General features: G+C 69.8%; 49 protein-coding genes and 1 pseudogene (1 of these 50 running past the window's edge). 16 read left to right on the forward strand and 34 right to left on the reverse strand.

The genetic code is table 11. The features are described 5' to 3' along the window. Positions 1 to 112 precede the first annotated feature (112 nt). The 5 genes from ABZ855_RS18680 to ABZ855_RS18700 form a co-directional block, all read right to left on the reverse strand. Positions 113 to 1,021 carry an SCO1860 family LAETG-anchored protein gene (locus tag ABZ855_RS18680; RefSeq protein ID WP_360808080.1) on the reverse strand — a complete coding sequence of 303 codons (909 nt, stop codon included), beginning with the start codon at positions 1,019 to 1,021 and terminating at the stop codon, positions 113 to 115. A 123-nt stretch (positions 1,022 to 1,144) separates the two neighbouring features. Further along, a complete protein-coding gene (locus ABZ855_RS18685) occupies positions 1,145 to 2,236 on the reverse strand; it encodes an amidohydrolase family protein (RefSeq protein ID WP_360808082.1) in 1,092 nt (363 codons plus the stop codon). 196 nt (positions 2,237 to 2,432) lie between these two features. After that, positions 2,433 to 3,284 (reverse strand): amino acid ABC transporter ATP-binding protein, encoded by an 852-nt coding sequence (locus ABZ855_RS18690; RefSeq protein ID WP_360808084.1) that lies wholly within the window; start codon positions 3,282 to 3,284, stop codon positions 2,433 to 2,435. Then, the gene (locus ABZ855_RS18695; protein WP_360808086.1) at positions 3,281 to 4,117 is read right to left on the reverse strand and encodes an amino acid ABC transporter permease; all 837 of its coding nucleotides are present in this window, start codon (positions 4,115 to 4,117) and stop codon (positions 3,281 to 3,283) included. The genes ABZ855_RS18690 and ABZ855_RS18695 overlap by 4 nt, the downstream gene beginning before the upstream one ends. After that, entirely contained in the window at positions 4,114 to 4,959 is an 846-nt protein-coding gene (locus ABZ855_RS18700) for a transporter substrate-binding domain-containing protein (protein WP_360808088.1), read from the reverse strand. Before ABZ855_RS18700 ends, ABZ855_RS18695 begins: the two co-directional genes overlap by 4 nt. A gap of 201 nt (positions 4,960 to 5,160) precedes the next feature. Here ABZ855_RS18700 and ABZ855_RS18705 point away from each other — a divergent pair, with 201 nt between their 5' ends. The 5 genes from ABZ855_RS18705 (at position 5,161) to thpD (ending at position 9,849) form a co-directional block, all read left to right on the forward strand. Beyond that, positions 5,161 to 6,261: an aminotransferase class V-fold PLP-dependent enzyme gene (locus tag ABZ855_RS18705; RefSeq protein ID WP_360808090.1), complete on the forward strand. Its 1,101-nt coding sequence runs from the start codon at positions 5,161 to 5,163 to the stop codon at positions 6,259 to 6,261. 262 nt (positions 6,262 to 6,523) lie between these two features. Beyond that, the gene (gene ectA, locus ABZ855_RS18710; RefSeq protein WP_360808092.1) at positions 6,524 to 7,075 is read left to right on the forward strand and encodes a diaminobutyrate acetyltransferase; all 552 of its coding nucleotides are present in this window, start codon (positions 6,524 to 6,526) and stop codon (positions 7,073 to 7,075) included. Between the two features lie 109 nt (positions 7,076 to 7,184). Further along, positions 7,185 to 8,465, forward strand: coding sequence for a diaminobutyrate--2-oxoglutarate transaminase (gene ectB / locus ABZ855_RS18715; protein WP_360808094.1), 1,281 nt, complete (start codon positions 7,185 to 7,187; stop codon positions 8,463 to 8,465). A gap of 35 nt (positions 8,466 to 8,500) precedes the next feature. Beyond that, on the forward strand, positions 8,501 to 8,923 hold the full coding sequence (locus ABZ855_RS18720) for an ectoine synthase (RefSeq protein ID WP_330293938.1): 423 nt from the start codon (positions 8,501 to 8,503) through the stop codon (positions 8,921 to 8,923). A gap of 5 nt (positions 8,924 to 8,928) precedes the next feature. After that, complete coding sequence (thpD, locus tag ABZ855_RS18725) at positions 8,929 to 9,849, forward strand: ectoine hydroxylase (protein WP_360808097.1); 921 nt, start codon at positions 8,929 to 8,931, stop codon at positions 9,847 to 9,849. Between the two features lie 47 nt (positions 9,850 to 9,896). Here the strand turns inward: thpD and ABZ855_RS18730 are convergent, their stop codons facing one another. The 6 genes from ABZ855_RS18730 to ABZ855_RS18755 all read right to left on the reverse strand — a co-directional run bounded on the left by ABZ855_RS18730 (position 9,897) and on the right by ABZ855_RS18755 (position 16,127). After that, the gene (locus ABZ855_RS18730) at positions 9,897 to 11,153 is read right to left on the reverse strand and encodes a maleylpyruvate isomerase family mycothiol-dependent enzyme (protein WP_360808099.1); all 1,257 of its coding nucleotides are present in this window, start codon (positions 11,151 to 11,153) and stop codon (positions 9,897 to 9,899) included. A 28-nt stretch (positions 11,154 to 11,181) separates the two neighbouring features. Next, on the reverse strand, positions 11,182 to 11,763 hold the full coding sequence (locus ABZ855_RS18735; RefSeq protein ID WP_360808101.1) for a sigma-70 family RNA polymerase sigma factor: 582 nt from the start codon (positions 11,761 to 11,763) through the stop codon (positions 11,182 to 11,184). Positions 11,764 to 11,855: 92 nt separating this feature from the next. Beyond that, positions 11,856 to 12,968, reverse strand: coding sequence for an aminotransferase class V-fold PLP-dependent enzyme (locus tag ABZ855_RS18740; RefSeq protein ID WP_360808103.1), 1,113 nt, complete (start codon positions 12,966 to 12,968; stop codon positions 11,856 to 11,858). 87 nt (positions 12,969 to 13,055) lie between these two features. Then, the gene (locus ABZ855_RS18745) at positions 13,056 to 13,778 is read right to left on the reverse strand and encodes a DsbA family oxidoreductase (protein WP_360808105.1); all 723 of its coding nucleotides are present in this window, start codon (positions 13,776 to 13,778) and stop codon (positions 13,056 to 13,058) included. A 99-nt stretch (positions 13,779 to 13,877) separates the two neighbouring features. Further along, positions 13,878 to 14,486 (reverse strand): DUF1349 domain-containing protein, encoded by a 609-nt coding sequence (locus tag ABZ855_RS18750; protein WP_319199742.1) that lies wholly within the window; start codon positions 14,484 to 14,486, stop codon positions 13,878 to 13,880. 111 nt (positions 14,487 to 14,597) lie between these two features. Beyond that, positions 14,598 to 16,127 carry an aldehyde dehydrogenase (NADP(+)) gene (locus ABZ855_RS18755; protein WP_360808107.1) on the reverse strand — a complete coding sequence of 510 codons (1,530 nt, stop codon included), beginning with the start codon at positions 16,125 to 16,127 and terminating at the stop codon, positions 14,598 to 14,600. Between the two features lie 144 nt (positions 16,128 to 16,271). Here ABZ855_RS18755 and ABZ855_RS18760 point away from each other — a divergent pair, with 144 nt between their 5' ends. The 3 genes from ABZ855_RS18760 to ABZ855_RS18770 all read left to right on the forward strand — a co-directional run bounded on the left by ABZ855_RS18760 (position 16,272) and on the right by ABZ855_RS18770 (position 19,106). Then, positions 16,272 to 17,045 (forward strand): IclR family transcriptional regulator, encoded by a 774-nt coding sequence (locus ABZ855_RS18760; RefSeq protein ID WP_319199740.1) that lies wholly within the window; start codon positions 16,272 to 16,274, stop codon positions 17,043 to 17,045. 2 nt (positions 17,046 to 17,047) lie between these two features. Beyond that, entirely contained in the window at positions 17,048 to 17,539 is a 492-nt protein-coding gene (locus ABZ855_RS18765; protein ID WP_360808110.1) for a GNAT family N-acetyltransferase, read from the forward strand. Positions 17,540 to 17,651: 112 nt separating this feature from the next. Beyond that, positions 17,652 to 19,106, forward strand: a complete 1,455-nt coding sequence (locus ABZ855_RS18770) for a penicillin-binding transpeptidase domain-containing protein (protein ID WP_360808112.1) — start codon at positions 17,652 to 17,654, stop codon at positions 19,104 to 19,106. A gap of 82 nt (positions 19,107 to 19,188) precedes the next feature. Here the strand turns inward: ABZ855_RS18770 and ABZ855_RS18775 are convergent, their stop codons facing one another. Beyond that, positions 19,189 to 20,640, reverse strand: coding sequence for an NCS2 family permease (locus tag ABZ855_RS18775; RefSeq protein ID WP_360808114.1), 1,452 nt, complete (start codon positions 20,638 to 20,640; stop codon positions 19,189 to 19,191). A gap of 284 nt (positions 20,641 to 20,924) precedes the next feature. Between ABZ855_RS18775 and ABZ855_RS18780 the strand changes: the two genes are divergently transcribed. The 3 genes from ABZ855_RS18780 to ABZ855_RS18790 all read left to right on the forward strand — a co-directional run bounded on the left by ABZ855_RS18780 (position 20,925) and on the right by ABZ855_RS18790 (position 24,245). Further along, positions 20,925 to 21,491, forward strand: a complete 567-nt coding sequence (locus ABZ855_RS18780; protein WP_319199736.1) for a SigE family RNA polymerase sigma factor — start codon at positions 20,925 to 20,927, stop codon at positions 21,489 to 21,491. After that, a complete protein-coding gene (locus tag ABZ855_RS18785; protein ID WP_360808116.1) occupies positions 21,488 to 22,366 on the forward strand; it encodes a hypothetical protein in 879 nt (292 codons plus the stop codon). The genes ABZ855_RS18780 and ABZ855_RS18785 overlap by 4 nt, the downstream gene beginning before the upstream one ends. A 196-nt stretch (positions 22,367 to 22,562) precedes the next feature. Further along, entirely contained in the window at positions 22,563 to 24,245 is a 1,683-nt protein-coding gene (locus ABZ855_RS18790; protein ID WP_360808118.1) for a rhamnogalacturonan lyase B N-terminal domain-containing protein, read from the forward strand. An 88-nt stretch (positions 24,246 to 24,333) separates the two neighbouring features. On the opposite strand, the gene ABZ855_RS18795 is transcribed toward ABZ855_RS18790, so the two are convergent. The 20 genes from ABZ855_RS18795 to ABZ855_RS18890 all read right to left on the reverse strand — a co-directional run bounded on the left by ABZ855_RS18795 (position 24,334) and on the right by ABZ855_RS18890 (position 48,190). Then, positions 24,334 to 25,488, reverse strand: a complete 1,155-nt coding sequence (locus tag ABZ855_RS18795; RefSeq protein ID WP_360808120.1) for a right-handed parallel beta-helix repeat-containing protein — start codon at positions 25,486 to 25,488, stop codon at positions 24,334 to 24,336. Positions 25,489 to 25,667: 179 nt separating this feature from the next. Then, positions 25,668 to 26,465 (reverse strand): HAD family acid phosphatase, encoded by a 798-nt coding sequence (locus ABZ855_RS18800; RefSeq protein WP_360808122.1) that lies wholly within the window; start codon positions 26,463 to 26,465, stop codon positions 25,668 to 25,670. 164 nt (positions 26,466 to 26,629) lie between these two features. Then, positions 26,630 to 27,769, reverse strand: a complete 1,140-nt coding sequence (locus ABZ855_RS18805) for a pectate lyase (protein WP_360808124.1) — start codon at positions 27,767 to 27,769, stop codon at positions 26,630 to 26,632. Between the two features lie 53 nt (positions 27,770 to 27,822). After that, entirely contained in the window at positions 27,823 to 29,034 is a 1,212-nt protein-coding gene (locus tag ABZ855_RS18810; RefSeq protein ID WP_360808126.1) for a dienelactone hydrolase family protein, read from the reverse strand. After that, positions 29,021 to 30,079 (reverse strand): pectinesterase family protein, encoded by a 1,059-nt coding sequence (locus ABZ855_RS18815; protein ID WP_360808128.1) that lies wholly within the window; start codon positions 30,077 to 30,079, stop codon positions 29,021 to 29,023. The genes ABZ855_RS18810 and ABZ855_RS18815 overlap by 14 nt, the downstream gene beginning before the upstream one ends. Position 30,080: 1 nt before the next feature. Continuing rightward, positions 30,081 to 31,202, reverse strand: a complete 1,122-nt coding sequence (locus tag ABZ855_RS18820) for a pectinesterase family protein (protein ID WP_360808130.1) — start codon at positions 31,200 to 31,202, stop codon at positions 30,081 to 30,083. Between the two features lie 2 nt (positions 31,203 to 31,204). After that, positions 31,205 to 32,530 carry a pectate lyase gene (locus ABZ855_RS18825; protein ID WP_360808132.1) on the reverse strand — a complete coding sequence of 442 codons (1,326 nt, stop codon included), beginning with the start codon at positions 32,528 to 32,530 and terminating at the stop codon, positions 31,205 to 31,207. Positions 32,531 to 32,672: 142 nt separating this feature from the next. Beyond that, on the reverse strand, positions 32,673 to 33,476 hold the full coding sequence (locus tag ABZ855_RS18830) for a rhamnogalacturonan acetylesterase (protein WP_360808134.1): 804 nt from the start codon (positions 33,474 to 33,476) through the stop codon (positions 32,673 to 32,675). 111 nt (positions 33,477 to 33,587) lie between these two features. Next, positions 33,588 to 34,925 carry a sugar ABC transporter substrate-binding protein gene (locus ABZ855_RS18835; RefSeq protein ID WP_360808136.1) on the reverse strand — a complete coding sequence of 446 codons (1,338 nt, stop codon included), beginning with the start codon at positions 34,923 to 34,925 and terminating at the stop codon, positions 33,588 to 33,590. Positions 34,926 to 34,976: 51 nt separating this feature from the next. Further along, the gene (locus ABZ855_RS18840) at positions 34,977 to 36,971 is read right to left on the reverse strand and encodes a pectinesterase family protein (RefSeq protein WP_360808138.1); all 1,995 of its coding nucleotides are present in this window, start codon (positions 36,969 to 36,971) and stop codon (positions 34,977 to 34,979) included. Positions 36,972 to 37,004: 33 nt separating this feature from the next. Further along, a complete protein-coding gene (locus ABZ855_RS18845) occupies positions 37,005 to 38,567 on the reverse strand; it encodes a glycoside hydrolase 43 family protein (RefSeq protein WP_360808140.1) in 1,563 nt (520 codons plus the stop codon). Further along, positions 38,564 to 39,415, reverse strand: a complete 852-nt coding sequence (locus tag ABZ855_RS18850) for a PmoA family protein (RefSeq protein ID WP_360808142.1) — start codon at positions 39,413 to 39,415, stop codon at positions 38,564 to 38,566. The genes ABZ855_RS18845 and ABZ855_RS18850 overlap by 4 nt, the downstream gene beginning before the upstream one ends. Continuing rightward, the gene (locus ABZ855_RS18855) at positions 39,415 to 40,590 is read right to left on the reverse strand and encodes a Gfo/Idh/MocA family oxidoreductase (RefSeq protein ID WP_360808144.1); all 1,176 of its coding nucleotides are present in this window, start codon (positions 40,588 to 40,590) and stop codon (positions 39,415 to 39,417) included. The genes ABZ855_RS18850 and ABZ855_RS18855 overlap by 1 nt, the downstream gene beginning before the upstream one ends. Further along, a complete protein-coding gene (locus ABZ855_RS18860; protein WP_360808146.1) occupies positions 40,587 to 41,891 on the reverse strand; it encodes a pectate lyase in 1,305 nt (434 codons plus the stop codon). Before ABZ855_RS18860 ends, ABZ855_RS18855 begins: the two co-directional genes overlap by 4 nt. Continuing rightward, complete coding sequence (locus tag ABZ855_RS18865) at positions 41,888 to 42,754, reverse strand: carbohydrate ABC transporter permease (protein ID WP_360808414.1); 867 nt, start codon at positions 42,752 to 42,754, stop codon at positions 41,888 to 41,890. Before ABZ855_RS18865 ends, ABZ855_RS18860 begins: the two co-directional genes overlap by 4 nt. Before the next feature lie 29 nt (positions 42,755 to 42,783). Continuing rightward, entirely contained in the window at positions 42,784 to 43,719 is a 936-nt protein-coding gene (locus ABZ855_RS18870) for a sugar ABC transporter permease (RefSeq protein WP_319199719.1), read from the reverse strand. Positions 43,720 to 43,933: 214 nt separating this feature from the next. Beyond that, complete coding sequence (gene araD, locus ABZ855_RS18875; protein ID WP_360808148.1) at positions 43,934 to 45,673, reverse strand: L-arabinonate dehydratase; 1,740 nt, start codon at positions 45,671 to 45,673, stop codon at positions 43,934 to 43,936. Continuing rightward, positions 45,670 to 46,581 (reverse strand): dihydrodipicolinate synthase family protein, encoded by a 912-nt coding sequence (locus ABZ855_RS18880; RefSeq protein WP_360808150.1) that lies wholly within the window; start codon positions 46,579 to 46,581, stop codon positions 45,670 to 45,672. The genes araD and ABZ855_RS18880 overlap by 4 nt, the downstream gene beginning before the upstream one ends. After that, complete coding sequence (locus ABZ855_RS18885) at positions 46,578 to 47,246, reverse strand: GntR family transcriptional regulator (RefSeq protein ID WP_319199716.1); 669 nt, start codon at positions 47,244 to 47,246, stop codon at positions 46,578 to 46,580. The genes ABZ855_RS18880 and ABZ855_RS18885 overlap by 4 nt, the downstream gene beginning before the upstream one ends. A 191-nt stretch (positions 47,247 to 47,437) precedes the next feature. After that, entirely contained in the window at positions 47,438 to 48,190 is a 753-nt protein-coding gene (locus ABZ855_RS18890; protein ID WP_360808152.1) for an MBL fold metallo-hydrolase, read from the reverse strand. 219 nt (positions 48,191 to 48,409) lie between these two features. Between ABZ855_RS18890 and ABZ855_RS18895 the strand changes: the two genes are divergently transcribed. Further along, positions 48,410 to 49,636: an MFS transporter gene (locus tag ABZ855_RS18895; RefSeq protein ID WP_360808154.1), complete on the forward strand. Its 1,227-nt coding sequence runs from the start codon at positions 48,410 to 48,412 to the stop codon at positions 49,634 to 49,636. A gap of 269 nt (positions 49,637 to 49,905) precedes the next feature. Here the strand turns inward: ABZ855_RS18895 and ABZ855_RS18900 are convergent, their stop codons facing one another. Then, positions 49,906 to 51,066 (reverse strand): hypothetical protein, encoded by a 1,161-nt coding sequence (locus ABZ855_RS18900; protein ID WP_360808156.1) that lies wholly within the window; start codon positions 51,064 to 51,066, stop codon positions 49,906 to 49,908. Further along, the gene (locus tag ABZ855_RS18905) at positions 51,063 to 52,085 is read right to left on the reverse strand and encodes a 5-dehydro-4-deoxyglucarate dehydratase (RefSeq protein WP_360808158.1); all 1,023 of its coding nucleotides are present in this window, start codon (positions 52,083 to 52,085) and stop codon (positions 51,063 to 51,065) included. The genes ABZ855_RS18900 and ABZ855_RS18905 overlap by 4 nt, the downstream gene beginning before the upstream one ends. Positions 52,086 to 52,339: 254 nt before the next feature. Here ABZ855_RS18905 and ABZ855_RS18910 point away from each other — a divergent pair, with 254 nt between their 5' ends. The 4 genes and pseudogenes from ABZ855_RS18910 to ABZ855_RS18925 all read left to right on the forward strand — a co-directional run. Next, positions 52,340 to 53,149 (forward strand): NAD(P)-dependent oxidoreductase, encoded by an 810-nt coding sequence (locus tag ABZ855_RS18910; RefSeq protein WP_360808160.1) that lies wholly within the window; start codon positions 52,340 to 52,342, stop codon positions 53,147 to 53,149. Positions 53,150 to 53,473: 324 nt separating this feature from the next. Continuing rightward, positions 53,474 to 53,882, forward strand: a pseudogene (locus ABZ855_RS18915) (DeoR family transcriptional regulator); the annotation flags it as partial. A gap of 789 nt (positions 53,883 to 54,671) precedes the next feature. Further along, a complete protein-coding gene (locus ABZ855_RS18920) occupies positions 54,672 to 55,325 on the forward strand; it encodes an IS200/IS605 family accessory protein TnpB-related protein (RefSeq protein ID WP_360808416.1) in 654 nt (217 codons plus the stop codon). A gap of 369 nt (positions 55,326 to 55,694) precedes the next feature. Then, positions 55,695 to 56,657, forward strand: the 5' portion of a protein-coding gene (locus ABZ855_RS18925; RefSeq protein WP_360808418.1) for a TerD family protein. Its footprint extends 258 nt past the window's final position; 963 of the gene's 1,221 nt are visible here — the first part of the coding sequence; the start codon lies at positions 55,695 to 55,697; the stop codon falls past the right edge of the window.

Below are 56,657 nucleotides of genomic sequence, written 5' to 3' on the forward strand. Positions count from 1 at the left end.
CCGTCCGGCGTTTGAGGACGAGGCCGTTCAGGCCGAAGCGGGGGTCTGGGGGCGGCAGCCCCCAGGGATGGGACGGGTAGGGGCGGCGGGGGCGAAGGAAACCCGGCCTGGGTCAGTTCTTGCTGCGCCTGCGGGCCAGGGCCACCGCGCCCGCGCCCGCCGTGAGCAGGGCCGCCGATCCCGCCGCGAGATACGGCGTCACCGAACTGCCGCCCGTCTCCGCGAGGCCCGCCTCGGCCGGGGACGGGGCCGGAGCTCCCTGCGGCTTCACCTCCGTCTCCACCTCCGCAGCCGCCGGCTCCGTCGGCGCAGCCGCCGGCGCCTCGCAAGTCGCCTTCGCCAGAGTCACCGTGCCCTCGACCTCCGCCACCCCCAGGTTCAACGGGTTGACGGACACCTTGAGTTCGAGCGCGGTCGCAGCCGCCGTGCGGGTCGTCGTCTCCGTCTGCGACAGATCCAGGCGTACCTCGCCGACCCCCGGCACCTTCACCTCGACCGGCCCGCTCGGCGTCAGCGTCACCTTCTTGCCGAGTGCCGTCACCGAACCCAGCAGGTTCGCGTCGGCGACCGGCTTCTCCCCGGCCACGCAGGTCGCCTTCGACGTGACCTGCTCCACCTCGATGAGGGACAGGAGGGGCAGACCCGGCACATGGAGCTTCGCGTGGGTGAGCCGGGTGGACGCCTCCGCCCTGCCCTCCGCGACCGTCGCCTTCGCCTCCGCGACCTCCGCCCCGAGCACGTTGAACGGCTTTCCGCCGTCCACGCCGTCCAACGAGGCGGTCAGCGCCGTCTGTTCGGCGCTCTGCGGCGCCTGCACCTCGTTCAGCGCGACCGCGAGCGGGGCGCTCACGCTCTTGTTGAGGAGGGACACGTTCAGCCCCGTGCGGAGGACGACCGCGCTCGCGCTGCCCTGGTCCTCCGTGGCGTGGGCCAGGGTGGCGGGGCCGGCGGCCGCCAGGGCCGTGGCGGCCGCGACGGTGGCCAGACGGCGTGCGGGCAGGCGGAAGTTGTTCGCGTTCACGGTTTGGGGACCCCTCGGAGAGACACGCTTGGGACCCGGTAAGAATTACGTACCGCGAGCTAACGGTCAGCAATCTGACGCGACTTCACTCCTACGTGAGGTTTCCGTGCAGATTTTCGAATCTCACACCACAATCCGTCCGTTCAGCACCACCCGGCGCGGCGCCCCCAGCACCCGTACGTCCGCCCGCGGATCGCTCTCGTACACCACCAGGTCCGCCGCCTCCCCCTCCGCCAGACCGGGCCGGCCCAGCCACTCCCGCGCGCCCCAGGTCGTCGCCGACAGGGCCTCCACCGCCGGGATGCCCGCCTTGGTCAGCTCGGCCACCTCCGCCGCGACCAGCCCGTGCGGCAGCGTGCCTCCGGCGTCCGTGCCGACGTACACCGGGATCCCGGCGTCGTACGCGGAACGCACCGTGTCATAGCGGCGTTCGTGCAGGCGGCGCATATGGGCCGACCAGGTCGGGAACTTGGCGTCGCCTGATGCCGCGAGGTTCGGGAACGTCGCGATGTTCACCAGGGTCGGGACGATCGCCACGCCACGTGAGGCGAACAGCGGGATCGTGTCCTCGGTGAGGCCCGTCGCGTGCTCGATACAGTCGATGCCCGCCTCGACCAGGTCCCGCAGGGAGTCCTCCGCGAAACAGTGCGCCGTGACCCGTGTGCCCAGGCGGTGGGCCTCCGTGATCGCCGCCTCCACCGCCTCGCGCGGCCAGCAGGCGGAGAGGTCGCCGGTACCCCGGTCCAGCCAGTCGCCCACCAGCTTCACCCAGCCGTCGCCGCGCCGGGCCTCCTGGGCGACGTACGCCACCAGGTCGTCCGGCTCGATCTCGTGGGCGAAGCCGCGGATGTAGCGGCGGGTGCGGGCGATGTGCCGGCCCGCCCTGATGATCTCCGGGAGGTCCTTACGGGCGTCCGTCCAGCGCGTGTCCGAGGGTGAGCCCGCGTCCCGGATGAGGAGGGTTCCGGCGTCCCGGTCGGTCAGCGCCTGCTTCTCCGCCGTATCCTCGGGCACCGGGCCGTCCGGCCCCAGGCCCACATGGCAGTGCGCGTCGACCAGACCGGGCAACGCCCAGCCCTCCACCGTACGGACGTCACGGGCGCCGGGCGGGCGGTCGTACGCGATCCTGCCGCCGACCACCCACAGCTCGTCCCGGATCTCCTCCGGGCCGACCAGCACCCGCCCCTTCACATGCAGCACCGCCTGATCGCTCATGGACGGCACCTTAGGGCCTGCCGTTTGGATCACGCCTGGGCCGCGGGGTGTGGCACGCACATCTGCCGCGTTGTCGTCGGTTGCCGACGCTCCGCGTCGACGCCCTCCTCCGCCTTGCAGCTGCACGCACCACACCCCGCTCACCGGCAGACAAAGGCGCCGCAGCTCGAAACCGGCGTGATCCAAACGACAGGCCCTAGTTCCGCCGGTCCCTCGGTTCCTCGTCCGGCTCCTTACCGTCCCTCTCCTCCACGTCCGCCATCGCCGGGTCCAGCAGGCGGGAGAGGAAGTGGCGGGTGCGTTCGTGGGAGGGGTTGGTGATGACCTGCGCGGGGGTGCCGTCCTCGACGATCACTCCGCCGTCCATGAAGACGACCCGGTCGGCGACCTCGCGGGCGAACGTCATCTCGTGCGTGACGACCATCATCGTCATGCCCTCGTTCGCCAGTCGGCGCATGACCGCCAGTACGTCACCCACCAGCTCGGGGTCGAGTGCCGAGGTCGGCTCGTCGAACAGCATCACCTCGGGGCCCATCGCCAACGCCCGTGCGATGGCGACCCGTTGCTGCTGGCCGCCGGAGAGGGAGGAGGGGTACGCGTCGGCCTTCTCGGAGAGGCCCACGCGCTCCAGGTTCTGCGCGGCCACCCGCGCCGCCTCGGCCTTGTCCCGCTTCAGCACCCGGCGTTGCGGCAGTGTCAGGTTCTCCGTCACCGTCAGATGCGGGAAGAGGTTGAACTGCTGGAAGACCATGCCGATACGGCGGCGGACCTCGTCGATGTCGACGTCGGGATGCGTGACCTCCGTACCGCCGACGAAGACCTGGCCCTTGGTCGGCTCCTCCAGCAGGTTGACGCACCGCAGGAGGGTCGACTTGCCCGAGCCGGACGGGCCGATCACGCACACGACCTCGCCCTGGCCGATCTCCAGGTCGATACCGCGCAGCACCTCGTTGTCGCCGAACGACTTGTACAGGTCCCGGACCTGGATCTCCGGCACCGTCGCGTCCTTGACGCCGCCGCTCGTCCCGCCGCTCGTCCCGTCGCTCATCGCGTCGCCTCCCCCGCCTTCGTCTCCAGCCGTCGGACGACGAAGCCCAGCGGCACCGTCACCAGCAGATAGCACAGGCCCGCCACCAGGATCGGTGTGGAGTTGGCGGTCTGGCTCGCCAAGTCACGGCCGTACTTGGCCAGTTCGCGTTCCTCCAGGGTGACGCCGAGGAACAGCACCAGCGAGGAGTCCTTGAAGAGGAGCACCAACTCGTTGGTGAGCGGCGGGATCACGATCCGGAACGCCTGCGGGATGATGATCGAGACCATCGCCCGCGCGTGCGAGAAGCCCAGTGAACGCGCCGCCTCCATCTGGCCCTTGGGCACCGCCTGGATGCCCGCGCGGATCGTCTCCGCCATGTACGCGGCCGACACCAGACCGAGTGCCAGCGCCACCTTGCCGTACGTCCCGCCGGGGATCTCCGTGCCGGGGAAGGCGAGGGGCACCGCCACGCCCACGAAGATGAAGATGAGAAGGGCGGGCAGACCACGGAAGATCTCGATGTAGATGCCCGCGACCCAGCGGTAGGGGCCCACCGGCGACAGTCGCATCAGGGCGATCACCATCCCCAGCACCAGGCCGAAGACAAAGCCCGACAGGGTGTAGAGGACGGTGTTCTTGAGGGCGAGGGTGATGATGTCCGGGAACATCTCCTTCGCCAGGTCCGCCTGCGCGAACTGGTTCTTCAGCCGGGCCCAGTCGGCCGACACCGCGAGGGCGACGATCGCCGCGACGAACAGCGCGTACTGGGCGCCCCGGGACAGTGCCCGTTTCTGCGTACGGCTCAACCCTTGCTTGCGGGGCTGTACTTGCTCCGTGGAGGACTCGGTCATGACGCGGACGGCGCTGCCGCGGACTCGTCGTACGGGCCGATCCACTGCTCGTACAGCTTCTTGTACGTGCCGTCGGCCTTCGCGTCGGCGATCGCCTTGTTGAGGGCGGCGAGCAGCTTGGTGTTGCCCTTCTTCACCGTGAAGCCGTACTGCTCACCGGTGTTGAGGTTGGCCACCACCTTGAAGGCGTCCGCGTTGGCCGGGGTCTTCAGCCAGCCCTGGACGACCGGGTAGTCGATGATGACGGCGTCGACCTGGCCGGTGCGCAGGCCGTTGAGGACCGCGTCGGAGGATTCGAAGGAGACCGGGTCGTAGTCCTTGCTCTTGGCGTAGTCCTCGCCGGTGGTCTGCGCCTGGGCGCCGATCTTCTTGCCCTTGAGGTCGGCGGCGGAGCCGATGCCGCTCTTCTTGTCGACGAGGACGGCCTGCGTCGCGTTGAAGTAGGGGTCGGAGAAGTCGACGTTCTTCTTGCGCTCCTCGGTGATGGTCATGCCGGCCGCGCCGAGGTCGCACTGGTCGGAGTTGAGGAAGGCGCCCGTCTTGAAGTTCTCGAAGGGCGTGTCGAGGATTTCCTGCTTCACGCCGAGGTTCTTCGCGGCGAGGTCGACGAGCGACACGTCGAAGCCCTGCACCTTGCCGTCGATCTCCGACTGGAAGGGCGGATAGGGCAGATGGGTGCAGACGGTGAGCTGCCCGCCCTTGACGAGTTCGACCCCGCCGGCGGCGGTCTTCGAGGCGCCGCCGCTGTCGTCGTCCGAGGAGCAGCCGGCCACGAGCAGGAGCCCGGCCGTCGCGGTGGTGGCGGCCAGGATGCGGGACCGTCGTCCGAGGACCGTGTTCACGGGGACCTCCTGTGGGGGGAATGTGAGTTCTGATTATAAGGAAACGTTTGACTATCTCAAATCATTCTGATGGTTGCGATGCCCTGTGACCTGTGGTTTTGAGGCGGCACGGGCTCGAATGACGTGGGCCGGGGGCGGGAAGGATCTCCGGTTAGTCTCGACTCGACGTACCTGTTCCCGCGATTCGAAGAGAGCAACACCGTGACCACGCACCCCTTCCTGGACCTGGCGCCGCTGACCGCGGCCCGCTTCGCGTCGATCGAGGACCGCGTGGCGCGGCTGCTCTCCACCGAGCAGGACGTCGTGATCACGCAGGGCGAGGCGCTGCTGCCCCTGGAGGGTGCCATCAGGGGGACCGCGGGGCCGGGCACGACGGCCCTCAACATCGTCACCGGCCCCTACGGGCAGACCTTCGGTGACTGGCTGCGGGACTGCGGGGCAACGGTCGTGGACCTGGCGGTGCCCTTCCACACCGCCGTCACGGCCGCCCAGATCCGGGAGGCGTTCGCCGAGCACCCGGAGATCGACTTCGTCTCGCTGGTGCACGCGGAGGCGGCGACCGGCAACACCAACCCGGTCGCGGAGATCGGCGAGGCGGTACGGGAACAGGGTGCCCTCTTCTACCTCGACGCCGTCGCGTCGGTGGGCGCCGAGCCGGTGCTGCCGGACGCGTGGGGTGTCGACCTGTGCGTGATCGGGGCACAGAAGGCGATGGGCGGGCCGGCCGGTGTGTCGGCGGTGTCGGTGAGCGAGCGGGCGTGGGCGCGGATGGCGGCGAATCCGGGGGCGCCGCGCCGGTCGTACCTCTCCCTGCTGGACTGGAAGGAGCGGTGGATCGACGGCGGCCGCCGCACCCTCCTGCACGCGCCCGCCCAGTTGGAGATGCTCGCGCTGGAGGCGTGCGTCGAGCGGATCGAGGCGGCGGGGCTGGACACGGTGATCGCCCGGCACACCGCCGCGGCGGCGGCCACCCGGGTGGGGGCGCTCGCGCTGGGCGGCGGCCTCGAGCCGTATGTGTACGAGGCGAAGGACGCGGCGCCGGTCGCGACGACGCTGCGGGTGCCCGCCGGGGTCGTCGCGTCGGAGCTGGTGGCGAGCGCGCTGGCCGTCGAGCCGGCGCTGCCGCTGGCGGCGGGTGGTGGCGCCCTGGCCAAGGAGATGATCCGGGTCAACCACTACGGTGCCGACGCGACGCGGGAGGCGGTCCTCGGGAGCCTGACCGCGCTGGGGGCGGCCCTGGCGGACCGGGGGCTCACGGTGGACGTCGAAGGGGCCCGGCGGGCGATCGCGAATTTCTCGTGAATGCGCGATGAAATTGGGTACTTATATTCCTGGCAGCTTCCCGCATTCTTCTGCCCGCTTTTCTTCGCCCTAAACGCAAAGGTTTCGCGAACGAATCAAGTGAATTACATGAGTGTGACGCATGCAACAACCTGCCCGCTTTGTCTGGCTATTCGCCACACAAAGCGGGCATTTCAGTGCCCGGTCGATAACATATTCACGACCGTTCCGTAACCCCGATCGGCGATGCATTTTTGATTTTCCCTGGGTAAGTTCGATTTGCATGAGCGCCGTACGGACAGATCTGCAAATCGACCGACCGATGGTTTCCGACGGAGCCGCGCTGTGGCGGATCGCCAGGGACTCGAAGGTTCTCGACCTCAACTCGTCGTACAGCTATCTGCTCTGGTGCCGGGACTTCGCCGCCACCTCGGTCGTCGCCCGGGACGCCGACGGCGATCCGGTCGGCTTCGTCACCGGGTACGTCAGGCCGGACCGGCCGCGCACCCTGGTCGTCTGGCAGGTGGCCGTCGACGCCGGCCACCAGGGGCGCGGACTCGCCGGCGCGCTGCTCGACGCGCTGGCCCGGCGGGTCGGCGCCGAGCAGGGGCTGACCACCCTCGAGACCACCATCACGCCGGACAACAGCGCCTCGCAGCGCCTGTTCACGTCGTTCGCGCGACGGCACGGCGCCTCCGTCGAGCGGGAGGTGCTGTTCGAGGCGGACCTGTTCCCGAGCGACCCGGCGGGTCCGGCCGGGCCGGACGACCCGCACGACCCCGAGGTCCTGTACCGCATCGGCCCCCTCACCGGTCTCTCCGGTCTCACCGGCTGACCCGGCCCGCCGCCTCGATCGACCCGGGCAGCCCAACCAACTCCAACGCACAAGCACCTCAGCACTCCCGCACCTCCAGCACTTCCAGCACCGCAAGGAGTTCATCGCCGTGACCATCACCCAGCCCGACCTGAGCGTCTTCGAAACAGTCGAGTCCGAGGTGCGCAGCTACTGCCGCAGCTGGCCCGCCGTGTTCGACCGGGCGCAGGGCAGCCGGATGTACGACGAGGACGGCCGTACCTACCTCGACTTCTTCGCGGGCGCCGGATCACTCAACTACGGCCACAACAACCCCGTACTGAAACGGGCGTTGATCGACTATCTGGAACGGGACGGTGTCACGCACGGCCTCGACATGTCGACCGTCGCCAAGCGCGCGTTCCTGGAGTCCTTCCAGGAGCTCGTGCTGCGGCCCCGCGAACTGCCGTACAAGGTCATGTTCCCGGGCCCGACCGGCACCAACGCCGTCGAGTCGGCGTTGAAGTTGGCGCGGAAGGTGAAGGGGCGGGAGGCCATCGTGTCCTTCACCAACGCCTTCCACGGCATGTCCCTCGGGTCGCTCGCCGTGACCGGCAACGCCTTCAAGCGGGCCGGCGCGGGCATTCCGCTGGTGCACGGAACGCCGATGCCGTTCGACAACTACTTCGAGGGGACCGTCCCCGACTTCCTGTGGTTCGAGCGGCTGTTGGAGGACCAGGGCTCCGGTCTCAACAAGCCGGCCGCGGTGATCGTGGAGACCGTGCAGGGCGAGGGCGGCATCAACGTGGCGCGCCCGGAGTGGCTGCGGGCCCTGGCCGAGCTGTGCGAGCGGCAGGACATGCTGCTGATCGTCGACGACATCCAGATGGGCTGCGGGCGGACCGGTGCCTTCTTCTCCTTCGAGGAGGCGGGCATCGTGCCCGACATCGTCACCGTGTCGAAGTCCATCAGCGGGTACGGACTGCCCATGTCGCTCTGCCTGTTCAGGCCCGAGCTGGACGTGTGGGAGCCGGGCGAGCACAACGGCACGTTCCGCGGCAACAACCCGGCGTTCGTGACGGCCGCCGCCGCGCTGGAGACGTACTGGTCCGACGGTTCGGCCATGGAGAAGCAGACGCGCGCGCGGGGTGAGCAGGTCGAGGAGGCACTGATCTCGATCACCGAGGAGAACCTCGCCGACGTCAAGGAGTACCGGGGCCGGGGGCTGGTGTGGGGCATGGAGTTCCACGAGAAGGAGCGCGCGGGGCGGGTCGCCCGACGGGCCTTCGAACTCGGGCTGCTCGTCGAGACGTCCGGCCCGGAGAGCGAGGTCGTGAAGCTGCTGCCGGCGCTCACCATCACGCCGGAGGAGCTGGACGAGGGACTGCGGGTCGTTGCCCGCGCCGTCCGCGAGACCGTCAAGTCTGTCTGAGATCAAGTCAGTCCGAGAGAGGGGTTGTTGAGCACGTGATCGTCCGTTCGTTCAAGGACATCGAGGGTACCGACCGGCATGTGAGGGCGGCGTCCGGCACCTGGGAGAGCAAACGCATCGTCCTCGCCAAGGAGCGGGTCGGTTTCTCGCTGCACGAGACCGTCCTGTACGCGGGCACGAAGACGTCGATGTGGTACGCGAACCATGTCGAGGCCGTCGTGTGCGTCGAGGGCGAGGCCCTGCTGACCGACGACGAGACCGGGCGGACGTACACGATCACCCCCGGCACCATGTACCTCCTCGACGGGCACGAGCGGCACACGATGCGGATCAAGGAGGACTTCCGCTGCCTGTGCGTCTTCAATCCGCCCGTGACCGGCCGCGAGGACCACGACGAGAACGGCGTCTATCCCCTGCTGACGGAACCCGACTTCACCCCCGACTCCGAGGAGGTCTGACACCCATGTCACTCACGTCCACGTCCGCTTCCACGTCGACGTCCGCTCTCACCGACCTGTACCCCACCCGGGGCGCCGTCGAGGTGACCGTCCCGCGGCAGGACCCGGTCATCTGGGGGGCGCCGGACACGCCCGGGCCGTTCGCCGCGGCCGAGCTCATGGCGTACGAGCGTGATGGTTTCCGGGCGATCAACCAGCTCCTCGACGATGACGAAGTGGCGCTGTATCGGGCCGAGTTGGAGCGGCTGATCGCCGATCCGGCCGTCCGGGCGGACGAGCGGTCGATCATCGAGCCGAAGTCGAAGGAGATCCGCTCGGTCTTCGAGGTGCACCGGATCAGCGAGGTGTTCGCGCGGCTGGTGCGGGACGAGCGGGTCGTCGGGCGGGCCCGGCAGCTTCTCGGCTCCGACGTGTATGTCCACCAGTCGCGGATCAACGTCAAGCCGGGGTTCGGGGCGGGCGGCTTCTACTGGCACTCCGACTTCGAGACCTGGCACGCGGAGGACGGCCTGCCGAACATGCGGACGGTGTCGGTGTCGATCGCGCTGACCGAGAACCTGGACACCAACGGCGGCCTCATGATCATGCCGGGTTCGCACCGGACGTTCCTCGGCTGTGCGGGGGCGACGCCCGAGGACAACTACAAGAAGTCGCTCCAGATGCAGGACGCGGGCACCCCGTCCGACGAGGCGCTGACCTCGCTGGCCGACGAGCACGGGATCAAGTTGTTCACGGGCAGGGCGGGTTCGGCGACCTGGTTCGACTGCAACTGCATGCACGGCTCCGGGGACAACATCACGCCGTACCCGCGCAGCAACGTCTTCATCGTGTTCAACAGCGTGGAGAACCGGGCGGTGGAACCGTTCGCGGCACCGGTACGCAGGCCGGAGTTCATCGGGGCTCGGGACTTCACGCCGGTGAGGTGACTTCTCGAGGCCGTGGACCTCAGGCCGTCGACCTCAGGCCGTGGACCTCAGAGCCACGCGAGTGCGGCCGCGCGCTCCAGTACGTTGCGTACGGCCGTGCCGTCCCCGCTCTCGCCGCGCGGCACCTCGTCCGGTGTGTGACGCCCGCCCACGAGCAGGCAGAAGTCGACCGGATCCAGGACGAGTTCGGCTTGTACGGGCTCGTCCTCCGAGCCCAGCACCCATTCCTCGCCGCCGGTGACGGCGAAGAGGACCGGGGGCGCTTCGGGCCCGAGCGCCGCGCCGAGGATACGGACGGCGAGGTGGACCAGTCGCCACAGGTGCGGGTCGGGCAGGGGCGGTACGGCGAGGCCGAGGGCGCGGCCGATGTCGTCGGTGTGGATCCACGCCTCGAAGGCCCGGATCATGAAGTGGTCGGCAACGGGCAGCCGCGCGCCCGTCAACGTCAGGGCGACGGCGGCGGGTTCGGGGTCGCGGGCCTCGGGTGTGGCGAGCAGGGCGGCGGCCTGGGCGGCCCAGGTGTCGACGGTCTCCCGGGGCGCGCGGCGCCGCTCGTGGGCGATCACCTCGGCGGTGCGCTCGGCCCAGGCGGTCTCCCAGCCGGCGTCGTCCTCGTCCGGTGAGGGCGTCCGCAGGACGGGAATTCGGGGTTCCAGCCCGAGCCCCAGGGCCAGCGGTTCGTCCGCCGCGATGAGATGGGCGACGGTGTCGCGCACATCCCAGTCGTGCACGACGGGCGTGTGCCAGACTCCACGCCCCTCCGCGCCCACCTCACGCAGGAGAGCCTGAAGCGCGGAGACGGCGCCGGCGTAGGGAGCGGCGTACGGGGCGAGGCCAAAGGCGGAAACGGGCCGACGCGAACGAAGAGCGAGGGCGAGCACACCGCCCGCCTCCGGCACCCGCGCGGCACTGCTCCCGCCGGCGGGCTCGCCCACAGCTCCGTCCCCGAGCCGGTGACCGGAGGGCGGGTCCGCGACCCGCCCGTCCGAGGACCCCCTCGTACCCCCGGCCGCGAGCCGGTGGCCCGAGAGCCCGCCCGGGCCCCCGTCCGCCAGCCGGTCACCGGAGGGCCCGTCCTCGAGGCGGTTGGCCGGGAGGGTGCTCGGAGTGCCCTCCGGGAGCCCCGTGTCGGCGGGGCCGTCCAGCATGCGTACCGTTTCGCGTAGGCGTCGCGCCTCCGCCGTGCAGGTGTCGCACTCCGCCAGGTGCGGTCGGATCGTGTGTTCGTCGCCCGGTTGCAGGGCGCCGAAGGCCCACGCGGGGAGCAACTCCCGTACCGTCTCGTGGTCGTGATCGCCGGTCACCCCGCACCTCCTTCTCCCACCGCTGCCATCATGCGCCTCTTTCCAGTGCGGGGTCGGGCGGCTCGGCCAAAGTCTGTGCCAAGGACCGAAGTGCCGTGCGCAGGCGGGTCTTTGCCGTGCCCTCCGGGATGCCGAGTTCGACCGCGGCCTGTCGGTAGGTGCGGCCGGCGAAGTAGGCGAGGTGGACCACCTCCCGCTGGGAGAGGGGGAGTTCGGCGAGAGCGGTGTGCAGTTGCAGGGAACGTTCGCGGTGAACGAGGGTCTCGTCGGGGCCTGGTGAGGCGTCGGGGATCGCGTGCAGCACGAGGTCGTCCGCGCGGGTGTCCTTGCGGTGCCGGGCCTCGCTGCGCACCCAGTCGACGGCCCGCCGGTGGGCGAGCATCGACAGCCAGGTGCGCAGCGACCCGCGGCGCGCGTCGAAGGCGTACGGCCTGGTCCAGAGCTGGGCGAAGACCTCCTGGGCCACGTCCTCGGCGGCGGCCTGGCTCTGTGTGACGCGTACGGCGACGGCGCGCACCAGAGCGCCGTACTCCGAGTACGCCTCGGCCAGCGCGGACTCGTCCCCGTACACCAGCCGCCGATGCAGTTCCGCGTCGGCGGGCGGTTTCACGGACCTGACGGTCCTGTCTGGCCTCGACTCCACCCGCACCACCACCCCTTGGTGCCAATTCCTAGCGCCCTTGGGGATCTCGCGCCACCGGTTCAGCCGGACAGGGCGTCCAGGAGCCGGTCCACGTCCGAAGTCGTGTTGTAGAGATGGAAGGCGGCGCGCAGATTTCCGGCCCGGTCGGAGATTTCGATCCCGGCCCGGCTCAACTCGGCCTGACGGTAACCGAGTTGTGGGACGGACACGATGGCGGAGGAGGGGGCGGGGACGGGCTGGTGCCCGAGGCGGTCGAGGCCCGCGCGGAAGCGGTCGGCGAGTGCGAGGTCGTGCTCGCGTACGGTCTCCACGCCCAACTCCTCGATGAGGGCGAGGGAGTGGCGGGCGCCGGTGTAGGAGAACAGGCTCGGGCTCTCGTCGAACCGCCGTGCGGAGTGGGCGAGTTCGCGTACCGGGCCGTAGCAGCTGTCCCAGGGCTCCTCCCCCGCGACCCAGCCCGCGAACACGGGCGTCAGTCCGCCCAGGTCCTCGGGTACGACGAGGAAGGCCACGCCTCGCGGGCAGACGAGCCACTTGAAGGCGACGGAGGCGACATAGTCGTAGGCGTCCGCGTCGACGGGGAGCCAGCCGGTGGCCTGGGATGCGTCGACGTACGTACGGGCGCCGTGTGCGCGGGCGGCCTCGCGCAGTGCGGGCAGGTCGACGACGCGTCCGTCGGCGGACTGGGCGGCGCTGACGGCGACGAGGGCGGTGCCGGGGCGGACGGACTCGGGGATCCGCTCCAGCGGCACGGTCCGCACCTTGAGGTCCCCGCGTACATGGAACGGGTTGAGGACGGAGGTGAAGTCGTCCTCGGCGGTGAGGACTTCGGCGCCGGCGGGCAGCGAGGCGGCGATCAGCCCGCTGTAGACAGCGACGGAGGCGCCCGCCGCGACCCTGCGGTCGGACACCCCGACGAGCCGGGCGAAGGCGGCGCGCGAGGCCTCCACGTCGGCGAACATGTCCTGCGGCAGTCCGTCGGCCACGGACTGCACGGCGTCGCGCATGGCGGCCACGGCGCGGGCGGGGAGGAGGCCGGTGCTCGCGGTGTTGAGATAGGTGTTCTTGGGGGCGAACTCGGCACGGACGAGGTTGCGTAGGTTCTCGGACGTCGAGGCTTTCGCGGAGGTTGCCATGGGACCACTGTGCGGCCCGGAGATCTCCTCGTCCATTGCCGAATTCTGCGCGGCACCGCTAAGAGCCGCTTATGCGTCGGCCCTGACCTGCTGTTTTCCAGCCGGTGTCAGGTCGGCCGGGGGTTACTTCTGGGGCACGGCGCATCCGTCGGGGCCGCAGACCTCGGCGCCGTCGCCCTCCGGCTGGACGATCTTGAGGGGTGCGGGCCGCTCGCCCCACGCCTGGGTGAGAGCCTGCGCGAAGACCTCGGCGGGCTGGGCGCCGGAGACGCCGTACTTGCGGTCGAGGACGAAGAAGGGGACGCCATTCGCGCCCAGTTCGGCGGCCTCGCGCTCGTCGGCGCGCACGGCGTCGGCGTACGCGTCCGGGTCGGCGAGTACCCGCCGGGCGTCGTCGGCCTCGATACCGGCGGCGACGGCCACCGACACGAGCCGCTCGTCGTCGCCGAAGACGGACTTCTCCTCGGCGAAGTTCGCCTGGTAGAAGAGCTGGATCAGCTCGTCCTGCCGTCCCTTGTCCTTCGCGAGGTGGAGCAGGCGGTGCATGTCGAAGGTGTTGCCGTGGTCGCGGTCCCGGGTGCGGTACGCGAGCCCCTCGGCGGCGGCCAGCGATTTCAGGTTCTCCTCGCCGGCCTGGGCCTGCGCCTCGCTCATGCCGTACTTCTTGGTGAGCATCTTGAGAACGGGTTCGATGTCGCCCTTGGCGCGCCCCGGGTCCAGCTCGAACGACCGGTGCACCACCTCGACGCCCTCGCGGTGCGGGAAGGCGTCCAGCGCCTTCTCGAAGCGGGCCTTGCCCACGTAGCACCAGGGGCAGGCGATGTCGCTCCAGATCTCGACGCGCATGTTTCGGCTCTCTCCAGGTCGAACGGCTACAGGATTGTGTGAACGTTCAAGCGGCCGGTTTCATTCCTCGGCCCCGCCGTCCGCTCAGCTGCCGTCCGCTCAGCTGCCGTCGCGCAGGTCCTTCGGCCAGTCCGGGCGGAACTCGATGTGGTCGTACGTCACCACGCACCCCTCCCCCATCGGGGACTGGGTCATGAAGCCGATCAGGGCCGCGTCCGTCTCCTTCTCGTCGCCCAGGGTGAACAGGCGGATGAAGGTCCACTTCTCGCCGTCGCGCGAGGCGTGGAAGGCGAAGGCGCGGCCGGTGCGGCTGATCCGGAGCCAGACCGAACTGCCGTCCACGGTGAAGGAGTTGGCGTCGTCGGAGTGTCCCCGGGTGACCACCGTGCAGACGGTGGGCACATCCGGGGAGTACTCCAGACAGAGCTTGGCCCAGGCCCGCTCGCCGACATGGACGTAGAGCACACCCGCGTCGAACGAGGCCGAGAAGCCGACGGTGACGCGGGCGATCAGCTGGAAGTCGCCGTGGGGTGCGCCGAGCAGACGCGGAGCGTCGGCGGCGGGATCCAGCGCCTCCCCGGTCGGCGGCACGAAACGGTCCTGCCGAGGCCCGGCCCACCCGGTGAGCACCCCGTCCTCGAAGGACCAGTGCCCATCGGGCCCGTAAGTACGGAGGGGAAAGGGCAGCGGGGAAAGCTCCAAGTCCATTACCCGATTATCGCAGGGCAGGATGGGCGCCCCGAAAGGGGCGCGGGGAACTGCGCGACAAGCCACAACGGACCCGCCGGCCGCCTATTCCACCGCACCCCAAACGGCGTGTCAGCGCTCCAGGTGACCGTTGAAGCGCCGGGGCAGCCCCAGTTCGTTCTCGTCCCGCAGTTCCACGGGCAGCAGCGCCGCGGGCGCGTTCTGGTACGCCACGGGCCGCAGCCACCGCTCGATCGCCGTCCCGCCGACCGAAGTCGACGTCGACGTGGTGGCCGGGTACGGCCCCCCGTGGTGCTGAGCCGCGGCCACGGCGACCCCGGTCGGCCACGCGTTCACCAGCACACGCCCCGCGAGCGGCGTCAGCTCGGCCAGGATCTCCGCTCCGCGCCCCTCCCCCGCGGCCTCTTCGGCCGAGAGGTGAACCGTCGCGGTGAGGTTTCCCGGCAGTCGCGAGAGAACGGCGTTCGCCTCGGCCTCGTCCGTGTAACGGGCCACGACGGTGACCGGGCCGAAGCACTCCTCCAGGAGCAGGTCGTACGCCCCCTCCGTCGTCAGCTTGTCCGCGGCCACCGTGAGGAACCCGGCGCTGACGGTGTGCTCGTCGCCCGCGCCCGGGGTGACCGGGGTCTCGACCTCGGGCAGCTCGGCGCGCTCGGCGACCCCGGCGACGAAGTTGTCACGCATCCGGTGGTCGAGGAGGACACCGGCGGCGGTGTCGCCGACCGCGTCCGTGAGGGACTTCAGCAGCTGGTCGCCCGCCGCGCCGGCCGGCGCGAGCACCAGGCCGGGCTTCACGCAGAACTGGCCGACGCCGAGGGTCATGGAGCCCGCGAGCCCCGTACCGATCGCCTCGGGGCGCTCGGCGGCCGCCGCCTCCGTGATCACGACGGGGTTCAGGGAGCCCAGCTCGCCGTGGAACGGGATCGGGACCGGACGGGCCGCCGCCGCGTCGAACAGGGCACGGCCGCCTCGGATGGAACCGGTGAAGCCGGCCGCCGCGACCAGCGGGTGCTTGACCAGCTCGACGCCCGCCTCGAAGCCGTGGACCAGGCCGACGACACCCTCGGGGATGCCGTGCGAGGACGCGGCCCGGCGCAGGACCGCCGCGACCTGCTCGGACAGGCCCGGGTGGTCCGGGTGCGCCTTGACGACGACCGGGCAGCCCGCTCCGAGCGCGCTCGCGGTGTCACCGCCGGCCACGGAGAAGGCGAAGGGGAAGTTGGAGGCCGAGTACACGGCCACGACGCCCAGCGGGACCTTGTAGCGGCGCAGGTCCGGGATCGGCGGGGTCGCGGTGTCGTCGGGGTGGTTGATGACGACGTCCAGGTAGGCGCCCTCGTCGACGATGTCCGCGAAGGCCCGCAGCTGGAAGCAGGTGCGGGCGAGTTCGCCGGTCAGCCGGACCGGGCCGAGCGCGGTCTCCGCGTCGGCCGTCTCGACGAGCTGCTCCTTGGCCGCTTCGAGCTCGTCGGCGGCGCTGCGCAGGAAGGCGGCACGGACCGTACGGTCCACGAGGGCCGGGCGGGCTGCGTGGGCCGCGCGGACGGCGGCGTCCACCTCCTGCGCTGTGGCCTCGACCGCGACCTGCTCACGCTGCTTCCCGGTACGGGGGTCGACACTCCAGACTGGTGTTGCTGCCACCGGGGGTCCCTCCAGATTGTGTTGCCATTTGTGATGCGTATTTTTTACGTCATTCACCAGGTGCGTTCGATATGCTGAACAGCGTCTCTGATGATGAATATGCTGTTGGAGACTATTTCCCGTCGAACGAAGGGGTCAAGGGCGATGTCGACAGCCGAGACAGGCGGCGGGGCGCAGGTCAAGTCCGCGGTACGGACCGTTGAACTGCTGGAATACTTCGCCGGACGTCCCGGCATGCACTCCCTGGCGTCGGTCCAGGAGGCTGTCGGTTACCCCAAATCCAGCCTTTACATGCTGCTGCGTACGCTCGTCGACCTCGGCTGGGTCGAGACCGATGCTACGGGTACGCGTTACGGCATCGGCGTACGGGCACTGCTGGTCGGCACCTCGTACATCGACGGTGACGAGGTGGTCGCGGTGGCCCGCCCGACCCTCGACCGGCTGTCCGACGACACCACGGAGACCATTCACCTGGCGCGGCTCGACGGCACGAACGTGGTCTACCTCGCCACCCGCCAGTCTCAGCACTATCTGCGCCCCTTCACCCGCGTCGGCCGCCGGCTGCCCGCCCACTCGACCTCCCTCGGCAAGGCGCTGCTGGCCACCCACACCGACGAGCAGGTCCGCAAGCTGCTCCCGGAGACGCTGCCCGCGCTGACCGAGCACACCATCACCGACCGGGAGAAGCTCATCGAGGAGCTGCGTCTGGTGCGTGAGCAGGGCTTCGCGGTGGACCGCGAGGAGAACACGCTGGGGCTGCGCTGTTTCGGCGTGGCGGTCCCCTACCGCACACCCGCGCGGGACGCGATCAGCTGCTCGGTGCCGGTCGCCCGGCTCACCCCGGCCCACGAGCAGATGGTCAAGGACGCCCTGTTCGACGCGAGAGACCGGCTGACGCTGGCCACCCGGAGGCTCTGAAGATGCGGTACTCGGCTTCCACGCACGTCGAACTGCGCGAGGTCCACACCAGTGACCTGCCGGTCTTCTTCCGGCAGACGAACGACCCGGAGTCCCTGTGGATGGCCGCGTTCACGGCGAAGGACCCCACCGACCGGGAGGCCTTCGAGGCCCACTGGGAGCGCATCCGCGCCGCCCCGGACGTGCTGCCGCGGACGGTCCTGGTCGACGGTGACGTGGTCGGCAGCGCGGCGGTGTACGGGGAGCCGGGCGAGCGCGAGGTGACGTACTGGATCGACCGCGCCTACTGGGGGCGCGGGATCGCGACGGCCGCCCTGCGCGCGCTCGTCGCCGAGGTCCCGGAGCGACCGCTGCACGCGCGTGCCGCCGCCGACAACGCGGGCTCGCTGCGGGTGCTGGAGAAATGCGGTTTCCGCGTTTCCGGGCACGACCGGGGGTTCGCGCAGGCGCGCGGCACGGAGATCGACGAGGTCGTGCTGACGCTGGAGGCGTGAGCGTCTTCAGCGACACCGGTGTCCCTTACAACCTCCCGGGTTTCCTGAATTGGCCATGAGAAATCGGGAGAAGGGGAACGCCGCGTGCCGCGCCGCTCGTCTTTCGAGCGGGATGAACAAAACGATCAGGCGCGCCTCCGTCTTCACACTGCTGCTGGTGCTCGCTCTGCTGGTGAGAGCGACATGGGTGCAGTTCTACGACGCCAAGGCGCTCGCGGACGACAGCGACAACCGGCGGAACGCGATCGCGCTGTACGCGAACCCGCTCGGGAACATCATCGTGGCCGGCGAGTCGGTCACCGGCTCGAAGGAGACGAACAGTGGCGACCTGAAGTACCAGCGGACGTACACGGACGGCGAGCTCTACGCGGCCGTGACCGGGTACAGCACACCGCTGTTCACGCCGACGCAGCTGGAGGGCATCTACAAGAACGTCCTCGACGGCTCGGACAGCAGACTCACGACGTTCATGGACACGGTCACCAAGGAGCACGCTGCTCCGGGGAACGTGATCACGACGATCGACCCCGATGTCCAGAAGGCGGCGTACTCGGCGCTCGGCGACAAGAAGGGCGCCGCGATCGCCATCGACCCGAGGACCGGCAGGATCCTCGCCATGGTCTCCACCCCGTCCTACGACCCCTCGACGATCACCGGGGCGGGCGACGGCGCCACCTGGACCAAGCTCAACGCGGACCCCGACAAACCGCTGGTCAACCGGGCGATACGGCAGCCGCTGCCGCCGGGTTCGACGTTCAAGCTGGTGGTCGCGGCGGCGGCTCTGGAGGACGGGCTGTACGGGTCGGTGGACGACCGTACGGTCAGCCCGGACCCGTACACGCTGCCGGGTACGACCCGGGAGCTGTCCAACGAGAACCCGAACGCGCCCTGTGAGAACGCGACGATCCGGGTCGCGCTGCAGTACTCCTGCAACAACGTCTTCGCGAAGATGGCCGTCGACCTCGGGCAGGACAAGGTCAGGGCGATGGCGGAGAAGTTCGGCTTCAACGACGACAAGCAGGACGTGCCGGTGCGGGCGTATCCGAGCGTGTACCCCTCGGACATGGAGAAGTCGCAGACCGCCCTGACGGGCATCGGGCAGTTCGATGTGACGGCTACGCCGTTGCAGATGGCCATGGTGTCCGCGGCGATAGCCAACGGCGGCAAGCTGGTCTCGCCGCACATGGTGTCGCAGATCACGAAGGCGGACGGGGATGTGCTGGAGGACTACGACAGCGAGGCGTCGACGAAGGAGGTCATCAGCGCGGGGACGGCCGAGCAGCTGCAGTCGGCCATGCAGACGGTTGTCTCCGACGGTACGGGGACCAACGCTCGGGTGGCGGGGGCGACGGTGGGAGGCAAGACGGGGACGGCTCAGCACGGGGAGAACAACAGTCAGACGCCTTATGCCTGGTTCACGTCCTATGCGAAGTCCCAGTCCAATGGGAAGGAGGTCGCCGTGACTGTGCTGGTCGAGCAGTCGGGGGCGGCTCGGTCCGAGGTGAGTGGGAATGGGTTGGCCGCGCCTGTGGCCAAGGCCATGATGAGTGCGGCGTTGCAGAGCTGAGTTGTTCAGGTGCCGCTCCGTTGTGGCTGGTCGCGCAGTTCCCCGCGCCCCTGAAAGACGGCGCGGGGAACCCGGACCCTGTTTACTTCGTACCGAAGAGCTGTTCGATCGGGTCGATCGCGAAGTAGATCAGGAACAGGGCGCTCGTGCCCCACAGGAGCCAGTGGACCTCCTTGGCCTTGCCGAGGACGGCCTTGATGAGGACGTAGGCCAGGAAGCCGGCGCCGATGCCGTTGGTGATGGAGTACGTGAACGGCATCACGGCGATCGTCAGGAACGCGGGTATGGCGATCTCGTACTTGTCCCAGTCGATGTGCTTGACCTGGGTCATCATCAGGAAGCCGACCGCGACCAGGGCGGGGGCGGCGGCCTGCATCGGGACGATCGTCAGGATCGGCGTCAGGAACAGCGCGCAGGCGAACAGGCCACCCGTGATCAGGTTGGCGAAGCCGGTGCGCGCGCCCTCGCCGACGCCCGCCGCCGACTCGATGTAGGCGGTCGCCGAGGACGAGGAGCTCGCGCCGCCCGCCACCGCGGCCGCGCCGTCGATGAGCAGGACGCGGCCGAGGTTGGGGACCTTGCCCTCCTCGTCGAGCAGGCCGGCCTCGGCGGTGATGCCGACGACGGTGCCCATCGTGTCGAAGAAGTCCGACAGGATCAGGGTGAAGATCAGCAGGACGACGGTGATCACCGTGGTCTCGCCGAACGCGCCGAACAGGCTGAAGTGGCCGATCAGCCCGAAGTCGGGGGTGTCCGCGATCTTGTCGGGCCAGGCCGGCGTGGTCAGGCCCCAGCTCTTGACGTCGGCGACCGAGTTGATGATCAGCGCGACGAGCGTCATCGTGACGATGCTGATCAGGATCGCACCCCGCACCTTGCGCGCGATCAGACCGATGGTCAGCAGGACGCCGAGACAGAAGACCAGGACGGGCCAGCCGCTGAGGCTGCCCGTGCCGCCGAGCTGCACGGGGACGGTGGTGTTCGCGGCGTCCGGGATCCGGCTGACGAAGCCGGCGTCGACGAAGCCGATGAAGGCGATGAACAGGCCGATGCCCACGCCGATCGCCGCCTTGAGCGGACCCGGGATCGCGTGCATGATCGCTTCCCGGAGGCCGGTCACCACAAGGACGCAGATCACCAGGCCCTCGAGGACGACCAGGCCCATCGCGTCGTCCCAGCTCATCAGCGGGGCGATCTGGAAGGCGACCACCGCGTTGAGGCCGAGGCCCGCGGCGAGGGCGAGCGGGAGGTTGCCGCCGACGCCCATGATGATCGTCATCACCGCGGCGACCAGGGCGGTGGCGGTGACGAGCTGGACGCTGTCGAGCTGGTGGCCGAACTTGTCCTTGGCGCTGCCCAGGATGATGGGATTCAGGACAAGAATGTAGGCCATCGTGAAGAACGTGGCGAAGCCGCCGCGTACTTCACGGGCGAAGGTGGACCCCCGTTCGGAGATCTTGAAGAAGCCGTCGACGCTGTTCGCCGCAGGGGGCGCGGCGCCGGGTCGGTCGGCCACCTTCTGTGGTTCGGACATGGGGGTTACTCCTCGTTGCCTAAATGATCGTGTGCGGGTGCAGGCTGGATTGTCCCTGCGTTGAACCGTTCTCAGGTTTTCTCCGTGTTACGGATTCAGAATCGACCAGCCGAACGACACTCGAAGGGCCGCACGACAGCCTGATACTCTCTCGGCTCTCGCGCCAAACGATCACTACCTCTTCACCGGCGCACCACAGGGGGCCGTATACGCAGGCGCCCGGCTTCGGCCGGCATCCGCCGCCGGCCTGGGAAAACTCAGCGAACAAGGGGGTCAGGTCGCCCGTGGGCACTGTCGTCGACGACGCAGCCGCCGTGGAGTTCCATGCCTTCTTCGAGCGGCACTACGCCGAACTCGCCCGCCTGGCACATCTGTTGACGGGCGAGGCGGACGCCGCCGACGACCTCGCGGCGGACGCGCTGCTCGCGCTGTGGAACCGCTGGGACCGGGTACGGGCCGCCGACCACCCGGTGGCGTACGCGCGTGGCGTGGTCGCGAATCTGGCCAAGACCCGTATACGCAGCGCGATCCGGGAGCGTCGGAGGATCACTCTGTTCTGGTCCCAACGGGAAGAGAAGACGGAGAATCCCGACATACCCGGCGTCATCGATGTCCAGGAGGCCCTGCGCAGACTGCCGTTCCGCAAGCGGGCGTGTGTGGTGCTCCGGCATGCCTTCGATCTCTCGGAGAAGGACACGGCGCTCGCCCTGGGAGTTACTGTCGGTACGGTTAAGAGCCAGACGTCCAAGGGAATGGCCGAACTGCAGCGGCTCCTTGGCACCGACGAGGCCCCGCTTCGAATGCGCACCCCTGTGCGCACCACCGGCGGAGCGGGAGGGACGAACCGATGAGGACGCCGCACGACGAGCTGCGTGCCGGGCTGCGTGAGGCGGCCGGGGCATACGAGCCCGACCGCGCGCGCATCCTCGCGCGGGTCGAGCGCGGCATGGCCGCCGGACCCGAGGAGAAGCGTCGCTCGCGCCGCCGGGCAGCACGTACTCCGCTGCTGGCCTGGGCCCGGGTCGCGGGTGCCACCGCCGCGGTGTCCGGGATCCTGGCGATGGGCGGCTACGCGCTGGCCTCCGTGGTGAAGGACGACGAGACCCCGGCCGATCCGACCGTCTCGGTCTCGCCGCTGCCGACCCCGTCGCCGGACGCGACCAGCCGGGCGCCGGTCCAGCCGGCTCCCGAACCGTCCCACGACGACACCGAGGACGAGAAGCCGAGGCCCACGCCGACGCCGACACCCACTCCGACGCCGAAGGCCACGAACACGGCGCCGGCGCCTGACGCCAAGGGTGTCGAGGACGGGCCCCTGTGGTCGGACGGCTCGATCGATCCGCACAGCAACGACTTCTGGGCGCAGAGCAATGTCACGATCAAGACGGCCGAGCGACTGACCGCGCTCACGGTCGAGTTGAAGGTCGCCGACACCGGCGGGGTCACCTCCACCGGTGCGTGGCGGTCGGCCCCGGAGGACGACTTCGAGCTGACGGTCGCCCAGCGCGACGGGTTCCTGGTCTACACATGGGTGCTCAAGGAGGGCCGCACGGTCCTGCCGGGCGAGTGGGTCTTCGCGGGCCAGTACGACCACACGCGCGGCGGCCGGGACGCGAAGGACGACACGTACACGGTGACGGCCCGGGCGGGGAGCGAACAGCTCGCCGTGAAGGGCGACTTCGCGGCCCAGGACGACAACGACAAGTCCGACGAGGGCGATTCGTGAAGGCGTGACCCCGGCTCGTGGAAAGAATTCCGCGGACTCGGCAACCTTTCTCGCGCGGGCGGCGACCAGGAGACGCACACATCTCCTCACCGCCGAGGTGATCGGTAGTGGTGCGGACGGAACCACTGGCGAGTTTTCGCCATCTGTCCTCACGTACGAGCAAGTGATCCTTCAAGCACGACCGGAGTCGGCAGCCGTGAGCACGCACCAGAGAAAACTCAGTCGCCGCAGGCTGCTGGCCGCTTCCGCGGTGGGAGTGGCCGGTACGGGTGCCGCCGTGGCGGCGGGCAGCGGTCTGCTGTCGTCCGCGTCTGCGGCTACTTTCGGCCACACCGACGACGGCTCGAACTTCGTGATCAACACCGGCGCCTCACTCGTTTTCAAGATCTCCAAGAAGACCGGCGACCTCACCTCCCTCGTCTACCGGGGCAAGGAGTACGAGGGCTACGGCGGCCGGCACTCGCACGTCGAGTCGGGGCTCGGGGCGTCCACGGTGACCATCACGCGGTCCGGCTCGACGATCCTGGTCAAGGCCGCGCACGGTCCGATCACCCAGTGGTACGCGGCGCGCAGCGGCCAGAACAACGTCTACATGTGGACGAACAAGGCGGACGCCTCCTTCACGGCGACCCGTTTCATCGTCCGCCTCAAGCCGGGGATGTTCCCGAACGAGGGGTCGGACTCCTGGATCGAGGCATCCGACAAGATCATCGAGGCCGGTGACGTCTGGCGGCGCGCGGACGGCACCACGCACTCCAAGCACTACTCCGGCAAGCGGGTCATCGACTACGACCACATCGGCTTCACCACCGGCTCGGTCGGCCTGTGGATCGTGCGCTCCAACCACGAGAAGGCGTCCGGCGGCCCCTTCTACCGCTCGCTGCTGCGCCACTCGAACGACAAGGGCGCGGGGCTGTACGAGATCCTGCACTACAACCAGGCCCAGACGGAGAAGGAACGTTTCGGCCTCCAGGGCCCCTATGTTCTCGCCTTCACGGACGGTGGCGCCCCCGCCCCCTCCCTCGCCGCCGGGCACCTCGACACCTCCTGGGTGGACGGGCTCGGCATCACCGGCTGGGTCGGGGCGGCCGGACGCGGCAAGGTGGCCGGCGTCGGCATCAAGGGGATGGACGCGAAGCACCCGTACACCGTGGGCTTCGCGAACGCGGACGCCCAGTACTGGGCGAAGGCCGCCTCGGGCACCGGCGCCTTCTCCTGCAAGGGGATGCTGCCGGGGACGTACACGCTGACCGTGTACAAGGGCGAACTGGCCGTGCACACCGCTCCGGTGACCGTGAAGGCGGGCGGCACGACCACGCTGCACAGCATCACCGTGACCGGGGACCCGTCGACCGCGAGGACGATCTGGCGGCTCGGGGACTGGGACGGCACGCCCGGCGAGTTCAAGAACGCGAAGCTGATGACCTACGCGCACCCCTCGGACGCCCGCGCCGCGAAATGGACGGGGAACGTCACCATCGGCGACGGCTCCTCGGCCGCGTCCTTCCCGGCGTACATGTGGAGCGGGGTCAACGACGGCATCCTCGTGCACTTCCGGCTGACGGCCGCCCAGGCCGCCGCCGCGCACACCCTGCGCATCGGTGTGACGGACGCGTTCTCGGGCGGGCGCCCGCGGGTCACCGTCAACGACTGGGTGTCGCCCGTCCCCACGGCCACCGCGCAGCCCTCGACACGTTCCCTCACCACTGGTTCCTACCGGGGGAACAACCGTACGATCACCTACAGCGTCCCCAGGAGCGCGTGGAAGACGGACGTGAGTCAGTACAACGTCCTGAAGATCAACATCGTCAGTGGTTCGAGCGGCACGGCGTTCCTCAGCCCGGGCACCTCGTTCGACTGCCTGGATCTGCTGGCCTGAGCCCCCCTCGGCCAGTCAGAGAGAGCCCCCGCCGGTGACGACCGGCGGGGGCTCGGTTCTGCGCTGCTCGATTCTTCTGTGCGGTACGTCAGTTCATGGTCGATCCGATGGCCGTGGAGCCCACCGTCAGAAACGTGGTCGCCGGCAGCGACCCGTTCGACCGCCGGGCACCGTACGCGGCAGACGCGTCCTTCGACTTCAGCGCCGGTGTCACGACACCGGAGTCCCAGTTGTTGGCCGCCGAGACGGTGGACGCGCCCAGCCTGGACAGGGGGCCCTTGTTGCCCACCGCGAGGTTTCTCGCGAGGCGGGCCTTGCCGGTGGCGAAGTAGAAGCCGGTTCGGGCGTTGCCGTAGGCGGTGTTGCGGTTGAGCAGGATCGCGCCGGTGTTGGAGTTCTCCGTGAAGCCGTGCAGGTTGTTGTCCCAGGCCGCGTTGTTGTTGACGACATGGGCGACCGACACTCCGCCGCCGCCCAGCTTGAAGCCGTTGCCGTTGCCCTCGAACGCGGGGTCGTGCCAGCGGTTTTTGCCGTTGCCGAAGGCCCAGGTGTGCTCGACGGTGACGGGGGTGGAGAACTGCCAGAGGTCGATGCCGTCGTCCGCGTTGTCGTAGAGGCGCGCCCCGGTGACCCTGTTGCCGCTGCCCGAGCCGAACTTGATGGCGAGGCCGTCGGCGTTCTGGCCGTGCCCGGCGGCATCGTAGTTGAGGTAACTGTCCAGGTTCTGCACGAGGTTGTCGCTGGTGCCGTCGCCGCGCAGGGTGAAACCGGAGTCGCCGTTGCGCGCGGTGACGAGGTTTCTGAAGATTCCGCCGACGGACGAGGTGGCGACGAAGCCCTGGGCCGGGGAGTTGGTGAAGGTGAGGTTCTGGACGGTCCAGTAGTCGCCGTAGATCCCGGCCAGCCAGGAACCGGCGGGCAGCCTGGACCCGTCGATCCGCACCTTCTCGCCGCCGTACGCCCGGAGGGTGATCCGCGCCGAACTCGTGCCGTTCGCCGTCGACTTGAGGGTGGCCGTCGGGTAGTACGTGCCCGCGCGCACCTGGATGACGCGGCCCGCCACCGCGTTGCGCACCGCCGCCTCCAGCTGAGCTGTGCTGGACACGGTGACCGTGGCGCCTGCGGCGCTCGCCCCGCCGGGCGAGAGGCCGAGGTACACGCCGCCCGCACCGGAGGAGAGGGCCACCGCCGCGGCGATGGAGAGGGTGCGGGTTCTGCGGTGGCGGCCGGTGCCGATGCGCACGGACGTTCCTTTCCTCGGGGCTGGGACTGTGTGGTTCCCCGGACAGGAACCGGGCTGCGGCCTCGATGAGGTGAGGCCGCAGCCCGGCTCTGCTGTCCTGTCGCCGCCCGGCTGAAAAGGGTTGCCGTGGCTCGTACGATCCGTACGAAAAAGTTCGGGATCCCGGTCGGGGACCGGCTTCAGCTGACGAAGTACGTCGGGTTCGGGAACTTGTACGTGCGGTCGGCGTAGCCGCCGTCGAGGTCCGAGTACTGGTCGCCGAAGTTGGCGATGACGTCGTAGCCGAGGTCCTGCTCGATGTGCTTGCGGGTGCCGGCCTTGTACTGCACGGTCGTGCAGGTCCAGGCGGTGGTCGTGGCGCAGTCGCTCAGGTAGGCGGGCGGGTTGGCCGCGTCCTTGAGGAACATGTGCCCGGCATCGAGGTTGATGTCGGCGCCGACCTTCTTCAGGTTCGCGACGGCCGCGGCGCGCTGCGACTCCTTCAGGCCGGAGTTGTAGAACACCTCGACGCCCTTGGCCTTGGCGTAGGCGACCAGCTCGGGCGTGCCGAAGACGGCCGGACGGTCGGCCTTGGCCACGTAGTCGGTCCAAGTGGCCGAGTTGTACGTGTAGTTGGTTCTCTTCTCGTAGTCGAGGGAGAGCAGCAGTGTGTCGTCGATGTCGAAGACGACAGCGGGCTTCTTGCCCTTGTGCAGCGCCTTGCGGGCCGTCTTGTCGATGTAGCTCTTCGCCGCGGACTCGATACGCGCCAGGTCCTTGGCGTAAGGGCTGCTCGTCGAGGCCTGGTACACGCCGTTGGCGTCGGCCGTGGTGCCGTAGTAGGTGTCGATGTCCTTGACCAGGAGCCCGATGTTGTAGGGCTCACGGGTGGAGTTGGCCGTGGACTGGTGGGCGGTGGCCGCGCCGGTGCCGTACAGCGCGGCGCCCGCGACAGCGCAGGTGACGGTGAGTGTCGCGAACCGAAGTGACTTATGCATGCCAGGTTTCTACGCGCGTCACCCTCGCGGTTGCCAGACCTTTTGCCTGATCTATATCAAGTCAATAGGGGACGGAAACCGGCCATTGAGGAGCGAGGGGTGCGGGCGGCCCCGCGCCGCACCCCTCGCTCGGCTTTCCACTCGCAACTCGTCGCGGCGGACGGTCAGTTCATCGTCGAGCCGATCGTGGTGCTGCCCGTCGTCAGGAACGTCGTCGCGGGCAGCGTGCCGTCCGAGGCGCGGGAGTTGAACGTGGTCGACGCGTTCGTGGACGCGAAGGACGGCGTCGCGATCCCCGAGTCCCAGTTGTTGCCGGCCGAGGTGACCGCCGAGCCCTTGTTCACCGACCCGGAGCTGTTGCCGACGGCCAGGTTCTTGCCGAGTTTGGCCGCACCCGTCGCGAAGTAGTAGCCCCACTTGGCGTTGGCGTAGGCCGTGGTGCGGTTGATGGAGATGGCGCCCTTGTTGCTGTTCTCGGTGAAGCCGTTGCCCGCGTTGTCCCAGGCGGCCGAGTTGTTGACGACATGGGCCACGACCTCGCCGTCACCGCCCAGCTTGTAGCCGTTGCCGTCGCCCGCGAACGCCGAGTCGGACCAGCGATTCCTGCCGTTGCCCATCGACCAGGTGTGCTCGACGGTGACGGGCGACGAGAAGGACCAGAAGTCGATCCCGTCGTCCGAGTTGTTGTAGAGACGGGCGCCGGTGATCAGGTTGCCGGTGCCGGAGCCGAACTTCACCGCGATGCCGTCGGCGTTCTCACCGTGGTTCGCGGGGTCGTAGTGGCCGTAGGAGTCGATGTTCCTGACGGTGTTGTTGGTGGTGTTGTCCCCGGTGAGCGTGAAGCCGGAGTCGCCGCCGTTGATGGTCTTGATGTTGCTCCACACCGTCGAGGCGCAGGACTGGCAGACGACCGCGCTGTCCGGTGAGTTCTGGAACGTGATGTTGGAGACGGTCCAGTAGTCGGCGGTCAGCTTGAAGATCCAGTCGCCGTCCGGCAGGTTCGACCCGTCGATCTTGACGCTCTCCGAGCCGTACGGCTGGAGGTAGATCCGGCTGGCGGACGTGCCGTTGGCCGTCGACTGGAGGGTGGCCGTCGGGTAGTACGTCCCGGCGCGCACCTGGATGGTGGTGCCGGCGGTGGCGCTCGAGATGGCGCTGCTCAGCTGCGCGGAGGTGGAGACGACCACGGTCGCGGCCTGGGCGGGGGTGGGGAGCACCGCGAGGCCGATACCGGCGGTGGTGACGGCCAGAGCGGTCAGGGAGCTGTTGACACGAGTAAAGCGAGGAGAACGCATACGACGCATGACGTGCGGGTCCTTTCGTCGCAACGGGGACGGGGGTTGGGGAGCGGTGGGGGTTACAGCACGGCGTCCAGCCAGGTGAAGACGTCGTCCTGCATGGGTGCGGTGAACACATGGCCGAGGTCGGGCCAGATCCTGGTGTGCAGCCGCTCCCCGGCGCGGCGCGAGCGCCAGACGGCGCGCAGCTTCTCGTGGGCCACGCGTACGCCCTCCGCCGGGAACAGCGGATCCTGGGCGCCGTGGAAGAACAGCATCGGCCTGGGTGCGGCGATGCTCGCCACGTCGGGGAAGTCGAGGTGCCGGGCGAGCCCGGGGTGGAGCATGTGGTAACTGGACTGGCCGCGCAGGGTGTTGTTGCCGGGGACCATCATTTCCTTCAGCCCGGTCATCCAGCAGACGCTGGCCGCGGCGGCGATGTCGTCGCTGAGCGCGGCGGTCTGCCAGGCGCGGTAGGCGCCCATGGAGAACCCGACGGCCGCGATCCGCCGCTCGTCCACCCGGTCGAGCCCGGCGAGGAAGCGGGCGGCGCGTACGTCCTCGCGGGCCATGAGTCCGGCGAGGGACGAGCCGAGGTGGTACATGTTGCTCGCGAGGGCCTGCTGCTGGTCGTAGGCGAGTGGGCCCCGGTCGGCCCAGCCGAGCGCGTCGAGCGCCAGTACGACGTATCCGCGCCTGGCCAGTTCGTCGCCGACGAACCGTCCGCTGAAGTACCGGTCCGCCCAGGCCTCGGCGGAGGCCAGCCGGGTGTCGTCGTACCAGGGCCGGACGAGCTTCTCCTTGCCGATGTCGAACTTCGCCCCGTGGTCGTGGAGCAGCAGTACGGCGGGGAAGGGGCCGGTGCCGTGCGGGGTGAGCAGGGCGCCGCGCACGGGCTCGTACCGGGTGAGGGCGAGGGTCACCAACTCCCTTCGGTAGATGGGGTTCTCGGTCCGGTCGCTGAACTCCGGGTCGAACGGGACGCCGTCGCCGTCCGGCTCCACGAGGAGGGTCTCCTCCACCTTGGCGCGGGCGATGCGCCGCCAGGCCCCGAAGTCCCGGATGCCGGAGCGGCCCCAGGCGAGCGGGAAGTCCAGCTCGTCCTTGAGCGCCGGGTGGAAGCCGGGCAGGGGGCCGTCGACGACCGCCGACTCCGGGTCCGGCTCCGAACCCGCATCGGCATGCGCATCCGCATCCGCGAGTGCGGGCTGGGCGGCACCCCCGTTGATCAGAGCCGCCCCCGCTCCCACGACGAACGCCCGCCGTCCCACCGCCGGATCACTGCCGCTCATACGGGCGCCAGTCGCCGAGATAGGTCCGCCGCGTGTGCTCGCCGGCCTCCGCCGCCGTGAGCTGCGGCCGGTTCTCCGGCACCGTGATCTCCGCGCCCGGACCGGAGTTGCCGTACTCGCGAAAGCGCATGGTCTGCCACGGATAGGCCTCACGCATGTTGATGTACGGGGTCGCGGCGTCGATGCCCCGGCCGAGCCAGGTGTCCCGGACCACCAGCGAGGGCCAGGCGGTCGTCTCGTACGAGGGCACCCAGGGCCGGGCGATCTTGTACGCGCCGTCCTCCGCGCCCGAGGTCACCAGCCCGCGCACGGCCAGGAAGCCGTACGGGTTGGCTCGGGCCGTGGCGGGGGCGAAGACCATGCCCTCGGGTTTGAAGGAGACGTCCCGGTCGAGGGTGTGGAAGTGGCAGCGCTCGAAGACGGCCCGCGCCCGGCCGAAGACGAAGTCGACGTCGCCCTCGATGTAGCAGTCGCGGTAGTAGTGCCGGTCGAAGGCGGTCAGTGCCGTCGTGTCCGCGAACAGGGTGTCCTGGTGGGCGAGGAACCGGACCCGCCGGAACTGCGAGCGGTCCCCCGTGACATACGCGGCGACGGCCTGCGTCCCGGTGATCTCCGGGTGGTCGGCGCGCAGCCAGTCGTTGGCGAGGGTCAGGTCGCGTACGGTCAGGCCGGGCGCCGCCGAGGTGAAGGTGGCGGAGCCCGCGGTGCCGTAGGTGCCCGAACCGTCCGGCTTCTGGGTGCCGTTGGCGTTGTCGTACACGATGACGGTGTCGCGGGGATCGCCGGTGGCGCCGCGCAGGGTCAACTCGGCCGCCTGGGCGGGGATGTTGACGACCTCGCGGTACGTACCCGGGTGCACGACGATCGTCCGGCCGGTGCCGCCCTCCGCGACCACCGCGTCCACGGCGGCCTGGACGGACCCGCCGGGGCGGACGTGCAGGACGCGGTGCCGGTGCGCGGCGGACGCGAGGGCGGGAGTCGTACCGGTGGCGATCAGCCCGCCGGCGAGCCCGGTCAGTCCAGTCAGCAGTGTGCGTCGGCGCATCTCAGCACCACCTCCCCCGCCACGGCTCCCAGTCGCCGAGATACGCCTCGCGGGTCGCCGACTCGGCTTCGGTGGCCGTGAGTTGGGGCCGGTTCTCCGGCACCGTGATCACCGCGCCCGGCCCCGAGTTCCGGTACTCGGCGAACCGCTGGCTCTGCCACGGGAAGCTGTCCGACATGTTGGTGTAGGGCGCGACCGCGTCGATGCCGGGGCCGAGGTGGGTGCCGCGGACGGTGAGCATCGGGCGGGCGGTGGTGTCGGAGCTGGGCACCCAGGGGCGGGCCAACTTGTAGGCGGCGTCGGGTGCTTCGCTGGTGACACGGCTGCCGGTGACCAGGTAGCCGCGCGGATTGGTGCCCACCGTGGACGGCGCGAAGACGAAGCCGTACGGGGCGCCGCCGAGGTCGGTGCGGTTCAGGGTGCGGAAGTGGCAGTGTTCGTACACGGCGGTGGCCCGGCCGAAGACGAAGTCGACGTCCCCCTCGGCGTAGCAGTGCGCGAAGTACTGCCGGGCATACGCCTCGCGGCTCATCGAGTCGGCGTACAGGGTGTCCTGGTGGCCGAGGAACCGGCAGTGGTGGAACGCCGAACGGTCGCCCTGCACCTTGATGGCGACGGCCTGGGTCCCCGCGATGTCCGGGTGGTCGGCGCGCAGCCAGTCGTTGGCGAAGGTGATCCAGCGGGCCGTGAACCCGGCTGCCTGCACCAGGGTGGTGGCGGAGCCGGTGGTGCCGTAGGTGCCGCCGCCCGGTTTCGGGGTCCCGGCGGCGTTGTCGTACACGATGACGACGTCACGCGGGTTCTCGGAGGCGCCGACGAGGGTCAGCTCCGTACGGGTGGAGCTGACGGCGACGGTCTCGCGGTAGACGCCCGGTGCGACGACCAGGGTGAATCCGGTGCCGCTGACGGCGTTCACGGCGGCCTGGACGCCTGTGAAGTCGCCGGTGCCTGCCGCGTCGACGTACAGCGTCTGCTCGGTCAGGCGGCGGGCCGGGGAGCCATAGCGGCCGAAGCGGGTCCGGCCGGCCGCGCGGGCGGGGGCCGCGAGCCCCAGGGCCAGAGCGGCCCCGGTGCTCGCGACGACGAACGACCTCCTGCTGAGCGGGAGTCGAGAGTTCGCCATGGTCAGCAGACCTTGCCCGCGCCCGCGCCACGGGCGACGACGGACGGCACGGCGCGCGGTGAGTCGACCTTCGTGCGGAGGGTGGGCGTCCAGCCGGCGCCCGACTGGAGCGTCTCGGCGGGGATCTCGGCGTTGTGGACGGCGATCAGGTCGGTCAGCTTGCCGTTGACGTAGTTGTTCACCGCGGTGAGCGGCGACTCGTTCCACTTCTTCAGGACCTTGCCGACCTGGGCGCCGGCCGGCAGCGAGATGGCGTTGTCGCTGGCGTGCAGCTGCGAGGAGATGCCGACGCCGAAGACGTAGTAGTCGGACTTCTGTGCCTCGCCCACCACGTAGTGGTTGTTGTAGACGTCGACCTGTCCGAAGCGCACACGCGGGGAGCGCTGGAGGATCCCGTCGAACTTGTTGTGGTGCATGGTGACCTTGAGCTTGCCGCCGTCGGTGGTGGCGGTGCTGTCGCTGTTGCCGATCAGCATGTTCTTGTCGTGGTCCTTGAAGGAGTTCCAGGACACGGTGACGTAGTTGGCGCCGCGCACGATGTCGGTGAGCCCGTCGTGCTGCTGGAAGACCTTGCCGAAGTAGACGGGCCGCTCGCTGTCGGGGAAGCGGCCGTCGGTGAGGGTGTTGTGGTCGATCCACACGTGGTCGGTGCCGTAGACGACCACGGCGTCGTACTCGGAGTTCCAGTTCCCGGTGTTCTTGTCGTCGGTCGGGTCCCACTTCGGGAAGCAGTCGAGGGGCGCCTCGATGGTGAGGTTGCGCAGGATGACGTTGGAGACACCCTTGATCTGGAGGCTGCCGCCGAGGATGCCGGAGTTCTTCCCGACGCCGACGATGGTGGTGTTGCTGGGGACGGCGGCCTTGATCGCCGAGTCCTGGTTGGCCATGGAGGCGACCCTCGCGTCCTCCTGCGGGCCCATGGCGACCTTGTCGTTGCCGTAGACGGCCGGGTCGTAGTCCTTGAGGTACTGCTGGAGGTCGTATCCGCCGGTGACGAAGGCCTCGCAGCCCTCGGACACGGCGTCGATCATGCCCTTGACCTGGATGATCTTGGGTGCGCTGCCGCCGTCCTTCAGCGCGGCCTTGAACTGGGCCCAGGTGGTGACCGTGTAGACGTGGTCGGCGTCGGCGGCCGAACCGCCGGTCGTGCCGCCCGCGTCGGACCCCCAGCCGTCACCGGCGGCAAGGGTTTGGCGGCCGAGGTCCTGGGCGGCGGCGGGGGCGGCGGCCTGGGCCGCGGGGCCGGTGAGGGACAGGACGAGGGCGGTGCAGCCGAGCAGCACGGCGGACTTCACGGTGACGTGATCATGACATGCGCGAGCGTTCATGGTACGGCTCTCTTTCTGAATGCCTGGGGGGGGAAAGCGCTTTCACGGACTGCAGGTGTCAAGACCTGGAGGCCATGGGCCTGGGGGCCAAGGGCCTGGGGGCCAAGGAGAAACGGGTGTTACGCGGTCGGGTGTTACGCGGTCAGGCAGTGGCCTGCGGCCAGGTGATCCACGACTCCGGGATCACGTCGTCGAGGCGGCGCACGTCCCGGCGCGCCAGCACCCGGCGCCGCACCAGCTCGGCGGCGACGAGCCGGGCCACGGCGATGGCTCCCGGCGGATTGAAGTGCGTGTTGTCCTGCTCGGTGGCGGTCCAGTTGAAGTACTTCTTCGTCTCCTCGACCCCCAACTGCTGCCAGAGCGCGATCGACAGGGCCTGGATGTCGAGCAGCGCCACGCCCTCCTCCTGGGCGAACGCGCGCATCGACGCCGGGTAGTCGCCGTGGGTCGGCTGCGCGTTGCCGCTCGCGTCGAACTTTCTGCGCTCGACGGAGGTGGCCAGCACCGGACGGGCCCCACGGGCCCGCGCACCGTCGACGTACAGCCGCAGATAGTCCTGGTACGTGGTCCAGGGCTCGGTGTAACGGACGGGATCGGCGCTCTTCTCGTCATTGTGCCCGAACTGGATGAGCAGGAAGTCGCCCGGGGCGATGACATCGAGAATGGCGTCCAGACGCCCTTCGTCGAAGAAACTCTTGGAACTGCGCCCGTTCACCGCGTGATTGGCGACGACCAGATCCTTCTGGAGAAAGAAGGGGAGCGCCATTCCCCACCCGGTTTCCGGGGCGGCGTCGGCGTATTTCTGGGCGGCCGTGGAATCACCGGCGATGTAGAGCGTGCGGGCCCGACGACCGGAATGCGCCGAGGCACTCCCGGACGCCCCGGCAACAGCAAGAGGAACAGCGGCAAAAGCAGCCGCGGCCACCTGTCTACGACTAAGAGACACGACGTTGTGCCTTTCAATAAGGGGCAGGGGGACCCGCGCCCCGACAGGGGCGCGGGGAACTGCGCGACCAGCCACAACGAACCCGCAGCCGGCGACGAACGAGAAGAACCCCTAGCCCATCTGCTCATTCCACTCAGCCTGCGCAGCATTCAGCTGCTCGGCCAACGTGTCCAGGAAGTCCTTCGCACTCATCTTCTTCAGCAGCACCTTCTGGAAATTCGGCTCATTGTCCGCCTTGGAGATGGTGTTCCAGTCGGGCAGGTAGTACGGCAGCTGCACGATCTTGATGGTGCCGCTGTTCAGCGACTCCGCCGCCAGCTTCGTCGCCTCCGCGGACTGGATCCACGGGTCCTTCGCCGCCTCCATGTTGGACGGAATGGCGCCCGCGGACTCGTTCCACTTGCTGTTGGACTCGTGCGAGACGGCGAACTCGATGAACTTCCACGCGGCCGTCTTGTTCTTGCTGGACTTGAACAGGCCGAGCCCGTCGACCGGGTTGGAGACCTGGACCTTGGTTCCATCCTCCAGCGTCGGGTTCGGAATTCCCCGGAACTTGCCGTCAAGCGCCTTCACATGGTCCTGGTAGGAACCCAGGTTGTGGCTCAGCATGCCGATCTCGCCGCTGTCCCACTGGGCGACCATCTTCTTGAAGTCGTTGTTGACGTCGGCGGACGGGGTGTCCTTCTTGTACAGCGCCGCGTACTTCTCCAGCGCCGCCACGTTCTTCGGGTCGTTGACGGTGGTCTTCGCCTCCTTCCAGAAGGAGGTGATCCCCGACTGCCCGTACATCGCGTCCAGGGCCTGGGCGATCGACCCCTCGCCGCCGCGAATGGTGTAGCCGAACTTGTTCTTGCTCGCGTCGGTGAGCTTGTCGGCGGCCTCGTAGAACTTCGTCCAGGTCGTGGGCGGGTCCAGCTTCGCCGCCTCGAACAGGTCGGTCCGGTACCAGAGCGTGCCGTTGTTCGCGGAGGTCGGGACGGTGAACAGCTCGTCGCCGCCGCCCGCGCTGCGCACGCTGTCGATCATGCCCGGGGTCAGCTTGCCGTTGAGCGTGCTGTTCTTGAGCCGGTCGTCCAGCGGCTCGAGGGCGTTCTGCGCGGCGATGCCGGCGAGCATGGCGGCGCCGACCCCGCCGACGTCGGGCAGGCCGCCGCCCTGGATCGCGGTGTCGTACTTGGACTGGACGCTCTCGGACGGTATCCCGACGTACTTGACCTTGATGTCGGGGTTGGCCTTCTCGAAGTCGGCGATGATCTCCTTCCAGACGTCGGTACGCACACCGCCGTTGTTGTCCCAGAAGGTGATCTGGCCCTTGCCCGAGCCCTCGTTGCCCTTGTCCCCGCCCGCTCCGCTGCCGTCGTCACCGCAGGCGGTGGCGGTCAGGGCGAGGACGGAACCCAGGGCCACGGCGATGGCCGCGCGCCTGCTTCTGCGGATGCTGATCTTCATTGGTCGGCACTCTCTCTTCTGGATCAAACGGAACTATGAAGTTGTGGGGGGTCAGCGGCGGGCGTACGGAGCCCAGCCGTCCGTACCGTTCAGGTAGGCGGCGACGGTGTGCACGGCCGCGTCCGCGTCGCTCAACTGCGGGCGGTCGGCGGTCACCTGGGCGCCGGGACCGTAGGTCCGGTACTCGGTGAAGCGGGCGTCCTTCCAGGAGAAGCCGCTCATGTCGGTCCACGGCGAGGACTTGACCGCGGCGGGCAACTCGGTGTCCCTGAACAGGACTTGAGCCACGGCGTTCGGCTCGCCGCCGGGGTGCCAGGGCCGGCCGAGGTGGAAGGAGTCGGCGGGGGCGTCGCTCACGACCTTCGAGCGGGTGATCAGGAAGCCGTGGGGGTTTCCCGTCCAGGTCGAAGCGGCCGTGATGTAGCCGTTGTTGGTGGTGGAGCCCCGGCTCAGCGCACGGATCACCGACCGCTCGATGACGGTCGTCGCGCGCCCGTAGATGAAGTCGACGTCGCCCTCGATGTACGAGTCGCGGACGTAGACCCGGCTGATCACGTCCAGCTTGGGGCTGTCGGTCATCAGGGTGTCCTGGTTGCCGAGGAAGGCGGTGTTCTCGAAGACGATCCGGTCGCCCGTCGTCTTCATCGCGAGCGCCTGCTCGCCCTTCAGCTCGACGGCGGCCTCGTCGAAGTCGTTGCTGAAGGTGAGGTTGCGGGCGGTGACGTCGTTCGCGGCGATCCGGACCGTCGCGCTTCCCGTCGAGCCCCCGTACTCGGCAGGCGTGTCGAACACGATGACGGTGTCGGAGCGGTTCCGGCCCGTCCCCTGGAGCAGGATGTCCGACTTGCCGGCCGGGATGAACACCTTCGCGCGGTACGTGCCCGGCGCGACGGCGACGGTCACCGGACTGTCGTTGCCGACGGGCACCGCGTCCACGGCGGCCTGGACGGTCGGATATTCGGCGGGGACGTGGAGCGTCACCCCGGCGCCGATCCGCTGCTGCGGCCCGGAGAACCGCTTCACCAGCGCGGGTACGGCGGCGGCCGGGTCCAGCCGGTAGGCGTAGAAGTCACGCGGCCGGAAGGCGGTGCCCCAGGTGTCCTGGCGCCCGCTGACGTTCTTCAGGATCGACCCGCGCTGCACCAACTCGGCGGTGGCGTCGGCCTGGTAGGGGTGCTGGACACCGTCGTAGTAGCTGTTCTCGATGACCATCCTGGTCCTGCCGCGCGACCAGTTCCCGTAGGTCCAGACGGGATCGCCGTCGGTGACCTGGGCCGACACGTAGTTGTTGTAGAGGTGCGCGTAGGCGCAGTTGTCGGCGGACGGGTTGCGCTGCTTGGTGCCCGTGAACCAGTTGTGGTCGATGGTGATCTCGGTGAGCACGTTGGACGTCCAGCCGATGCCGAACGCCTTGTTGTGGTGGGCGAATTGATTGTTGGAGACGGTGATGTACCGGCTGTCCTTGCGGATGTCGAGCAGTCCGTCGCCCATGTGCGTGAAGCGGTTGTGGTCGATCCAGACGTGGTCGGCGGTGTCCAGCTGGATCGCGTCGAAGTCGGTCGTCTTGCCGTCCCAGTCGCCCTCGACGTACGAGTCACGGATCGTCAGGTTGCGGATGATGACGTTGCTGGTGCCCGGGTTGAGGTGCAGTTCGCCGTGGACGATCTCGCCGGTGTCGCCGACGCCGATGACCGTCTTGTTCGAGGCGACGACGACGTCCGCGCCGAAGGGTGCCACGGCGATCGAGCCCGCGACCCTGATGATGTACGGCTCCTCGGCCGCCGCGTACTTCACCAGCGAGGCCTGGTCGGTGACCGTGACGACCTTGCCGCCCGCGCCGCCGGTGGTGCCGCCGTCGAGGGAGGCGAAGCCGTGCGGCCGGTCGGTCCAGCGGGCGGCTGTCGTCGTGGTTCCGGTGGCCGGGTCCGAGGGGCCGGCGGCCGTCGCCTCGTCGACCGACCCGAGGCACAGGGCGGCCACCAGACCCACGACGGCGGTCAGGGTTCTACCGGCGCCCAGTAAGCGCTTGCTCGGGAAGTGCGTCATTGCGGCTCCCAACAGGCATACGAATCAAGTGAGTTACGAGGGACTGACTCTGAACTGTGTGAACGTGGCCGCGCCGGCGTGTCCCCCGCCGACGGGCGCGAGCGCGAACAGGCCGAGCAGGGCGCCGACCCAGCGCCAGGGGGTGGCCGCGAACACCGGCCCGGACGGCTCCCACCCGTCCCCGACGTCACGGAAGAACCGGCAGCGCGCCCCCGCCCCGATCACGATCCGCAGCCGGGCCCGCCCCTCGGGAGCCGCCGTCGGACGTTCCGCGTCCCGCTCCTTCTTGGCCACGGACTCGGCGAACCGGTGGACCAGGCGGACCGTCCCGTCGTCCGCCCGCTCCAGCCCGATCCACCCGAAGGAGTCGCCGAGCACGGCGAGCCCGGCCCTGGCCCCCGGTTCCTCGCTGTCGAGGCGCAGCTCCACCTCGGCCACGCATTCGACGCCAGGCAGCCGCTGGGTCAGTACGTTCGGGAGTTTGCGCAGGTCATGGGCGTCGGCACTGCGTACGCAGCTCAGCCGCAGCCCGTCCCCCGAGTGCTGGGTGGCCCAGCCGTCCTGCGGGTTGGCCGTCCACTGCCACTGACGGCCGTACCGTCCGCCGGGGAAGTCGTCGTCGGTGGCGGGCGCGGCGGGCGGCTGCGCGGGCAGCTCGGGCTTGCGGTGTACGGCGACGGGGGTGCCCGCGTCGCCGAGCACGGGCCAGCCGTCCGCGCTGTCCGCGCCGTCCGCGCCGTCCGCGCCGTCCGCACTCCAGCTCATCGGCTGGAGGTGCACGACACGCCCGTACGGGCCGCGCTGCTGGAAGTGGAGGAACCAGTCCTCGCCGGCCTGCGTGCGCACCCAGCCGCCCTGGTGGGGCCCGTTGACGTCGGTGTCCCCCTGCTCCAGGACGATCCGCTCCTCGTACGGCCCGAAGAAGTCGCGGGAGCGGAAGGCGCCCTGCCAGCCGGTCTCCACTCCCCCGGCGGGTGCCAGGATCCAGAACCAGCCGTCGTGCTTGTACAGCTTCGGGCCCTCAAGGGTGAACCAGCCGGGGATGCGGTCGCCGTCGACGATCACCTTGCCCTCGTCGAGGAGGCTGCTGCCGTCGGGGTGCATCCGGTGGCCGGTGAGCCTGTTCTTCACGCCCGACCGGGACTTCGCCCAGGCGTGCACGAGATACGCCTCGCCGGTCTCCTCGTCCCACAGCGGGCACGCGTCGATGAGTCCCTTGCCCTCCTTGACCAGGTGCGGGCTGGTCCAAGGGCCGCGTATCGCGGGGGCGTTGACCTGGAAGATGCCGTGGTCGGGGTCGCCCCAGAAGATCCAGAAGCGGTCGTCGTGATGCCTCAACGAGGGTGCCCAGACACCGCAGTCGTGGCGCGGAACCGTGAACTCGGCCGCCGGTCGCAGGCGTTCGAGGGCATGGCCGACGAGGGTCCAGTTGACCAGGTCGCGGGAGTGGAGCAGGGGCAGTCCCGGCGCCCGGCCGAAGCTGGAGGCCGTGAGGTAGAAGTCGTCGCCGACACGGACCACGTCCGGGTCGGACCAGTCGGCGTTCAGGACCGGGTTGCGGTAGGTCCCGTCACCGAGATCGGCGCCGGTGATCACGGGCTCACCGCCTTCCGTACGAGGGCCGCGGCCTCGTCCCGGTCGAGGCGCCCGTCGGCGACGACGGTGACGATCCGGCGTACTGCGGTCTCGCCCGGTTCGATCGGCAGCCGTTCGTCGAAGGCGAGCGACGAGCCGACCCCCGGATACTCCTCGGCGCGGACGAACCACGGGTCGCGGCGCGTCTGTTCGGTGGCACCGGCGAAGACGAGCGTCCAGGTGGTGCCGGCCAGGGCGAGCCAGTCGGCGCGGGTGCCGTGGACCGCCGACTCGCCCTCGGTGGCGGCCGTGAACACGTCGGGGGCGGCGGCCTCCTTGCGTGCCCGCCAGAAGAAGCCGCCGTATGCCGCGCCCGGGCGGCCGTTGGTGGCGGGGCTGCCGATGGAGAGGGGCGCGTCGGTGATGTTGGTGAGGGAGAACGTGAAGTCCAACGCCCAGGCCGTGCCGGTGAGTTCGGTGGCGGCGACCGTCCGGCGCTCGCGCAGCAGTTCACCGCCGCCGACCATCCAGCGCAGCTCCTCGACGAAGCCGTCCGGGTCACGGAGCTGGTAGGCGGTGTGCCGCTGGGCTCCGTGGTTGTCCAGCTCGGTCGGACCCTGGTCCCGTACGTAGGTGCGCCCGCCCCAGAAGTTGTGCCCCCCGACGTCGGGTATGGCGACACCGACGCCGAGGTGGTGGGTGTGGTCGGCGGGGCTGAGTTCGGTGACAGCCGTGCCGGCCAGGGTGGTGACGGGGTGCAGATACGGGCGGGGCGCGTGGCGGAGCGGCAGCTCCGGCCGGCCGGTGTAGCGGCCGACCGGGCGGCCCGCGACCCGCAGGACCAGTGACTCGTTGGGCATCTGGTTCATCAGGTGCTCACCTCTTTCGGGAGCGCCCAGGGGGCGCCCAGCTCGGAGTAGAGGGAGAGGGTGTCGGCGGCCGCGGCCACCAGGCCGTCGATACCGGGGACCACTCGGCGACGGTCCTCGCCGGGCGCGAATTCCCAGGCGTCGGCCGGGAGTTCGGCCGGGTCGGGGGCCTGCCTGATCGCCTCGACGACCCGCATGAAGGCGCCCGTCTCGTCGGGCACGACGAGCAGTTCGGCGCCCTCGGTGAGGTGGTCGACGAGGTTCTCCAGCAGGTCGGTGCGGTCGTACTCGTACTCCTCCGGGCCGTGTCCGGAGCGCTGGAGGAGGACGCGGTCCTGCTTGTACCAGAAGGTGATCCGGCCGCTGGTGCCGTGCACGAGGACGTACGGGTCGTCCGGGTGCTGGGCGCACAGGGTGGCGGCGACGGTGACCGGGACGCCGTTCGTGGTGCTCACGCGGACGCAGGAGGTGTCGTCGGACTCGATGTCGTTGGCGCGCAGCAGCTCGGTCTCGATGCCGGTGACGTCCTCGGCGCGGGTGCTGCCGCCGAGGGCGAGGCCGGTGGCGACGGCGTGCGCGAGCGGGTTGGTGAGGGCGCCGTCGATGACGTCCACACCGTTCAGCCTGCGCTTGCCCGCCCAGGGCGCACGCCGGTAGTACGCCTCGTCGCGCGCCCACGCGCCGGCCCCGCCGATGCCCGTCACGGTCCCGATGGCGCCCTCGGCGATCAGTTCCCGGATCGCGGGCAGGGCGTGCGAGCCGAGCGACTGGAACCCGATCTGGCAGGCGACCCCGGCCGCCGCGACCCCGTCGGCCATCCGGCGGAACTCGGCGTAGGAGGGCGCCGGGGGCTTCTCCAGCAGCAGGTGCACGCCCTTGGCGGCGGCGATGAGCGCGAGGTCGGTGTGGGTGGGGATCGGCGTGCAGATCACGGCGACGGCCGCCCCGGTGGAGTCGAGGAGAGCACCGAAGTCCGCGGACTGCTCGGGCGTACCGAGCCCGTCCAGCTCCTCGTCGCTCAGCGGGGTCAGCTCGCAGACGCCCGCCAGCCGTACGAGGCCCTTGTCCTGGAGCCTGCGGATGTTGGCGAGGTGCCAGTGGCCGTGGCCGCGCGCTCCCGCGAGGACCACCGGTACCGGGGTGACCGCCTTGGTGGCCGTCGGTGTCGTGCTCATGTGTGCCTCCCTGCGCCCGCGCCGCGTGCCACCTCTCGGTCGGCCGTGTCGGCGCTGTCGATCTTTGTGTGCAGGGTAGGCGTCCAGCCGACGTCCGCCGTGAGGTCGCGCTCACTGCCCGAGTTGTACGCGTTGTGGATGGTCAGAAGATCTACCGGGAAGCCGTTGAAGAGGGTGCCGGTCTGGTGCAGCGCGGTGCCGTTCCAGCTCTTGACCAGGTCGGCGGCCTCGACGTGCCCCGGGGTGGTGAAGGCGTTGTTCTCCGCGTACACGGCGGACTCCGTGGAGACGCCCACCGAGTAGCGATAGTCGTCGCCGTGGTCGATCAGGTAGCGGTTGTTGTAGAGGTGCACCTGTCCGAAGCGGACGCGCGGGGCGCGCTGGGTCACCGAGCGGAACTCGTTGTGGTGCAGGGTGACGCGGAGCTTCCCCCGGTCGCCGGTGACCGTGTCGCCGTTGCCGATGAGCATCGCCTTGTCGTGGTCGGCGAACCGGCTCCAGGAGACGGTGACCAGGTCGGAGCCGTTGGTGATGTCCAACAGGCCGTCGTGGCGCAGGTAGTTGCGGGCGAAGTAGGTGGGCTCGTCGGCGTCGGCGTGACCCTTGTCGGAGGCGGTGACGTGGTCGACCCAGACATGGGTGGCGCCGTTGAGCCACAGGGTGTCGTACGCCGTCTTCCAGTCGCCCAGGCCACCGGAGTTGGGCTGCCAGACGGGGAAGCAGTCGTAGGCGTCGCGGAGTTCGAGGTTGCGGACGATGACGTTGTCGGCCTGTCGGACCTGGAGGCTCGCGCCCTTGAGGACGGCTCCCGAACCGAGCCCGAGGATCGTCGTGTTGGACCCGACGGGCAGCACGACCCGCTCGGCCTGCTTGGCCGCCGCGGCCTGGCGGGCCTCCTCCTGCGGGCCGCTCGGTCTGGCGGAACCCCAGGTGCGGGGGTCGTAGGCGGCCAGGTACTTCTTCAGCCCGTACCCGGTCCCGGCCGCGTAGTCACCACAGCCCAACTTGCCGCCGTCGTCGGCGGTGTTGGCGTCGATCGTCCCGGCGATCCGGATGATCTTCGGGGTGGCGCTGCCGCCGTCGAGGGCGCGGAGAAGTTCGCCGCGGCTGCGTACGGTGAACACATGCGCGTTGTCGGCCGCCGCGCCGCCGGTGGTGCCACCGTCGGCGGCGGCCCAGCCGTCGTTCGCGGGCAGCGTGTCGCGGCTGAGGTCGCGGGCGTCGGCACCGGCCGGGGTGCTCAGCACGGCACCCAACAGGCCGATGGCGGCGGCGACTTGAAGGACCCGGGCCTTTCTCATCCCTTCACCGCCCCGGCGCTGAAGCCGGTGATCAGCCACTTCTGGATGAAGGCGAAGACGATCACCACGGGTACGGCGGCGATGATGCCGCCGGCCGCGAGCGCGCCCAGGTCGACGCTGTCCGCGCTCATCAGGGTGTTGAGGCCGACCGGGATGGTCTGCTTGCTCTGGTCGCTGAGGAACATCAGGGCGAACAGGAAGTGGTTCCAGGAGTGCACGAACGCGAAGGAGCCGACGGCGATCAACCCGGGCCGCAGCAACGGGAGTACGACGACGCGGAACGCGGTGAAGCGGTTGCAGCCGTCGACCCAGGCGGCCTCCTCCAGGGTGTACGGCACGTTCCTGATGAAGCCGCTGATCAGGATCATCGACAACGGCAGCTGGAACACCGTCTCGGCGATGATGACCGCGCCCAGCGAGTTGATCATCTGGAGCTCGGCGAAGATCTGGAACAGCGGCACCAGCAGCAGCGCGCCTGGCACGAACTGGGAGCAGAGCAGGGCCAGCATGAAGGCGCGCTTGACCTTGAAGTCGAAGCGGGCGAGGGCGTACCCGCCGGCGAGGGCGACGAGCGTCGTCATCAGGAGCGTGGCGACGCCGACGAGGATGCTGTTCTCGAAGTAGGTGCCGAAGCTCCGCTCGGTCCACACCTTCTCGAAGTGGTCGAAGGTCATCGGCCAGGGCACCAGCGAGGTCGAGCCGGCCGGGCGCAGCGCGAAGAGGAGGATCCAGTAGAAGGGGATGAGGGTGAAGACGAGGTAGATCCCGAGGGGGAGGTAGATCTGCCAGCGGGGGGCCTCGTCCCAGGCGCGCCGCTGCTTCTTGTGCGGGCGGGGCGGCTCGGGAATCTCGTCCACGGGCATGGGCACGATCGCGGTGGCTTCCTTGGTGCTCACTTGTTCTCCCCTCCGAACTTGCTCAGCCGCAGGTAGACGATCGAGAAGAACAGCAGGATCACGAACGCGACCGTCGTCAGGGCCGATGCGTAGCCGAAGTTGTGGGCGTCGACGCTGGTGTTGGCGATGTAGAGCGGGAGTGTCGTGGTCTCGCCGGCCGGTCCGCCACCCGTGAGGGTGTAGAGGAGGTCGACGTTGTTGAACTCCCAGACCGCGCGCAGCAGCGTGGACAGGACGATGGCGTCCTTGAGGTGCGGCAGTGTGATGTGCCAGAACTGCTTGATCCGGCTGGCTCCGTCGACCTCGGCGGCCTCGTACAGGTCCTTCGACACGGACTGGAGGTCGGCGAGGATGAGGATCGCGAAGAAGGGCACGCCTCTCCACAGGTCGGCGACGATCGCCGCCGGGAACACGGTGGAGGTGTCCGAGAGCCAGCTGGTGCCGTATGTTCCGATGCCCGCGTCGGCGAGGTAACGGGTGATGCCTGTCTGGGAGTTGTAGAGGAGCACCCAGATCGCGGAGGTGAGTACGCCCGAGACGGCCCAGGGCGAGAAGACGAGCGCGCGGCCGATCGAGCGGCCCACGAAGGTCTGGTTGACGATGAGCGCGAGTGCCAGACCGAAGAGCAGCTGCAGTCCGACCTCGACGACGACCCACTTGGCGCTGAAGACCAGCGTGTCCCAGAACTGGGGGTCGTCGGTGAAGGCGTGGGTGAAGTTCTCGAATCCCGCGAAGCCGTTGCGCCAGGGCTTGGTGGGGTTGAAGTGCTGCAGGCTGTAGTAGAAGACGCTGAGCACCGGGTAGGCGATGAAGCCCAGCATGAGCAGGGCTGCCGGTGCGATCAGCAGGTAGGGCAGCCTTCGCGGCGTCGCGGAGGCACGCCGCCGCCGGGGTGGCGCGGGCGGTTTCGCCACGACTGCGGCTTGGGCCATGACAGGGTCTCCGATCTCGGTACGTCGTGCGTGCGTCGTGCATCGTGCGTGCGTCGTGCAGGAAGCGCTTTCTCGCTGTGCGGAGGTCGGCCCCTTTCGCGGTACGGGGTGCCTCTTGCTGTGGTGCTGCGGGGGGGGCGGGTGGGTGGTGGCTTGTCGCGCCCCGCGGCGGAGCCGCTGATCGATACAGCCCCGCGCCCCTAAGTGGGCTGACTCAACCTGCGTAAGGATCTGGGGACTTGCCCGGCCTGGCCAGGAACTCGAAGTCGCAGCCGGTGTCGGCCTGGGTGATCTGCTCGTTGTAGAGCGCTCCGTAGCCACGCTCGTACCGTTCGGCCGGCGGCGTCCACTCCGCCCGCCTGCGCGCCAACTCGTCGTCGTCCACGTTGAGTTGAAGCGACCGTCCCTCGACATCGAGGGTGATGGTGTCGCCGGTGCGGACCAGCGCGAGCGGCCCGCCGACATGCGACTCCGGCGCCACGTGCAGCACGCACGTGCCGTAACTCGTTCCGCTCATCCGGGCGTCGGAGATCCGCACCATGTCCCGTACGCCCTGCTTGAGCAGGTGGTCGGGGATGGGCAGCATCCCGTACTCGGGCATGCCCGGGCCGCCCTTGGGTCCGGACCCGCGCAGCACCAGGACGGTGTCGGCGGTGATGCCCAACTCCGGGTCGTTGATGGTGCGTTGCATGGTCTTGTAGTCGTCGAAGACGACCGCGCGTCCGGTGTGCTTCAGCAGGTGGGGCTCGGCGGCGATGTGCTTGATGACGGCGCCGTCCGGACAGAGGTTGCCGCGCAGGACCGCGACCCCGCCCTCGTGCGCGACCGGCTTGTCGCGCGGGCGGATGACCTCGTCGTTGTGGACCAGGGCGCCTTCGAGCTGCTCGCGCATGCTGTCGTACGACACCGTGGGACGGTCCAGATGGAGCAGGTCCGTGATCCGGGAGAGGAACCCCGGCAGACCACCGGCGAAGTGGAAGTCCTCCATGAGGTACGTCTGTCCGCCGGGCCGTACGTTGGCGAGTACGGGTACGGTCCGCGCGATGCGGTCGAAGTCGTCCAGGGTGAGCCGGACGCCGGCCCGTCCCGCCATGGCGATCAGATGGATCACCGCGTTGGTGGAGCCGCCGAGGCCGAGGACGGTGGTGACCGCGTCGGTGAAGGCGTCGGCGGTCAGGATGTCGCTCAACTTCCGGTCCTGATGGACCAGTTCGACGATCCTCATCCCCGAAGCGGCGGCCATCCGGTCGTGCCCGGAGTCGACGGCCGGGATGCTGGACGCCCCCGGCACGGTCACTCCGAGCGCCTCGGCGGCGGCGGTGAGCGTGGACGCCGTACCCATGGTCATGCAGTGCCCGGGGGAACGGGCGAGCCCGCTCTCCAGCTCGGTCATCTCGCAGTCGCCGATGAGTCCGGCACGCTTGTCGTCCCAGTACTTCCACATGTCGGTGCCGGAACCGAGCACCTCGTTGCGCCAGTGCCCGGGCAGCATTGGCCCGGCGGGCACGAAGACGGTCGGCAGATCGACGCTGGCCGCCCCCATGAGCAGGGCGGGCGTCGACTTGTCGCAGCCGCCCATCAGGACGGCCCCGTCGACCGGGTACGAGCGCAGCAGCTCCTCCGTCTCCATGGCGAGGAGGTTGCGGTAGAGCATGGGGGTCGGCTTCTGGAAGGTCTCACTGAGCGTCGACACCGGGAATTCCAGGGGGAATCCGCCTGCCTGCCATACGCCCCGCTTCACAGCCTGCGCCCGGTCACGGAGGTGCACATGACAGGGATTGATGTCCGACCAGGTGTTGAGGATCGCGATGACGGGCTTGCCGAGGTGCTCCTCGGGGAGGTAGCCGAGCTGCCGGGTACGGGCGCGGTGGCTGAAGGAGCGCAGCCCCTCGGTCCCGTACCACTGGTGGCTCCTGAGCTCCTCCGGCGCTTTTCGTGCCTGGGCGGGCTTCATATGGACCACCCGGCGGCTATGGCGGCGACCTCGGCGCGCTCGCTCTCGGGCAGGGCGCGACTGGGCGGACGGACGTCTCGACGGCACAGCCCCAGCGAGGCCAGGGCCTCCTTGACGACGGTCACGTTGTTCGCGGAGGCGTTCGAGCCCCGCAGCTCCTCGAAGCGGCGGATCTGCTCCCAGACCTTCATGGCGGCCGGGTAGTCGCCCGATCGAAGCGCTTCGATCATGTTCAGCGAGACGGCCGGGGCGACGTTCACCAGCCCCGAGGTGAAGCCGGTGGCACCGGCCGAGAAGTAGGAGGGCGCGTAGGGCTCGGCGAGCCCCGCCACCCACACGAACCGCTCCAGTCCGGCGTCCCGCGCGAAGGCCGCGAACCGGGAGGCGTCGGGGACCGCGTACTTCACGCCGATGACGTTCGGGCAGACGTCGGCGAGTTCGGCGAGCCGCAGACCGCTCAGCGAGGTGTTGCGTATATAGGGGACGACCCCGAGTTCGGGAACGGCCTCGGCGATGGCCCGGTGGTAGTCGATCCAGCCGCCCTCGGAGACGTACGGGTGGATGGGCTGATGGACCATCACCATCGCGGCCCCGTGCTCCCGGGCGTGCCGGGCGGCGGCGACGGCGGTGGGCACGTCGTGTCCGACACCGACGAGGATCACACCCCGGTCGCCGGCCTCGTCGATGGTCAACTCGGTGACCAGGCGCCGCTCTTCGGGGTCGAGGGCGTAGAACTCGCCCGTGTTGCCGTTGGGCGTGAGGGTGGTGACACCGCCGTCGAGCAGCCGGCGCAGCAGGGCCCGGTGGGCGGGCTGGTCGACGGTGCCGTCCTCGGCGAACGGGGTCACCGGGATGGCCACCACGTCGGCCAGAGCCGCCCGTTGCGTCTCGAACGCCACGCCGCTCATTCCTGACCGTCCTCTCCCTGGACCTCGGACTCCCCTGCGGGGAAAGCCCGTTGCACGAACGACGCGATATGGGCGTGCAGTGCGCGGGCCGCGCCGTCCGAGTCACCGTCGAGCGCGAGCCGCAGGATCTCCCGGTGCTCGTCCGCCTCCCGATCCCAGGAAGGGTTCGCGGCCCAGGCGACGGCGGAGACCAGGGCGGCCTGGTCGCGCACCTCGTCGAGCATCCGGCCGAGCAGCGGGTTGCCGCAGCGGACATAGAGGGAACGGTGGAACTCCCGGTTGGCCAGGGAGCGTTCGGCGGTGTCGGTGGCCTCGTCGGCCCGGGTGAGCGCGTCCCGGGCCGCGTCGAGCGAGGCCCCTCTGCGCACCGAACGCCTGAGGGCCTCCGGCTCCAGGAGCAGCCGTACGTCGTAGACCTCGCGCGCCATGTCCGCGTCCACCATGCGCACCGTGACGCCCTTGTACTGGTTCATCACGACGAGCCCGGTGCCGGCCAGCGTCTTGAGCGCCTCGCGCACGGGGGTCTTCGACACCCCGAACTGTGCGGCGAGCTCGGTCTCGACCAGGGCCTGACCCGGCGTCAACTGCCCGGTGAGGATGCGGTGTTTGATGCCCTCCAGCACGAACTGCGTGCGGGACGGGATCGGCGTGGGCACAGAGGTCATGCGTGCCTCTCGGATGTGGACGGACCGAACCCGGGGAACCAAGAACCCTCGGATCAGATCTCGCGTATCGGATCTCACATATCGCGTCTCATATATGACGTACGAAGTACGACGGGGTTGAAGGTAAAAGGGGGTTCAGTGGTTCGTCAACGCTTGTGACAGAGGAAGTTGAGGAAGTTGAGGCGCTTCGATCAGATGATCTTCGTGGTGCCCTCGTACGCGCTGTCGGTGGGCCCGCCGAAGACGGCGGCGGCGCGGGCGGTGGCCGCGTCGACGGTGAGCGTGGGCCCGACATGGGTGACGAGTAGCGAGCCGGCCCCCTTGGCGTACGCGCCCGCGTCCTCCGGCGTCATATGCACCTGTTCGCCATCGCCATCTTCGTGCCGGTCGATGTCGGCCTCGCACAGGAAAAGGTCGGCGCCCCGGGCGAGTTCGGCGAGCGCCTCGCAGGGTCCGGTGTCGCCGGAGTACGCAAGGGTCTTGCCCTGCGACTCGGCCCGCAGCCCGTACGCCTCGACGCCGTGCGAGACGGCACGCGTGGTGAGGCGCAGGTTCCAGTGGCGGACGGTGTGGCCGTCGTACAGCGGCCTGAAGTCGAGGATTCCGCTGAGGAAGCCGAGGTTGGGCTGCCCGAAGAATCCCGCGATGCGGCGGGCGCACTCGCGGGGCGCGTAGACGGGGATCGGCGCGGGCGGGGTGAGCCCGCCGTACGCGAACCCGTAGACGGCGGCGAGCAGATCGGCGTTGTGATCGGCGTGCAGGTGCGAGATCCAGATCGCGGTGAGCCGTGCGGGATCAGTGTGCCGCTGCAACTCCGCGAAGGTGCCGGGCCCGGCGTCCACCCACACCTCGGCCCCACCGCCACGCACCAGATACCCGGAGCAGGGGCGCCCCGGCGCCGGATGCGGAGAGGCGGTGCCGAGGACGGTGAGGCTCAGGGGCATGCGGGGAGCGTACGGGGCGGGACGGTCGGGCGTCCGGGGTTTGACAGGCCGCGCGGACAGGGCTCCTGCCACCGCGCCCGACGAGGCGGCCGTCGCCCCTGACCACCGGCTCCCGGCCGATGCCGTACGCGAGCCCTGTCGCGCCGCCCCACCCCGCCCGCGCTTCTAAGGCACCTTCCCGATCCCCGCGCCCGCCCCTTAGCCCCACGATGACCAGGCATGACGACACGAAACTCATCCCTGGTACGCGTGCTGCGAAACCGTGCCGCCGGGCTCTGTCTCGCCGGCGTCCTGGTCTCCGGCTTCGGTACGTCGGCGCTGTGGCTGGCTGCCGGGATCTGGGTCAAGGACCTCACCGGCTCGGACGGCCTCGCCGCGCTCTGCCTGTTCGCGATGTGGGCGCCGAGCCTGGCGGGCCCGCTGCTGGGCACACTCGCCGACCGCGCCCACCGCAAACGGCTGCTGATCCGCACGAACCTGACCCTGGCGGCCCTCCTGCCGGCCCTGTTCGCGGTCGACTCCGCAGGCCGCGTGTGGATCGTCTTCGCGGTCCTGCTGGTGTACGGCGCGCTGGGCGTCGTCCAGGACGCGGCCGAGACGGCGCTGGTCGCCACGGCTGTCGACCCGGCGTTGCTGGGCGACTTCAACGGCCTGCGCATGACGGCGAACGAGGGCATGAAACTGGTCGCCCCACTGGCCGGTGCGGGCCTCTACACGGCGTACGGCGGCCCGAGCGTGGCCCTCCTGGACGCCGTCACGTTCGTCCTCGCCGCCCTCCTGTACGCCTGTCTGCGCGTCCGCGAGGGCACCCCGCCGCCCTCGACGCGCGTCCGGGCCGCGGAGGGCGCCGCGTTCCTGTGGCGGCACGACCGGCTGCGCCCACTGGTCCTGGCGGGCGGCACGACGATGCTCCTGTCGGGCCTGAGCGCCGCCACCCTCTACGCCGTCATCGACGGGCTCGGCCACTCTCCCGCGTACGCCGGCCCGCTGTACGTCGTTCAGGGCGTCGGCTCGGTGGCGGTCGGCCTGGCCTCGGGCCCACTGCTGCGCCGGTTCGGGGAGCGCGGTTTCGCGGCGTACGGGACAGCGCTGACCGGCGTCGCGATGACTCTGCGAGCGGTACCGGCCGACCTCGCCGTGCTCGGCTCCGGCGTGGCCATCGGGATGGGCCTGCCCTGCGTCCTGATCGCGGGCCTCACCGCCGTACAGCGGGAAACCCCCGAGGAGCTGCTCGGACGTACCGCCGCCACCGCCAACACCTTGATGTTCGCGCCCACGGCGATCGGTCTGGCCGCGGGCGCGGCGCTGGTCGAACTCGTCGACCACCGGCTGCTTCTGCTGGGGTGCGCCCTCGCTCTGCTGCTGACCGCGGTTGCGCTGTTTCAGCGCCGCGCAAGCGCCTCCCGCACCGAGCCCAGATCCACGTCAGACACCAACCCGGCGTGACAAAGCCCCAGTTCGATGACCCGAGCCGCGCACTCCGCACCCGCCACGAAGGCACTCCGCCGAGATGCACCCTCGCCCTGCCACGGATACCGGTCCCGGTGCACAACGCCGGGCAAGCACGTCGCGCACCCAGCCCAGGTCCACGTCAGACCGCAACCCGGCGTGACAAAGCCCCAGTTGTATGACCCGAGCCCCGCACTCCGCACCCGCCACGAAGAGACTCCGCCGGGCTACGCCCCCGCCTTGCCACTCACGGCGCTTCCACTGCTTCAGCGCCGGGTCAGCGCGTCCCGTACCGCGTCCAAGTCTGCGTCGGACGCCAACCCCGCGTGGTACAGCCGCAGTTCGGTGGCGCCCAGGCCCGCCGCGCGTTCCGCGTCCGCCGCCAGGGTGCTCGGGGTGCCGCCCATTCCGGAGACCACGACGAAGTTGGCGGCCAGCACAGCGCCCTCGGCGGCCTCCGCGAACGGTGTCAGCAGGCCCGCCCCGCCGGTGCAGGGGACCACCACGCCGTCCGCGACGGACAGGATGTGCTCGGGGTCCACTCCCGCATTGGCGCCGACGTGGTACCAGACCGGGTCGGCGTGCAGCAGGACCTGGAAGCCGGCCGGGGCCGCCGCCCGGACCGCCGCGACGGCCTCCTCCTGGAGCGTGCGGGCCGTTTCCTCGCGCCACGCGCGCGTGAGGGCCGCTTTGTCGTCACCGAGAGCCTTCTCGACCCCCGCCCATCCCCCGTGATCCGGCTCGCCCCGCCACAACGGCTCCAGCGCGGCGCGCACGGCCACCGCCAGCTCCTCGGGATCCAGGCCCTGCCCGGCGTACCCCGCCCGGCAGGACGGGCAGAAGCAGAGCGCCATCAGATACTGGCCGGCGTCACCGAGCCCGATCCCGCCCGTCTTGTCGTGGGCGTGCAGATGCGCGAGCCCGTACCAGCCGAGGGACTCCAGTTCCGTACCGCGTGCGCCGGGCCGGATGGCGGCCTCGGCGGCGAGATCGACGAGGTACGCGCGCGTGGCGGGCTGCGCGATGCAGGGCGCCCACGGGTAGCGGTCCCCGTAGGCGTTGACCACGGAGGTGTCCGGATGGTCGGCGCCCAGGCGGGAGTTGTGGGCGAGGACGACCCAGGTGTGCACGTCGAGCCCGGCGTCGGCGAGCGCGGTGGCGGCCTCGCCGTACGCGTCACCGGGGGCCCAGGATCCGGCGGCGTACGGCCGCAGTTCACGGCCCGCCCAGCGGTCGTCCGTGGGGTACAGCACCGCCGCGTGCTCGGCGGTGACGATGCGGTGGCGCGGGTGGCGGGGCGTCAACGCGCGCGTGGAGTGGTACGCGGAGGCGAGGGTGACCTGTTCCACGCCGAGTGCGGCGATCCGCCGGGCGGCGTCGGGGTCGCCGTTGACGTCCCAGGGATAGACGAACGCGGACGCCTTCACATGCTCTCCTCGAACTCGGAACCAGCTTCTGCCCCTCTACCCACCGCCCCCGGCCCCGACGCCGACCCCGACCCCGACCCGAGGAGCGCGTGACCGCGCTCGACGAGCCGCGCGAGCTGCTTCACATGGTCCTCGGTCGGCTCGTGCAGCGGCGGCCGGACCTCCCCGACGTCAAGCCCGGTCTGCCGCACCCCGGCCTTGACGAGGGAGACGGCGTAGCCGCGCCCCTGCGCCCGCAGTTCGACGAACGGCCGGTAGAAGCCGTCCACGAGCCGGTTCGCGGTGACGTCGTCGCCGGTGTTGAGCGCCTTGTGGAAGGCCAGCGCGATCTCGGGCGCGAAGCAGAAGACGGCCGACGAGTAGAGGGTGACGCCGATGCCCCGGTAGGCGAGCCCGGTCAGTTCGGCGGTCGGCAGTCCGTTGAAGTACAGGAAGTCGCCGGGCACCTCGGTGCGTACGGCGCTCACGATCCGCTGCATCAGGTCGAGGTCGCCGAGCCCGTCCTTGAGCCCGATGATCTTCTCGGTGCGCGCCAGTTCGACAACGGTCGCGGGCGTGAACACGGCGTTGTCGCGCTGGTAGACGATGACCGGCAGGTCGGTCGCGGCCGCCAGCTCCCGGTAGTGCCGCAGCAGCCCCTCCTGCCCGGCCACCACCAGATACGGCGGCATGGCGAGCAGCCCGTCGGCCCCGGCCTCCGCCGCGAGACGCGCGAAGCGCACGGCGAGGGCGGTGCCGTATCCGGCGCCCGCGACCACCGGCACGCGCCCGGCGGTCTCCTCCACCGCCGCCCGTACGCAGGCCTGGAACTCCTCGGGTGTCAGCGCGTGGAACTCCCCGGTGCCGCAGCACGCGAAGACGGCCGCGGCCCCCGCCGCCACGCCCCGGCGCACATGCGCGCGGAAGACGTCGAGGTCGAGCGAGCCGTCGGGGCCGTAGGCGGTGACGGGGAAGAACAGCGGACCACTCGGGACGGTGAGTCGCGTGGCAAGGTCGGCGGCGAGCGGGGCTGGCGTCACGGGCTCTCCCTGTGGCATGCAGTCGTGCACGCTTCTGATTCACGTCTACATTTCTGAACGGTTTCACGCTAAGCGCCCATCACGGGGCCGGTCAAGCCGACCGACGGCCAACCGGGCGACAGAATCCGCAGGTCTGCGTCACACTTGACGGCACCGGCCACCCCTCCCTAGCGTGTCCACGGATGTGAATTCCGTACACGCATACGGCCGTCGCATCGAGGAGATCCCGTCAGGCGCCCCAAGGAGACCCGAGGATGCCCGCTCCCCGCACCGTTCTGCTCACCGGCGCCGCCGGCGGCCTCGGCACCCTGATGCGGGACCTGCTCCCGGCCTACGGCTACGAACTGCGCCTGCTCGACCTGCTCCCCATCGAGGGCGAGCCCGACGCGATCACCGCGGACCTCACCGACAGGGCGGCACTGCGCGAGGCCGTGCGGGGCGTCGACGCGATCATCCACCTCGCGGGCATCTCGCTGGAGTCGACCTTCGACAAGATCCTGAAGGCGAACATCGAGGGCACGTACAACCTGTACGAGGCCGCACGCGAAGAAGGCGTCGGACGCATCGTCTTCGCCTCCTCGAACCACGCGGTGGGCTACACCCCCCGCCCCCAGGGGGCCGACCCCCTGATCCCCGTCGACACCCCGCACCGCCCGGACACCTTCTACGGCCTGTCCAAGTCCTTCGGCGAGGACCTGGCCCAGCTCTACTGGGACAAGCACGGCCTGGAGACGGTCTCCGTCCGCATCGGCTCCTGCTTCCCCGAGCCGACCAGCGTGCGCATGCTGTCGCTGTGGATGAGCCCCGCCGACGGCGCCCGCCTCCTGCACGCGTCCCTGACCGCCGAGAACGTCGGCCACACCGTCGTCTACGGCTCGTCCGCCAACACGCGCCTGTGGTGGGACCTGAGCAGCGCACGAGCCCTCGGCTACGAACCGCAGGACGACTCCGAGCCGTACGCCGAGAAACTGATCGCCGACCAGGGCGACCTCGACCCGTCGAACCCGGCCCACGCCAACCTGGGCGGCCACTTCGTGAACGACCCCCCGATCTGGCCCCACTGACCACACCCCCACAAACGGGCGGGCACCGAACGGGTCCGCCCGCAGCCATATCCGGGCACACGAACACCTTCTGCCGCGCTCCTGGAACGGGCGCGGCATTGCCCCGTCCAGGGGCGCGGGGAACTGCGCGACCAGCCACATCGCACCCGCGGCCGCCACACGACAGCACCCACCGAGCTCGTAGGCCCACCCGGAACCCGACGGGCCCGAACGGGCAGACGCGGTCACTTTCACCCCCGTAACAGACCTGGTCACCACCCCCCACCCCTGTAGAACTTCCCCCACAGGGCCCGAACGGGCAGAGACCGCAAGGCGGGTGAGCCCATGACCAACACCGCGCAAGACCGCCAGCGGCACATCGTGCGCACCGCCCGCACCACCGGCTCGGTCGACGTGACCACCCTCGCCGCCGAGTCGGGCGTGGCCAAGGAGACCGTACGGCGCGACCTGCGCGCCCTGGAGGACCACGGCCTGATCCGCCGCACCCACGGCGGCGCCTACCCCGTGGAGAGCGCGGGTTTCGAGACGACCCTCGCCTTCCGCGCCACCAGCCACGTCCCCGAGAAGCGCCGGATCGCCGCCGCGGCGGCCGACCTGCTCGGGGACGCCGAAACGGTCTTCGTCGACGAGGGGTTGGAGCTGCTGCCGCTGGAGTGCGTTCGGGGGCGTTCTGACGCCTGGCGATGAGGAGGTGCTGCGTCTGGTGGGCGCGCACCTGGGGTCACTGGCTTCGAGGGATCTCAAGACGCGCTGCCGGGACGGCCTGGAGCACTCCGGTGACGCCTGGGCGGTGCGGAAGCGGGAGCTGACACCCGCCTCGTCGTCACGCTGGGCCGGGTCGATCACCAAGGCGTCGCATGATCAGTGGGCACTGGCCCGCCGCTGCCAGTCGACGCACATCCACAACCTGCAGACGGGCATCCGCACCCTCGAAGCCCGGCTGGCGCTGCCGGTCGGGCAGAAGGGGACGAAGAAGGCGCCCGGGGGTTACCGGTCCCGGCGGGAATGGCACGCGAAGTCCCGGCGGCTGCGGGTACTGGAGGACCGGCTAGCCGCCGCTCGGGCGGACCGCGAGGCCGGTGTGGTGCACGTCGTGCGGGGCGGCAAGCGGCTGGCCCGCGCCCGGCATCACTTGGAGGCGGCTTAGCTCACGGAGTCGGCGTGGCGTGGATGTTGGGAGGCGGAGCGCTGGTTATGCCAGGCGGACGGCGAGTCCGGGAAGCGGTACGGCAACGAGACCATCCGTATCAGCCCCGACGGCGAGGTCAGCATCAAACTCCCCGCACCTCTGAGGTACTTGGCGAACACCCCTCACGGCCGGTACATCCTTGCCTGCCGGATCGAGTTCGCCCACCGGGGGCAGGAGTGGGCGGATCGTGCCGCGGCCAACCGGGCGATCGCCTACCGTATCCACCTCGATACGGTCCGAGGGCGCTGGTATGTGACCGCCTCCTGGCAAATCCCGCCCACCCCCTCCATTCCCCTGGAGGCCGCCCTCGCCCACGGCGTGATCGGCGTCGACATGAACGCCGATCTCCCCCACGCTCGGCTTCGCTCACGCGGGGGGACCCCCACCGCCGCCTGGCGCCTGGACACCCACGGCAACCCCACCGGCGCCCCGCGCCGCTTCTCCTACGACCTGACCGGCACCGCCGAACACCGTGACACCCAGGTCCGCCACGCCCTCACCCGCCTCCTGCACTGGGCCCACACCTGCGGCGTGAAGGCGATCGCGGTCGAGGACCTGGACTTCGCCGCCGAGAAGACCCGGGAGAAACACGGCCGCCGCAAACGCTTCCGCGAGCTGATCTCCGGCATGCCCACCGGCAAACTCCGTGCCCGCTTGTCCTCGATGGCCGACCAGACGGGTATCGCGGTCATCGCGGTGGACCCGGCCTACACCAGCCGCTGGGGTGGCCAGCACTGGCAGAAGCCCCTCACCACCCCCACCCGCACCACCACCCGCCACGATGCTGCTGCCGTGGCGATTGGAAGGCGCGCCCAGGGACACCCGATCCGGCGACGGACGGCACCGCCCCCACACGACCGGAGTGATCGTGCGGGGCATCGGACCGTCCAGGCCGGACCGGTTGTTCCTGGGCGTGAGGCGTTACTCATCAGCGGCCTCCGGCCGCGGGCCGCCCCCGCATCCCCGGACCACGGACACGATCCGTAGCGACCGCCTGCCACTGACGAGCTATCCGCAGGCGTTGGACCAGTTCGCGGCGGGAGCGGGGCGGAAGATCGTGGTGACCCCGTAACCGTCACTCGCCCCCGCCGCCCCTACCCGTCCCATCCGTCTCGGGGGCGCTGCCCCCGAACCCCCGCTCCTCAAACGCCGGAGGGGCTAATTCCCAGCCCGTCCGGCGATTGAGGACGAGGCCCGTTCAGGGCCGTGGCGGGGGTCTGGGGGCGGCAGCCCCCAGGAAGGGATGGGACGGGTAGGGGCGGCGGGGGCGAAAACCCTTGGCCCGCCACCCACCCATTTGCCCACCGGGTAAGGGAACGGTAAAGCGGGCCCGGTCGTTCACCGGTCATGACAGCTATGACCCCCGGCTCGAACATCCCTCTCCCCGTCACCCGAGTGACGGTGGACGTCGCCGCCCCAGTACGGCTCGACGTATCGAGCCTGCTGCTCACCGCCGACGGCAAGGTGCGCTCCGACGACGACTTCATCTTCTACAACCAGCCGACCGGCCCCGGCGTGACGTACCGCTCCGGCGGCGGCACCACCCCCGACTCGATCACGGTCGACACCACCGCCGTCCCCCCGGGCATCGAGAAGATCGTCGTCACGGCGAGCCCGGACGCGGCGGGCCAGACCTTCCAGGGCATCGAGCCCACGGCCACGATCCGCAACGCGGACGACAACTCGGTCCTGGCGACGTTCACGCCCCCGCAGCTCGGCTCGGAAACGGCGCTGGTGATCGTCGAGGTGTATCTGCGCAACGGCGCCTGGAAGGCCCGCGCGGTGGGCCAGGGGTACGCGAACGGCCTGGCCGGCATCGCCACGGACTTCGGCGTGAGCGTGGAGGAACCGGCCCCGACACCGGCCCCGGCCGCGCAGCCGGCCCCGGTCCAGCCCCCGGCGCCCCCGATGGCCCCGCCCGTCGCCCCGGCAGGATCGTTCTCCCCGCCCCCCGCGCCCGCCGCACCCCCGGCTCCCCCCGCCCCGACGCTCGGCGCCGGGAAGATCAACCTGGACAAGGGCCGCGTAAGCCTTCAGAAGAACCAGACCGTATCCCTGGTCAAGGGCGGCCGCCCGCTCCTCTCCCAGGTCAAGATGGGCCTCGGCTGGGAACCGGCGTACCGGGGCAAGGACATCGACCTGGACGCGTCGGTCATCGCGTACGGCCCGCAGCGCAACCACATCGACAGCTGCTACTTCGGCAAACTCTCCATCGTGGGCGGCGCGATCAAGCACTCCGGCGACAACCTCACGGGCGAGGGCGGGGGCGACGACGAGGTCATCGTGGTCGACCTGGGCCGTCTCCCCCAGGAGGTCACC

This window comes from Streptomyces sp. NPDC047042 (assembly GCF_040644035.1).
GTDB lineage: Bacteria > Actinomycetota > Actinomycetes > Streptomycetales > Streptomycetaceae > Streptomyces.

What these genes read in the sequence shown, in the direction of transcription:
- ABZ855_RS18685 (WP_360808082.1), bottom strand. Translation starts at nt 2,236, where the DNA reads ATGAGCGATCAGGCGGTGCTGCATGTGAAGGGGCGGGTGCTGGTCGGC.
- ABZ855_RS18690 (WP_360808084.1), bottom strand. Translation starts at nt 3,284, where the DNA reads ATGAGCGACGGGACGAGCGGCGGGACGAGCGGCGGCGTCAAGGACGCG.
- ABZ855_RS18695 (WP_360808086.1), bottom strand. Translation starts at nt 4,117, where the DNA reads ATGACCGAGTCCTCCACGGAGCAAGTACAGCCCCGCAAGCAAGGGTTG.
- ectA (WP_360808092.1), top strand. Translation starts at nt 6,524, where the DNA reads ATGAGCGCCGTACGGACAGATCTGCAAATCGACCGACCGATGGTTTCC.
- thpD (WP_360808097.1), top strand. Translation starts at nt 8,929, where the DNA reads ATGTCACTCACGTCCACGTCCGCTTCCACGTCGACGTCCGCTCTCACC.
- ABZ855_RS18740 (WP_360808103.1), bottom strand. Translation starts at nt 12,968, where the DNA reads ATGGACGAGGAGATCTCCGGGCCGCACAGTGGTCCCATGGCAACCTCC.
- ABZ855_RS18745 (WP_360808105.1), bottom strand. Translation starts at nt 13,778, where the DNA reads ATGCGCGTCGAGATCTGGAGCGACATCGCCTGCCCCTGGTGCTACGTG.
- ABZ855_RS18750 (WP_319199742.1), bottom strand. Translation starts at nt 14,486, where the DNA reads ATGGACTTGGAGCTTTCCCCGCTGCCCTTTCCCCTCCGTACTTACGGG.
- ABZ855_RS18760 (WP_319199740.1), top strand. Translation starts at nt 16,272, where the DNA reads ATGTCGACAGCCGAGACAGGCGGCGGGGCGCAGGTCAAGTCCGCGGTA.
- ABZ855_RS18765 (WP_360808110.1), top strand. Translation starts at nt 17,048, where the DNA reads ATGCGGTACTCGGCTTCCACGCACGTCGAACTGCGCGAGGTCCACACC.
- ABZ855_RS18770 (WP_360808112.1), top strand. Translation starts at nt 17,652, where the DNA reads ATGAACAAAACGATCAGGCGCGCCTCCGTCTTCACACTGCTGCTGGTG.
- ABZ855_RS18775 (WP_360808114.1), bottom strand. Translation starts at nt 20,640, where the DNA reads ATGTCCGAACCACAGAAGGTGGCCGACCGACCCGGCGCCGCGCCCCCT.
- ABZ855_RS18785 (WP_360808116.1), top strand. Translation starts at nt 21,488, where the DNA reads ATGAGGACGCCGCACGACGAGCTGCGTGCCGGGCTGCGTGAGGCGGCC.
- ABZ855_RS18800 (WP_360808122.1), bottom strand. Translation starts at nt 26,465, where the DNA reads ATGCATAAGTCACTTCGGTTCGCGACACTCACCGTCACCTGCGCTGTC.
- ABZ855_RS18805 (WP_360808124.1), bottom strand. Translation starts at nt 27,769, where the DNA reads ATGCGTCGTATGCGTTCTCCTCGCTTTACTCGTGTCAACAGCTCCCTG.
- ABZ855_RS18810 (WP_360808126.1), bottom strand. Translation starts at nt 29,034, where the DNA reads ATGAGCGGCAGTGATCCGGCGGTGGGACGGCGGGCGTTCGTCGTGGGA.
- ABZ855_RS18815 (WP_360808128.1), bottom strand. Translation starts at nt 30,079, where the DNA reads ATGCGCCGACGCACACTGCTGACTGGACTGACCGGGCTCGCCGGCGGG.
- ABZ855_RS18820 (WP_360808130.1), bottom strand. Translation starts at nt 31,202, where the DNA reads ATGGCGAACTCTCGACTCCCGCTCAGCAGGAGGTCGTTCGTCGTCGCG.
- ABZ855_RS18825 (WP_360808132.1), bottom strand. Translation starts at nt 32,530, where the DNA reads ATGAACGCTCGCGCATGTCATGATCACGTCACCGTGAAGTCCGCCGTG.
- ABZ855_RS18835 (WP_360808136.1), bottom strand. Translation starts at nt 34,925, where the DNA reads ATGAAGATCAGCATCCGCAGAAGCAGGCGCGCGGCCATCGCCGTGGCC.
- ABZ855_RS18840 (WP_360808138.1), bottom strand. Translation starts at nt 36,971, where the DNA reads ATGACGCACTTCCCGAGCAAGCGCTTACTGGGCGCCGGTAGAACCCTG.
- ABZ855_RS18850 (WP_360808142.1), bottom strand. Translation starts at nt 39,415, where the DNA reads ATGAACCAGATGCCCAACGAGTCACTGGTCCTGCGGGTCGCGGGCCGC.
- ABZ855_RS18855 (WP_360808144.1), bottom strand. Translation starts at nt 40,590, where the DNA reads ATGAGCACGACACCGACGGCCACCAAGGCGGTCACCCCGGTACCGGTG.
- ABZ855_RS18860 (WP_360808146.1), bottom strand. Translation starts at nt 41,891, where the DNA reads ATGAGAAAGGCCCGGGTCCTTCAAGTCGCCGCCGCCATCGGCCTGTTG.
- ABZ855_RS18865 (WP_360808414.1), bottom strand. Translation starts at nt 42,754, where the DNA reads ATGCCCGTGGACGAGATTCCCGAGCCGCCCCGCCCGCACAAGAAGCAG.
- ABZ855_RS18870 (WP_319199719.1), bottom strand. Translation starts at nt 43,719, where the DNA reads ATGGCCCAAGCCGCAGTCGTGGCGAAACCGCCCGCGCCACCCCGGCGG.
- araD (WP_360808148.1), bottom strand. Translation starts at nt 45,673, where the DNA reads ATGAAGCCCGCCCAGGCACGAAAAGCGCCGGAGGAGCTCAGGAGCCAC.
- ABZ855_RS18880 (WP_360808150.1), bottom strand. Translation starts at nt 46,581, where the DNA reads ATGAGCGGCGTGGCGTTCGAGACGCAACGGGCGGCTCTGGCCGACGTG.
- ABZ855_RS18885 (WP_319199716.1), bottom strand. Translation starts at nt 47,246, where the DNA reads ATGACCTCTGTGCCCACGCCGATCCCGTCCCGCACGCAGTTCGTGCTG.
- ABZ855_RS18890 (WP_360808152.1), bottom strand. Translation starts at nt 48,190, where the DNA reads ATGCCCCTGAGCCTCACCGTCCTCGGCACCGCCTCTCCGCATCCGGCG.
- ABZ855_RS18895 (WP_360808154.1), top strand. Translation starts at nt 48,410, where the DNA reads ATGACGACACGAAACTCATCCCTGGTACGCGTGCTGCGAAACCGTGCC.
- ABZ855_RS18910 (WP_360808160.1), top strand. Translation starts at nt 52,340, where the DNA reads ATGCCCGCTCCCCGCACCGTTCTGCTCACCGGCGCCGCCGGCGGCCTC.
- ABZ855_RS18920 (WP_360808416.1), top strand. Translation starts at nt 54,672, where the DNA reads ATGAACGCCGATCTCCCCCACGCTCGGCTTCGCTCACGCGGGGGGACC.